Below are 54,418 nucleotides of genomic sequence, written 5' to 3' on the forward strand. Positions count from 1 at the left end.
AACTTGAATTTATCTCTCCTTTAGAGGGGAGATGAATTCTTTATATTATAAATGGGATGGCATTTTTCCCTCATCCCAACCTTTTCCCTGAGGGAGAAGGAACTTTCAAAATATTGAAATAAAAACTTCTCAAAGGTTCAGTATGAAGACTCGCCATTTTAGTCAACTTCCAAAACCATACATGGCTTATCCGAAAGTCATTCAAGGTTTGATTTTTAAAAAACCAAAAGGTGAAAAAGTCTTACCGCAGGTTGAGTATGTGGTAGATTCTTTTAATGTCGATGAAAAGCATTTGAAAGCCTATAACGAAGTATGTGGCTTTAAGAATAATGGTTATATTCCTGCGATTTATTTGGCTGTATTATCGCAAAGCTTACAAATGCACATGATGGGGCAAGAGCCGTTTCCATTTCCAGTGTTAGGTTTGGTGCATATTCGCAATCAAGTCAAACAAATGCGTAAAGTTGGCGTCAATGAAACCCTCACTTTATCATGTAAATATGGCGCGCTTGAGCCACATGATAAAGGTGTTCAGTTTGATTTTATTACCACGGTGAAAGTTGGTAATGAAGTCGTGGTTGAAGCTTTAACCACGTATTTAGCACGTCAAAAGACCGATGGTAAAACAGCACCAAAATTAGTCGAAGCAACGACTCCAGATTATCAGCCGAATGTAGTCTGGGAAGTCTCTGAAAATACAGGTCGTCGTTATGCAATGACTTCGGGCGACTTTAACCTGATCCACATTCATGCGGTGACAGCAAAAGCCTTTGGTTTTAAACAGGCCATTGCGCACGGCATGTGGAGTAAGGCACGAGCGTTGGCTTCGATCACATTGCCTGATGCTTATGAAGCAGATGTTTGGTTTAAACTGCCGATGTATTTGCCGTCAACAGTCGATTTTATGACTGTGACAAAAGGGGCAAATACTGCTTTCTTAATTCGAAATAGTAAGAATCAAAAACCGCATGTGACGGGACAGATCAAAGCACTATAATTTTAAAAAGCCCAGTTTAGATTACACTGGGCTTTTTTATGTCAGCTTTAAAATACATGGATGTGTAAATGAAAATTTTAAAACAATATTTACAAGCGAATCCGAACCATTACCAAGGCTACGTTGACCCACGTTTTCAAAGTGTTGCCCATCTCTTTAGCCGCTTACAAGATGCTCGTTCAGCATATGGCGGTGCGGCCTGTGTTCTATATTTTCAGGGTGAAAAAGTTGTCGATATCTATACAGGTTTGGCAGCGGTAGATTCTCCTTGGCAGGCCAATACGATGTCGGTGTGTTATTCGACAGGCAAAGGCGTGCTCGCAACCTTGGCGCATATTTTAGTCAGTCGAGGTGAGCTGAGCTACGATCAACCCATTGCGGATTATTGGCCTGAATTTGCCCAAAATGGTAAAGGAAAGATGACACTAAGACATGTACTGAGTCATCAAAGCGGATTATTTGATATTCGTAATAACATTGCCGATGCGACAGAAATGTTGAACTGGGCATATATGTTAGACGTATTTGAAAAGGCGCAACCACGCTTTGCAATTGGTGAAGATGCTGCCTATCAACCTTTATCCTTCGGTTGGCTAGTCGGTGGTGCTTTGGAAAAAGCAACGGGGAAAAGTTTAACTGAGCTTTTTCAAACCTATTTAGTTGAGCCGCTAGAGCTAGATGGAGCCTACTTTGGCGCACCCAGTGCTGAATTAAAACGTATCGCACGACCTATTACTCGTCCTGTACCTATCCAAGCAAATCAAACAAGTCCCACGAAGGTGCGTAAAGTTTCAGTGCTTGATAAAGCGATACAGTGGTCAGGGCAAGATCCACAAGACTTTCAGGATGGCATGATTCCCAAAGGCATGAAAAAGGTCAGCTTTTATCATGATGATGCGATTCAGGCGATCATTCCGGCGGCAAATGGTGTCTTTACCGCCAATAGTTTAGCCAAAGTGTATGCGATGCTATCTCAAAAAGGGATTTGGATAGGTCAGCAGTTGATTCGTCCCGATGTGTTTTCTGAATTGAGTCGAGTGCAATATAGCTATCGAGATCGCGTGATGCCGATACCGATGCATTGGCGCTTGGGATATCACCGTATATTAACCCTAGGCAAAACCGCAGAGCAGGGTTTTGGTCATATGGGCTTTAATGGTTCAGGAGCTTGGGGCGATAGTGAGCGAGGTTTAAGTTTTGCTTATACACATAACTTTGCTACAGCTTCTTTAACTGGGGATTATCGACTTTGGGCTTTGAGCCAAGAAAGTTTACGTTGTGCGGACGCAGTCTTAAAAGGTAAAAAAGGCTGGTTTTGACAGGTCTGAGATTTAGTCATCGTCTAAAATATGTTATGTTCGTCGCGGTTTAGGTTTTGAAGATTTGTGACATGAAGGCTCCTATTCTTATTCCTCTGATGGCTACAGGACTATTGTTGGGTTGTTCCGAGGCGAATCAAACGCAACATGATAAGTCTAAACTCCAAGTGGCAGAACAAAAGCAGATTATTCCTGCGTGGGTTGGGGGTTATCACGGGACAACGCCGTGTATGGGATGTTTGTCCCGTTGTGAAGACTGTCCGGGTATGGCAGTTGCACTTGAGCTGCATGAAAACATGACCTACACCCTAAAACGAGAAAGTTTGAGTGGCCATAACGAAGTCGAAACTTTGACTGGACTACTTCGTTTTAATGCTCAAGATCAGCACAAGATAGAGTTGGTGAACGTGACAACGCGAAACTTACTTTATGTCGATTTAGAGGATCGTGTTTTAGAAATACGTGAAGATGTGACCGGTAAAAAATACCAAATGCAGAGTGATTTTATTCTGGTGAAGTCGGCTTAATTTTCTAAATAGCTGTATTTTACGAATTCATTTTAATATTTACCTCTTTTTTACTTTTGCAAAGCTCTCATTTTATTTCAAATCCATAATCTAAATGTATAAATAGCTTGAGATAGAGAGTGGGATAAAAATGGAGCGAATGGTTTTTGGATTATTGATCTAAATCAGGTTTATAGCTTAGAAAAGTGAGAACGGGGTGAAGTAATTCATTCACTCTTTGGCAAAAAAACAGTATGCTTAGGCCTATAAAAAGGAGCATACATGTATCAAGTACTTGCACGGAAATATCGTCCTCGCAATTTTAATGAGCTAGTGGGTCAAAACCACGTTTCTCGGGCACTAACCAGTGCTTTAGAGCGCGGACGTTTGCACCATGCTTATTTATTTACAGGAACGCGTGGGGTCGGAAAAACCACCATTGCCCGTATTTTGGCAAAGTGCTTGAACTGTGAAACAGGTGTGACTTCAACACCATGCGAAGTTTGCCCAACCTGTACTGCCGTGAATGAAGGCCGTTTTATTGATTTGATTGAAATTGATGCGGCGTCACGGACTAAAGTTGAAGATACGCGTGAGCTTTTAGACAATGTTCCTTATGCACCGACGCAAGGTCGTTTTAAGGTGTATTTGATTGATGAAGTACATATGCTCTCTACGCATTCTTTTAATGCTTTACTCAAAACATTGGAAGAACCGCCTGAACATGTGAAATTCCTTTTTGCAACGACAGATCCACAAAAGCTCCCAATTACCGTGATTTCACGTTGTTTGCAATTTACTCTACGCCCGTTGGCTGTAGATGAAATTACCGAGCATCTGGGGAATATTTTAAATAAAGAGAGCATTCCCGCCGAGCAGGATGCGATTTGGCAAATTGCAGAGTCTGCCCAAGGCTCATTACGTGATGCACTTTCTTTGACAGATCAAGCGATTGCCTATGGTCAGGGCTCTATCCAGCACCAAGATGTCAAAGAGATGTTAGGTTTAATCGACCGTACCATTATTTATGATCTGATCCTTGCGATACATCAAAACCAGAAACAACGGGTGAGTGAGTTGCTGATACAATTCCGCCAGCAAGCACTGGATGTATCTTTAGTTTTGGATCAGTTGATTTCGACTTTACATGAATTGGCATTATTACAATATTTACCAGAACTAAGCCTCAAATATAGCGCTGAAATTAATAAAAAAATCATGCAATTGTCTCAGCAGATTGCTGCGCAAGACCTACAGCTTTATTACCAAATTGCATGTAAAGGACGTGCTGAATTACAGTTAGCAGTCACGCAAGAGCAAGGCTTTGAAATGACGGTGCTACGCATGTTGGCGTTCCGTCCATTACAACCGAATGAAGTACTGGTGACTCAGGCCAATAGCGCTATAGCTGAATCTGTACAACAAACGGTAATACCGACTTCTGCTCCAGCAACGGCTTTGCAACAAGATGCTCAAAGCTTAGATATTGACGCGACATTTGAAGATGCTGCGATAAATGAGGATGCAGAGACTGACTTTAATTCTGAACTTGATGATGTGAATCTTTCAGAAAGCGCCAAAGAGAATAAACCATCAGTTGAAGTATCTCAGCAATCCGATCAAATCGTTTTCGATCCTTCCAGTGATGAAGTTTTATTTGATTTGGATGAAGCTGATGAATTTAATGCACAAAGCAATGATGATGAACCAAATAGTGATGATTTCTTATTTGATGAAATTGTACCGTTAGAAGCAGAAACTCAAAATGAAGCACCCGTTGAACCTGCTGTAGCAATAGTTGAGGTTGTACAAGCGGAATCTTTTGATTTAGCAAGTGAAGTGCTTTCAGTCGCGAATGTTGAGGATACTCAAGTTGTAGAAAATGAAAGCCTACAAACTGTTACTGCCCTTGTAGAGCTTGCTCAACCTGAACAGGTCTCATCTCCAACCGATTTAATGCCACAAGATATTTTGCAACTACAAGCACAGCAGTTAGTCGGTGAATGGACAGTGGAGAAGTGGGAGTATTGGTTTAGAAACAGCGATTTATCACCCGCGGTACAAGAGTTGGCACAGCAAGGCTTAATGACGGGACAGATTGATGCAGAATCGGTGTTTATGATACCGCAACGCTATGAGCAACTCCTCACCCAATTACGTCATGTCTTGGAAGATGCGCTCAAAGCTGAATGGCCTCAGACGCGTTTTGATGTGAAATATGCAGAAGTTGAAACCATTACGCCATATACGATGCAAGCGCAACGTAAGGAAAAGGCATTCCAACGTGCACATGAATTACTACAAAACGAAGACACAGTGAAAAGTCTAGTGCAAACTTTTGATGGTGAATTACACAATATTCAGCTTAAGTAATGTCATGGCTTAAATAGTGGCGCAAAGCACTCCGCATTTCAGATGGAATCGGGGTGCTTTTTCGTGTTTCACGATCCACAAAAACATGAACAAAATGTCCTTGAGCCGAAGCCGTTTCTTGACCAAATTTAAAAATGGCGAGCTCGTAAGTAAGTGAGGAGTTTCCTATTTTGGAAATAGTCACACCTACGTCAATAATCTCAGGATAAGACAACTCATGTAAGAAACTACATGCTGAGTCGACCACTAAGCCAATAATAGGGGATTGGTGAATATCAAAATTTGCTTTTTCAATCAGTAAGGCATTTGCGGCAGTATCAAAATAGCTATAGTAAGTGACGTTGTTGACATGGCCATAGAGGTCATTGTCTGACCAACGTGTCTGAATCGGTAAAAAATAATGAAATTGGTCACGTGTCTTTGCGGCTTGTCTCATCGACGTCATCCTTAAAATCTGATTATAAATAGCCTAAGTTAATTATATGGGTTAGCTGTAAATGGCTTGATAAATCTCGCGTGCCTGTTGCCACTCTAGTTCTCTTGGGTTGTTTTGTAGTAGGCGTGTTTGCAACATGGCGTCTGTTGCAAGTTGATCTAGACTGTGTTCAGGAACATTCAACGCCTTGAGTTTTAAGGTTAAACCGCTACGGTCTAAATGGTTTTGTATATGATCGACAAAGAGATCAGAAAGACCATCAGTACAACCTGTACTTTTGGGGTCGAGCCAGCAGATCAACTCTGCATAATGGTGCTTGGCTTGCGGAAGATTAAACTTTAAAACTTCTGTCAACACTAAGGCATTGCTATGTCCATGTGAAATGTGAAAATGTCCACCCAGTGGATAAGCAAGTGCATGTACAGCACCTACTGGGGCATTGGCAAAAGCTTGTCCTGCCAACATTGAACCGACCAACATGTTTTGTCGGGCTTCTAAATTTCGACCATCTTCTAGCACCAAACTGAGGTTTTGATTCAGCAGCTTTAAAGCCTGTTTCGCTAACATGTCTGCATAAGGATTTTTCTTGATTTTAGAGGTATAAGCTTCAATGGCATGTACCATCGCATCAATGCCTGTCGCTGCACTAATATGACGCGGCAGGTTTTCAGTAAAAGTCGCATCCAAAATCGCTACATCAGCAAAAAGAACAGGTGCGACGATTCCAGTCTTTGTCGTTTCACCTGTGGTAACAATTGAAATCGGGGTAACTTCAGAAACTGTCCCTGCTGTGGTTGGGACTAAAATTAACGGCAGGCGAGGTGTTTGGGCATTATTTACCCCATAAAGATCAGCTAACTGTTGCTGCTGTGCAGGATGGCTGAGTATGGCAATAATTTTTGCAACATCCATAGAACTACCACCACCAAAGCCTAAAACGAGATCTACCTTTTGCTGTTTGGCAAAATTAACCGCATTTAAAACAATTTGTTCACCCGGATCTGCTTCAACCTCACTGTATATACTGTAAGTGAGAGAGAGATCCTCTAAAATTTCTAAGATGGGAAAATGCAGTTGATGTTGTAGCATGCCTGCATCTGTAAGCAATAACAGATGTTGATAAGGGCGTGCTGTTAAAAGTTCTCTAAGCTTTTGAATGCTGCCCAAGCCTGAAATAATATTCGGCACAGTTTGAAATTGAAATGAGTTCATACAGCATCCTTTTTTATATCTTATTCAACAATAATGTTTTGTACTTCTATAGGATTCATCCTCTAAATAACTTAACATAAGACACTTGAAAATAAAGCTGTTTCGAGGTGGTTATGTCATTCACAACGCCCTATAAGGTGTTATGTGTCTGTTTAGGAAATATTTGTCGTTCTCCCACGGCAGAAGTGGTTCTCAGACATTTTTGTGATGCGCATCAACTTAATATTGAAATCGACTCAGCAGGGACGAGTAACTATCATCCCAATAAGGCACCTGACTTACGCAGCCAAGAACATGCTTTGAAACGTGGTTATGATTTGTCTGGTTTACGTGCACGACAGTTACAGACCCGTGATTTTGTCCATTTTGATTTAATTTTAGCGATGGACAACAATAATTTTGATGAGATTCAGATGCTGTATCAAACAGCATCACGTGAATTTGGTACGGGGCAACTACGTGCTAAAGTCGCTCTCATGTCCGAGCATGATACGCAATATCCACAGCAAGCCTTACCTGATCCTTACTATGGTGGATCTGATGGTTTTGAGCGTGTATTGGATCAATGTGAATCAAGTAGCCAAGCATGGGTTCACATTTTTAAACAACAAATTGAAAGTTATTAAGGTTAGCGCATGCAAATCGAAACACAAAAACAGCTTAAACCTTTTAATACTTTAAGTTTACATGCAGTTGCATCGCATTATGTTCAAATTCATAGTGCAGATGAATTGGTTGAAGCCCTAGATTATGCGCAGCAACAAGCGCTGAATGTCATGATTTTATCAGGTGGAAGTAATATGCTTCTGCCTGCACAAATTGATGCTTTGGTTGTGCATATGAATATTCTAGGTATAGAGAATCTGTCTGAAGATGCGAATACCCAAACCATACGAGTTGGTGCAGGGCAAGTTTGGCATGACTTTGTACTTTGGACGACAGAACAGCGTTTATTTGGTTTACAGAATTTAGCCTTGATCCCAGGCTTAGTCGGTGCATCCCCAGTACAAAATATCGGTGCTTATGGTGTCGAAGCAGGTGAGTTCATTGAAAGTGTGCAGGTCTATGACAGACAACTGAAACAATTTAGTGATATTCCTGCTGAAGATTGTGCATTTAGTTATCGCCATAGTATTTTTAAGGATGATCCGAATCGCTATGTGATTACTCATGTCACATTTAAACTCTTGAAACACGAAGACTTAAAAATTAGTTATGGTGATTTAAAACAGGCTGTAGGGGATAACTTAACTGCATTAAATTTGCAGCAACAAGTGATTCAGATTCGCCAAAGTAAATTACCCGATCCTAAAGATTTTCCAAATGTAGGGAGTTTTTTCAAAAACCCAATTATGAGTCAGCAGGCGTATGACGATTTAGCCCAACAATTTGACAAATTGCCACATTATCCACAGTCAAATGGTGATGTTAAAATTGCCGCTGGTTGGTTAATCGACCAGTCGGGGTGGAAAGGCAAGCAACTTGGGGCGGTGGGCATGTTTCATAAGCAGGCGTTGGTCTTGGTGAACTATGCCAATGCAAATTTAGACGATGTACAGAGCACATACCGAGCAGTACAACGGGATGTGTATAATAAATTTAAAGTTTTACTAGAGCCTGAGCCAGTTTTGTTTAATTCGCTCGGTTTAATTCAATCTCATCAGGATCATTAAAAGTATGAGTAAAACCCATAAAATGGTACGTTTAGTGCAAATCGCTTCGGTGTTATTTGCACTTTTCGGCTGTTTAATGATTTTTATTTATACGCCTTTTTATTCTAAGCTCATTGTTGCTGCGCTTAATACTTTTGTTCCTGTCGATGTTAACGAAGTGGCCGCACAGAGCCAAAAGATGGCAGCATTGAGTGAGCAAGAAAGCTTAGAACCGGGTTCTGATTTGTGGATAGCACGCCAAGCTTATTTACAGCTCATGGAAGAACAGATTAAAGAGCATAATTCACAAAACTTAACCACCATTCAGGCGCGCTACAAAGCCTTACAAGAGTTGATTGTTGCTGAGCAAAAAGAGGAACAGGAAAAAGAACAGAAGCCTCAAATTCCTTTGGTGGTTGAGACTGCAAGTTCAGAAGTAGACCCAACAGAGAATGTAAAAGAACTATTAGAACTCAACAGTAAAGAAAATAAAGCGTTAATGGAGCATTATCTAGCGTTCTTAAAAACGCATAAGGTTGAACAACTCGAAGAACAGCCCGTTGATGAGCAAATTTATCAAGATATTGCACAAATCCATGCACAAAATGAAGAGAAAAAAGCAGCTTTAAATATGCCGAATGCCATCGTTGTTCTAGGAGGCGGGTTAACTTTAGATAAGAATGGTAAGGATATCGTCGTGAATGAATATACCCGTTTGCGACTTGAAACCACATTACAAGTTGAACAGCAGTTTAAGCTGCCTATTGTACTGAGTGGGGTAGAAGCACCGTATATGCAAAAATGGTTAAAGGCACGAGGAGTCGATGCAAAACTGTTGGAAGATCGTAGTATGAATACCTGCGAAAATTCACGTTTTAGTTCCTTGTTACTACAGAAAAAAGGTGGCGCACCTAGAGTGATTCTAATTACAGATCAATACCATATGCCACGTACCCGTCGTCTATTTGCCTTAAATGGTATAGAAACCCAGCCGATAGAAGCACCTATGCCGACCCAATTAACACGTTGGCGACCAAGTCAACAAAACTATGATCATAGTCGCCGTGCCAATTATGAAATGCTTGCAACTGTGCGTGATGTACTTGTCGGCTCAAGTGACTGTAGGGAGATTCCATAATGCCTGAACTTCCTTTTTTAAATCCTTCCGTACTCAAACAACTTGAGCTTCCTGTCCCAAGTCGTGAGACCACACCACAACTTTTAGAACCACTCAATTTAAACCAGTCTTATGAAGCGTCTGTTGAAATTATTTCATACCGTAGGCTCTATGGTTTAGACACTTTGGACTGTGAGCAGTGGCAAGGTTATGTACAAATGCCTTTGTTTAAATTGCATGTACAGGTCTTTGCGCCCAAAATCCAGAAGATCAAGGGAACCGTATGTTTATTGCACGGTTACTTAGAACACAGTGGTATTTACCAACCCATCATTAAAGAGCTGCTTGAGCAAGGGTTTAGCGTACTGACTTATGATTTGCCTGGGCATGGTCTGAGTGATGGATCGCCTGCAAATATCCAAAACTTTGACCATTATCAAGATGTGCTTCATGCTGTAGTGCGTTATGTAAAGTATGCTGATCAGTTACCACAGCCGTGGTTAGGCATCGGGCAGAGTACGGGTGGTGCAATTTTAATGCATCATTTACTCGAATTTGCCGAACGCCGTGAAAACCCTTATGTACAGCGTGTTCTGTTGCTTTCACCATTGATTCGTCCTGCGAAATCGGCTTGGTGGCATAATTCAGTTGGATTAGGCATTATTCGTCGGATAAAGCGTCAAGTACCGCGTCATTTTAGACGCAATAATCATAATCCTGAATTTTTGCGCTTTGTCCGTTTAAAAGATCCCTTGCAACCGCGTATGATGGGTATGGATTGGATTTTGGCGATGTCAAAGTGGATGCTGGAAATGGAACAACGTCCAGCCTGTCGTATTCCTGTGTGGTTGGCTCAAGGCGCTCTGGATCAGACGGTAGATTGGCGGTATAACATCGAGTTCATTCGAGAGAAGTTTCGTTTACAGACCTTGCTAATGCTAGAGGAAGGTTCGCACCAATTGATCAATGAACGTGCTGACATTCGTGCTGCATTAACAGGTTTAATCCCCGCTTTTTTACATGCGCAGGGTTCATCTAGTGGATATTACTAATAGTCTGTGATTTTGCTTATCGAGAATAAAAAGGAGGCTCTATCAGCCTCCTTTTTATTTAGAAGTGTTCTAATTGGGACATGTTCCACATACGGAAATAAAAATTTTCCTCGTCTTTATTTTCACAAGACAGCAGTTCGCCTTCTTTTAACCAAAAGTGGAGTTGCGCATAGTTTCGAATTTCTCGGTCATTAATGCGCTGTGCTAAATGGCGGGCTTTAATTTCTGCTGGATGTTTTAAACCTGCTGAGGCAATCATTTCTGAAAGGGCTTTCAATGTATTGTCATGAAAATGTAGAACCCTTTCGGCTTTGGTGGGAACGTGTAGTGCTTTTTGACGTTCTTTATCTTGAGTTGCAACACCTACAGGACACTGGTTGGTATGACAACTTTGTGCTTGAATACAGCCTACAGCAAACATGAAGCCTCGTGCAGAATTCACCCAGTCCGCACCGATTGCCATAATACTTGCAATATCAAAGGCGCTGACCAATTTACCACTGGCCCCAATTTTGATTTGATCACGTAAACCTGCACCAACCAGCGTATTGTGTACAAAAAGCAAGCCTTCACGTAGCGGTACACCCATATTGTCAATGAGCTCAATCGGTGCGGCACCAGTACCACCTTCGGAACCATCAACGACGATAAAATCGGGAATAATTTGGGTATGTAGCATGGCTTTGACAATACTCATAAATTGCCAAGGCTGACCAATACACAGTTTAAAACCGATAGGTTTTCCTTCAGATAATTCACGCAGTTGTTGAATAAAATGCATCATTTCAATCGGTGTTTTAAAAGCCGAGTGACTTGAAGGAGAAACACAGTCATGGTCACGACTGACACCTCGTATTTGAGCAATTTCTTCAGAAATTTTATCTTTAGGTAGAATACCTCCATGTCCAGGTTTAGCACCTTGAGATAGTTTGATCTCAATCATTTTAACCTGAGGGCGTTTAGCTTGAATGGCAAATTTTTCTGGGTCAAACTGGCCATCTAAAGTACGGCAACCAAAATAGCCACTACCGAGTTCCCAGACAATATCACCACCATATTCTAGATGGTAAGGGCTTAAGCTGCCTTCACCTGTATCATGGTAAAAACCACCCATTTGTGCGCCTTTGTTTAAAGCACGAATGGCATTGGCACTCAAGCTGCCAAAACTCATGGCAGAAATATTAAAAATAGATGCGCTATAAGGCTGAGAGCATTGCACATTGCCTACTAATATACGGAAGGTTTTTGGGTCGGCAGGTTTGCATGGACTTAATGAATGCGTCATGAAACGATAGTTGTCTGCATAGACATTGACAATAGAACCAAAAGGCTTATCTGCATTTTGGTTTTTTGAGCGTTGATAAACTAGACTGCGTTGCATTCTTGAAAATGGCAGTGCATCTTGATCCGCTTCAATGAAATACTGGCGGATTTCAGGACGAAAATCTTCAAATATAAAACGAAAGTGCCCCATGATCGGGTAGTTCTTCAAAATAGAATGTCTGTTTTGCAAAACATCATGTAAGCCGACAAAACTGAGTAAACCTGTAATGAGCCAAATACTGTTTAAGAAAGTGTTTGAGATAAAGTAATTGATGTAAATAGGGGTATGGCTATAATGAAAAAAGCTAATACTTAAAAAGATAAAAATACAAAGCAGCCAAATAGAATGTCTGGAAAAGAAAGTGTTGAGTAATTTATGACGTATGGATTGAGCAGGGCTAGACATATGGCTTGGCTTCCTTCCGTGTTGTTTTAGGACTAATGTGCCAAGTCTTTGTTTCATCTACAAGTAATAAATTGTTGTTCATTCTGTGAATAGATTTTGAATATGGCGAATGTTAAAAATGGAGGAATCAATTACACATAGATGAGTATCTTTCAGTTTTTAAAGTCGATAAAATGATTTTAATGAATGCGTATTCTTCAACAATAAAAATTGATAAATTACTTACTTCTAGGGATAGGTTGCTTCGAGTTAGCATCGGTATAGTGTTGTTAAAGAATGATAAAAAGGGGATGCTTCAGTGAAAAATACGGAAACAGTTTTGCCTGCACCTGTTTTAATTGTAGAAGATGAAGCGATGATTCGCTCTCGCCTAGACCTTATTCTCTCGGAATTAGGTTATAGCCATGACATGTTGATTTTTGCTAAGAATTTAGCGGAGGCAATGGCAATAATTGCATCGCAACCAATTTCTTTGGCATTGGTCGACTTGGGTTTACCAGATGGCAATGGTATTACGCTGATTGAAAAACTCAGAGACATTGACCAAAGTGCTTTAATTTTAGTGATTTCGGCTTGGAGTACACAACAAAGCCTATTTGCCTCGATTAAAGCAGGGGCGAATGGTTATGTACTGAAAGAGCGTGATGATGCTGAAGTACTTATGTCTATACGTAGCATTTTACGTGGTGGGGCTCCTATAGATCCATTCATTGCTCGTGAAATTCTGAATCAAATTTCAACATCAACTACACCCCAAACAGAACGTGTAGATCAGTTAGATGGTCAAGATTATGACGAATTGACGAATCGAGAAACTGAAATTCTAAACTTAGTTGCACAGGGCTTAAGTAATCGAGAAATTGCAGAGCAGTTATTTGTGTCTCGCTATACTGTTGAAAGTCATATTAAGCATATTTATCGAAAGCTTTCAGTTACCAAACGCACCAAGGCTGTGAGTACAGCACGTTCTTTAGGTCTTTTATGAAAAATGGCTGGCTGAGCCTTTTTTTCACACTATGTTTGTGTGCGTTTAGTCTTGCCAGTTATGCAGAAACCCGCTTCAGTGTTGGCTCCACTTGTAATGTGATTGTCGATAAAATTTCTGCAGTCAAAACAACATCTATTAATGAAGTGCCTAAAACGGGCTGGGTCGAAGTTAAAAATCCTGATGTATGGACCAAGCGTTGGCCATATTATGATGGTGGTGTTTGGTACCATTTTGCGTGGCATTGGAGCTGTAGCGATAGTCATGAGTTAAAAGAACCGATCGCTTTTTCAGTAGAAGGTATGAGTAGTGCGGGTGCTGTCTTTTTTAACCGTAATTTGATGTGGAAAGATAAACATTTAGTTGAACCTTTATCAAAAAGTTGGAATACTCCGCGTTTTTGGATTCTTCCTGTCGAAAGTTTAAAACAACAAAAGAATGATATTTGGGTGTATGTGGTTGGTAATAGCTATGAAAGCCCCGGTTTAGGAAATTTAGAATTTTCAGATATTACAAAAGCCTATGATAAGCAGCAAAGACGGCTTTGGAATAAAAGAGCACTATTTCAGGTTAATTTGGTGATTTCGACAACCTTAGGTTTAGTATGCTTTGTCATCTGGTTTTTTAGGCGCAATGAAACAACTTTTCTTTGGTTCTCTATTAGTTGTTTGTTTTGGGTGCTGTTTATTTGGAATGTGATCAATCGGGAAGTGTTTCCTTATCCAAATTCTTTATGGGTTATGAAAGCTAACCTAACTTATTTTGTTTTATACAGTGTTTGCTTTTCTATTTATTTGCTCCGTTTTGTTAAGGTGAAGTTTGCTGAGTTAGAAAAAACATTATTTTTGGTTGCAGCGGTTTGTATTGTTACGATTTTATTTATCCCGAGTCTGATGGTCAAAACCGTTTTTGCGATAATTTTTCTTCTGTGTATTGCCTTATTCTTAGCTTCTTTTTTATTTGTGGTTTATCGTGCGAATAAAACAAAGCGTCGTGATTACATTTTACTTGCTGTGTGTTTGAGTGTTGTTTGTATTGTAATGATGTATGACGTTTCACTATTATTTGATGAGCGTATCAATGATCATCAGCCATTATCCCCCTATACTTCACCGATTATCACTTTCTTTATTGTGATCATTCTTGCAACTCGTTTAGATAAAAATATCAAAAAAATACAAAGATTTAATAATGAGCTAGAACAACGTGTGAACTTTGTCACCAGTAATTTATCTTCAAGCCTATACGCGCGACATCAATTAGAGCTTGAAAACGTTCGGCTACAAGAGCGCATTCACTTGTCGCATGATCTACATGATGGTCTGGGTGCATCTTTGGTTCGTTCGATGATTTTGGTGGGGCAGAGTTCTAGTGCTATGTCGAATCAACAATTTCTTTCGATTCTTAAATTATTGCGTGATGATTTAAGGCAAATTATTGATAGTGGTTCATCTACGAATAATAAAATTCCAGACAATCCAGTGCTGTGGATTGCACCTGTTCGGCACCGTTTTAGTCAAATTATGGATGAATTGGATATTCAAGCGACTTGGACGATACCAGCTACATGGGAGATACAACCTACGGCTTTACAGTGTTTGACATTGATTCGTGTACTTGAAGAAAGCTTGACGAATATTGTGAAGCATAGCCAAGCAAGTCATATTGAAGTCAAAATGTATTATCCAAGCACAACTCGATTGGTCTTAATTGTTCAAGATGATGGTGTTGGATTCGACGTAGAGTGTGTGCTGAATCATGGAATGAGTATTGGTATGCGAAGCATGAAAATGCGTTTAGAAAAAATTGGTGCTGAGTTGGAAATTGAGTCTAAAAAAGGCTGTACCAAAATCAAGGCTTGTTTAAGTTTTGGAGAAGGTGAAAGTGCTGAGTAAGAGGCTCAGCACTTGATGTTGTTAAACTTCTTCAGGAGGTAGAAGCATCAAAACAGACTCATTCATAAGCATTGCGATATCTTCTAGAATATCGGCATCATATAAACTTTCATCAAGCAATAATGCCTCACCATCAGCTAAACTTTTAAGTAATGGTGCAAATTGGTCTGAAATACACAATCCTTCACCATTAGCCCAGAACAAGAACGCATTTTCGTCATGCGTATAAAGTAGGCGAGATGCAGGCTCTAAAATGAGTTGGTAGCCTTGGTCTAAAATACCTTCCAAATCTCCCGTGCCAATTTCTTCAGCTTCAGGAATATTTTCAGGATATTTCGGCTCTGACATCAAGGTCATAATAGCATCTTCAAGCAGAGTTGAATTTTGTAACTGAGCTAGAATTTCTGCTTTTAAATAATCCAATTCGTTTTGTGTCAATTGACCGATCGGGCTTTGTTGGTCACGGACAATATCGAGCAAAGGATTACGCAGCAGGGCATTATCTGATAGTTTGTCACCTACACGGTCAACCATGTCAGTGACGTTTGGCATACGGAAGCCGAAAGATAAGGTCAGGCAGTCATCTTCAGCGACGCCATAATGAGCTAAACCTGGTGGTACATAAAGTAGGTCACCTGGGGCTAATACTTCATCGAAATGGATGTCTATTTCAGGCAGTAATTTTAAAGGCTGGCCTGCAACAATCTCAGATTCAGCATCGCACATTTGACCCAACTGCCAACGACGATGACCATAGCCTTGCACCAAAAAGACATCATAAAAGTCAAAATGTTTTCCTACAGAACCACCCTTAGGTGCATAAGAGACCATGATGTCATCACGACGCCACTGTGGAATAAATGGAAATTTTTTCCATAGCGCTGCCAAATCAAAAGAGTAATGGTCGACGGCTTGAACCAACAAAGTCCAAAGCTTCGGCATCTTTTGAAAATCTGCTTTTAAGAGTGGAGAAGACTTTACCGACCATTGATTTGGATCGCGATCTTTTTGTTTGATGAGACGGGCTGTGACATTTTCATCCAAAGCCAACTCCATTACATCACTTGGTTCTAAGAGATTGGCAATTTCAGGAATAGCATTACGCACCAATAAAGGCTTTTTTTGCCAATATTCGGTAAGGAATTGTTCGGCTGTAATACCGCCAAGAACATCAAGAGTTTGGGACATGAAAATAGCCTAAGCAAATTTAAAACAATATTGTGTATTGTCTTATGATCGAAGGCCTATGCGCAAGTATCGTTAGATTTATTTGAAAGTGATTCGCTGATTTAAATAACTAACGCCTGCATCAGCCGTTAGGCTACTCACATTAAAATTTTTACAGAATAATATGTTTAAAACATAGCAAATAAACATAATGTTAAATAAAGACAATGCCCAGAAAATAGCGAATCAGATATGACAGAAGGAAATCGAAAAGAGTGAGTATAACTTATGAAAGAGATCTAATCATGTGATTAAGCTTAGTACTAAAAAGAGAACAGCAACACTTAGTGCTGTTCAATTTATTAGACATAAACTAAAAATCTTTCTATAGAATTAAGGCACAAGCACTTTTAATTCACGCAGAATATTACATAACTGGATCATCGGCATACCCATAAGAGTAGTTTGATCTTGTCCTATCATTTGTTCAAATAAACTGATCCCTAAGCTTTCACATTTAAAACTACCAGCGCACATGAATGGTTGCTCAAGTTCAATATAACGTTGAATTTCAGGCAGGCTAAGTTTACGGAACTTAACTTTATAGTGTTCAACTAGACTATGTTCAAATCCAGTAGAATGCTGTTGAACACTCAAAGCGGTACTGAAGTAGACAATCTTGTCTGAATTGGCTTGTAATTGTTTAATCGCCTTTTCAGCAGACAATGGTTTTCCAATAAAAATATCGGGCGCACCTTCACGCCATGCGACTTGGTCGGAACCAATCACAATCGCATCTGGATGTTGTCTAGCAATTACATGCGCCTTTTCAAATGCCAAGCGTTTAGCCAAATCATCCGCATGGCTTTCTCCACGAGGCGATTCGTCTATATCAGGGACAATGCAACGGTAGTCTAAGCGTAAGCGATTCATCAAATCTTTACGAGTTTGACTGCTGGATGCCAAGATAATTTCGGAAGTATTCATTCGACTGCATATTCCATGAGCACATTCAGCGGTACGTAAGACAGTACGGCCTGATGGCAAGCTTGAACTTTGACTGGAGGAGCAAAACCTGCTTGATACGCTTCTACCCAACGAGTCACACAGATACACCAAAAATCTCCCGGTTGTAGTCCCGGAAAGTTAACTTCAGGCACAGGGGTAATGAGGTCATTGCCCACTTGTTGCGAAAAATTTAAAAACTCAGAGGTCATTTCGACACAGATGGTGTGTTGTCCCAAATCTGAGGGTGCTGTATGACAAAAACCATTACGGAAATAACCAGTAATTGGGGAGTAACAGCAGCTCGCTAAAGGTTCACCCAAAACGTTTAAACGGTTCAGATTTGGATCAGGATGAATAGACATAAATGATAAATCGAGTGAGACTTTTCACTATGATAGCAAAACTTTGCCTTTCGTTTGCTTTTCTGCAAAAGAAGCTAACCTTTTTCTGCATAATCATTTAAAATCGACGCGATTTTTATATATAGAAAGAGAGCTCTACATGAATTTTCAGCGTATGACTGACCTCGATTTAACAGGTAAACGTGTTCTTATTCGCGAAGATTTAAACGTTCCTGTTAAAAATGGTGTGATTACAAGTGATGCGCGTTTACGTGCCGCTTTACCAACAATTAAAGCAGCGTTAGCACAAGGCGCAGCCGTAATGGTTTACTCTCACCTTGGTCGTCCTGTTGAAGGTGAGCCAAAACAAGAACAATCATTAGCACCTGTTGCTGCATATTTGACTGAAGCATTGGGTCAAGACGTTCAATTAGTGACGGACTATCTCGATGGCGTTGACGTTACAGCAGGTCAAGTGGTACTCCTTGAAAACTGCCGCTTTAACGCAGGTGAAAAGAAAAATAACCCAGAACTTGCAGCAAAATATGCGGCGCTTTGTGATGTATTTGTAATGGATGCATTTGGTACAGCACACCGTGCAGAAGCATCAACTGAAGGTGTAGCACGTTTAGCAAAAGTTGCAGCAGCAGGTCCACTCCTTGCAGCTGAACTTGATGCTTTAGGTCGCGCATTACAAACGCCTGAAAAGCCAATGGTTGCGATTGTTGCGGGTTCTAAAGTATCGACTAAGTTGGATGTGTTGACATCACTTTCTGATATTTGCGATCAGTTGATTGTGGGTGGCGGTATTGCTAATACGTTCTTGGCAGCAGCAGGCTTCAATGTCGGTAAATCATTGTGTGAAAATGATTTGATTGACACCGCAAAAGCGATTGCTGCAAAAGTTTCTGTACCGCTTCCAACGGATGTTGTCGTGGCGGATGCTTCTGAAATTGATTTTGCAGACTTCTTGGGTTCATTGGCTGCTGCTAAAGCAGTCGTGAAAAAAGTTGAAGATGTGACTGACAATGACATGATTTTGGATGTCGGCCCAGAAACAGCAAAAGCATTTGCAGACATTCTAAAAACGTCAAAAACGATCTTGTGGAATGGCCCAGTCGGTGTGTTTGAAGTCGATCAATTTGGCGAAGGCACTAAAACTTTATCTTTAGCGATTGCTGAATCGGCTGGCTTCTCGATTGCGGGTGGTGGTGACACTTTAGCTGCTATTGATAAATACGAAGTTGCAGACAAAATTGGTTATATCTCAACTGGTGGTGGTGCTTTCCTTGAGTTTGTCGAAGGCAAAACCCTTCCAGCAGTTGCCGCATTACTAGAACGTGCACAATAAGTATCTTGTTTAAAGTTGTTGTAAAAAAGGTTGACTTAGGTCAACCTTTTTTATGGGCTTAACAAATCTATTCATCATTTAGTCATGAAAATGAAATATTGCTGAAATAAACTACAGGGCATTAAATCATCTGTTCTAGGAAAACATTATGAATTTAAAAATGACTCTTGCTGCACTTTTGTTAGCACCACTAGCTTTGACTGCTTGTAAGAAAAATGAAGCACCAGAACAACCCGTTGCAGCATCTGAAACAGCAGCAGTTGAAGAAGCTGTAACAGCTGAACAACAAGCAGCAATTGATGCGATTGATCAGCCAGTATTAGATGAAAAGAATAAAGATATTCCTGCTGAAGTCGCAAATGCACCAGCCGATGCTGCAACAGCGGATACTGCGGTAGAAGCTTCAGCGGCTCAAGCACATTAATTAGATGTGAAATTTGTAAAAAGTCCCTGCAATTGCGGGGATTTTTTTTAAATAGTGTTATTTGTTGCTGAATTGAAACCTTTGACCATGTAGAATATGTCGCATCAACTGGGAGGACATTATGGCTCTTATTTCATTGCGCCAGCTCTTGGATCACGCCGGCGAACATGCTTACGGCGTACCAGCATTCAACGTAAACAACTTAGAACAAATGCGCGCAATCATGCTTGCAGCAGATGCGACAAATTCACCTGTTATCGTACAAGCATCAGCGGGTGCGCGTAAATATGCAGGTGCTCCATTCTTACGTCATCTTATTTTGGCAGCAATTGAAGAATGGCCACACATTCCAGTGGTAATGCACCAAGACCACGGTACAGATCCAGACGTTTGCCAACGTTCAATTCAATTGGGCTTCTCATCAGTGATGATGGATGGTTCATTGGGTGCAGACGGTAAAACACCAACAACTTATGAATATAATGTTGATGTAACACGTCGTACAGTACAAATGGCGCATGCATGCGGTGTTTCAGTTGAAGGTGAAATCGGTTGTTTAGGTAGCCTTGAAACGGGTATGGCGGGTGAAGAAGATGGTGTGGGTGCTGAAGGTGTACTCGATCATTCTCAACTTCTTACTTCTGTTGAAGAAGCACGTCAGTTCGTTGCAGATACCAATGTCGATGCACTTGCAATTGCAGTCGGTACTTCACATGGTGCGTATAAGTTTACACGTCCACCTACAGGCGATATTTTGGCGATTGACCGTATTAAAGAAATTCATGCGGCGCTTCCAAATACCCACCTTGTTATGCACGGTTCAAGCTCTGTTCCTCAAGAATGGTTAGCGATCATTAACCAGTATGGCGGTGACATCAAAGAAACCTATGGTGTTCCTGTTGAACAACTGGTTGAAGCAATCAAGCACGGTGTTCGTAAGATCAACATTGATACAGACTTGCGTTTAGCATCAACAGGTGCAATGCGTCGTATGATGGCTGAACAACCAAGTGAATTTGACCCACGTAAATTCTTCGCAAAAACTGTAGATGCAATGAAACAAATTTGTGTTGACCGTTATGAAGCATTTGGTACAGCGGGCAATGCTGACAAGATTCGTCCAATTTCTTTAGAGAAAATGGTTGAACATTATAAATAATTCATTTTGAATGATTTATATTGGAAAAGCCCACCTTGATGTGGGCTTTTCTATGTGTGTTTATATTCAAGGCGACAATAATAAGAGTGTGCTATGGAACTGATATTTGCTGCGGCCTGTTGTAGTGTGGTGGTCTCCATTCTTTTAAAATGGGGTAAAAACAAAGGCTTTGATCCAATTCAGATGATCAGCTGGAACTATGCTTCAGCCAGTTTGTTGTGCTATTTCTGGTTTAAACCTGACCTTAGCCACGTTTCTATTTCAAATACGCCTTGGTGGTTAATTGTTGCCCTCGGTGTCTTGTTGCCGAGTGTATTTTTATTTTTAGCCAAGTCTTTGCAATATGCAGGTATTGTCAAAACAGAAATCGCACAACGCTTATCGGTAATTTTGTCCTTATTGGCGGCTTATTTTATTTTTCAAGAACAGTTTAATCAGCTGAAAATTGTTGGGGTAGGGTTAGGTCTTGCTGCCGTGATGTGCATTTTATTTACCAATGCATCGGGTGGCGGAGAGGGGCAAAAGCAGGCTGTATGGTATTTAGCACTTGTTTGGTTTGGTTATGCGCTGATAGACATTTTACTCAAATATACTACAGGCTTAGGTGTCCAATTTTCTGTTGCATTAAACCTGATGTTTATTTGTGCATTTTTATTGTCAGTTAGCTATGTTGCCGTGACCACAAAAAATGTCGGCTTAACCAAAAACGTTGTGGCTGGTTTATGTCTTGGCGTGTTGAACTTTGCCAATATCGCACTGTATGTCAAAGCACATCTGCTACTCAAGGACAGCCCTGCGGTGGTTTTTGCGGGCATGAATATTATGGTGGTACTTTTAGGTGTGCTGAGCGGACTGGTTTTATTTAAAGAAAAGCTGAAGCCCGCAACAGCGATTGGACTTGTATTGGGTATTACCAGTGTAGTTTGTTTAGCTTATGCAATGTCTGTTTAAAAAAATTGCGGACAAAAGACTGAGGGTGTTTGAGTAGATCTTCAAGCACAGCAATACCGAGTAATAAACCTGGTTGCTCACAACTGGGACAGTTAGGGTAATGGGTGTGTATTTTATTTTCATACTGACGTAAATAGATTTTATTGCAACGAGCACACTCAAACTTCATTGGCATATACGGTGTAACTGACATCAGTAACCTCACTATTTTTGTTTTGTTTAGATTGAAATGATTTAGCTTAAAAATAAATAAGCAATTTTCAGACCTAAAATATAAAGAAGGGACTTAGAGTCCCTTCTTTATATATAGCTATCATTACAGCTGCGTGAAAATATCTACGTTGTTTAGTCGAGACTTGGGTAATTTGGCATTAAAGTCGGCATCGCTACGGTAGCCCAATGTGAGTAGTACAGAGGGAATTAGACCTTTCGCGACTAAATCGAGTTCTTCACTAATGATTGACTCATCAAAGCCACCGATCGGTGTTGCATCAATTTTTTCACTAGCGGCTGCTAATAGAATTTGGCCTAAAGCAATAAAGGTTTGGTTTTCCGCCCAACGCTGAATATCGCCTTTTTCATTACGATAATAGTCTACATAACCAGAGCGACTGTCTTTTTGTCCTTGTTTAGCGGCATCGTCTTTAAAACGTCCGTTGAGCTCATCCTGATGAAGTAAATTTTCTAAATGCTGTTCAGAAATGTCGGCTTTAGTACAAAATAAAATGGTATGTGATGAATCTAAAACTTTGGGTGCATTGTATGCATATTTACCCACCAATGCTTTGGCAATTCGCTCTTTGGCGTTTGTATTTTCTGCAATGAAGAAGTGCCAAGGCTGGATGTTAATAGATGATGGCGTTAAGCGGAGAATTTCTAATAATCGAACAAACTGTTCATGAGGGATCTTTCTATTCGGGTCATAAGCTTTAGTTGTATATCGTGTTTTTGCAGTAATCAGAGTGTCCATTAGTCATCAGTCAAATTGAACTTAAAATAATTGTAATAGATAAAATAAGTTTTAGGTCCAATTTCAGCATATTTTTCGCAATGGCTTAGAGTTGTTTTATATCTATAAGTTTTCTCTTGGTCACTGTAAAACGTTAATGGTTGGGATAGCCGTAATCTATCGGGCTTATGGCAATTGATTTAAATTGATTTGTATTTGACACCTAAAAGGATAAAAGTTGCTAGGTTTTGGGATAAGTGACTGGATTTAGATATTTTATACTTTACATATCAAGAGGTATAACAATAGGGTTATCTTATATGCGTCATTTATTTTTTAAGTTATTGATTTCTAGTTGTATGTTGGGTATTGGTGCAACATCTTGGGCCGATGAATTCATACTGAAAAGTACCGATATTTCACAAGATCAATTAATGAGTCAAGCTCAGGAGTTTCAAGGGTTTGGGTGTAATGGTCAAAATCTATCACCACAACTTTCTTGGCATGGCGCGCCAAAAGGAACGGAAGCATTTGCTGTTCTAGCGTATGACCCCGATGCTCCAACGGGGAGTGGGTGGTGGCACTGGCAAATTGTTAATATTCCGAAAGATGTGACTGTATTAACGACAGGGGCAGGTGATCTTAGTCGAAACTTGGCGCCGAAGGGAAGCCTAAGTATTAAAAACGATTATGGTGTAGCAGGCTTTGGCGGTGCATGCCCACCCCAAGGACATGGTGTACATCGTTATCAATTTACAGTTTTTGCTTTATCTAAGAAGTTGGATCTACCTGAAAATGCATCAGGTGCTTTAACAGGGTATATGGTTCGAGCAAATGCTCTGGCTTCCAGCACAATAACTGCTTTATATCAGCGTGATTAATCTATATAGCCAAATACATCTCACACTGTTTCAAGCATTTACTCTGCTTTAGACAGTGTTTTTGGGAAAATTTGAATTTAATATGACTTTATTCACATTAGGTTGTATTTTATCAAAAATTAATATGATTATTGATGTATGCAAGAAGTATTAGGGTTAGTAAAAAAACTCGTAAATGAAAAGAAAAAATTACCTTTTTCGTTGTATTCATCTAAACAAGAGCAACTTATATTGAGTGCTCCGATTATAAAACCGTTAATCATATTTGTACTTTCTGGTGAAAAGCAGCTCGGCTCTAGTGGTGAGATTGTATGCCCACAAGGCTCCTTTGTATTTTTATCGAATAGCCCAAAAATAGATATGAGAAATATTCCAAATGAACATGATGAATATGTTGCAGTGCTTATAGAGTTTGATTATCAGGATTTTGTTCAATTCAAACATGCAGGGGTGAGTCAGAAAAATTATTTTCAAGGGGAAATACACGATATTTTAAAAACAACGTTAATGCAATTGATTGAATGGTCACTCGTCTCCCCACCTGAGACGTGGCACTTTAGAAGGCAGGAAATACTACAGCTACTTTACTGTTTAGGGTATGCAGATGTGGGCGCGATTGCGAGAAATCCTTCTCTTGGGCATCGAATACATGACATTATCAGTCATGATGTGAGTATTGCATGGAATATGAAGCGGGTATCAACGCAACTTGCAATGAGTGAATCGACCTTAAGAAGAAAACTTATTGCCGAAGAAATTGATATTTTATCTTTGATTCGCCAAACCAAACTAGGGTATGGTTTACATTTGATACAAACAACAATGGAACCAATAGGACTAATTGCAGAGCAATGCGGCTATCATTCACAATCAAAATTTACCAGTAAATTTAAACAGTTATTTGGAATTACACCCACCGAACTTAGAAAAACACGGACACATAAGTAATGAATCATTGTAGTACTTTAAGTTAATGGCGACATAGTGTGCTTGGATTAGATGTTTAAAAGATGATTAATACCGCCACGTGTTTAAATACAATGCATGATCATTTTGTGTCGGGTCAATTTCTAAAATCTGAGCAGAATCTTCTTTCCAGTCACCAAGTACAATTCTTTTTTTACTTTCGACATCATGAATATTGGCACGGTGAGTATGTCCATGGATGAGTAAATCGACATTTTTTAGGGCTGTTTGAACCGCGTCTTGATTCACATCCATCACTTCATAGCTTTTCAACTGCTGTGCTTGATGACTTTTTTTACGGAAGCCGTTGGCTAGTTTTTGTCTAAAGCTGAGAGGTGTATTTTTTAATAATTTCAGCAATAGTGGGTTTCGAATAATCTTCCGGAAACGCTGATAAGATATATCGTCCGTGCAGAGTAGGTCACCATGTTCAATACGAATGATACTCCCTGCAATATGAAGTGTCGTGATCTCAGATAAAAGTTCCCCATTGAATTGATCAAGAAATGTTTGTCCAAGAGCAAAATCACGGTTACCTGTTAAGAAGTAGATATGATTGCCTGCATTTGAAAATTGTTGTAGCGCACTTACGATTTCATCTAGCCAAGGAGCTGTGTAGTCGTCGCCAATCCATGCGTTGAACCAATCACCTAAAATATACAGCTGGGTATTCTTGTTTTTATAAGCATCTAATAAATCTAAAAACCCCCGAATGAGTCGAGGGTGATCTGGTGACAAGTGTAAATCGGCGATAAACAGATAGGTCACGGAAGTTTCCATTTTAATTTAATCTCCCTAAATCCCTCTTTAAAAAGAGGGACTTCCTCCCTTTTTTAAAGGGAGGTTAGGAGGGATTTTTATTCAGAAATAATCTTAGCAGATTCAATTACAACGTTTTCTAGTGGAACGTCAGCATGGTAGCCACGGTTGCCAGTACGAACGCCTTTAATTTCGTTTACTACGTCTAGGCCTTCAGTTACTTTACCGAAAACTGCATAACCCCAACCTTGAGCCGTTTTGCCCGAGTGGTTAAGGAACGAGTTGTTACCCACGTTAATAAAGAACTGAGCAGATGCCGAGTGAGGTGCTTGTGTACGTGCCATTGCAATTGTACCAAGGTCATTGGTTAAGCCGTTATCAGCTTCGTTTTCAATTGCATCACGTGTTGCTTTTTCTTTGAAGTTTTCATCCATACCACCACCTTGGATCATGAAGCCGTCGATCACGCGGTGGAAAATTACGCCGTCATAGAAACCGTCACGTACGTATTCTAAGAAGTTAGCAACAGTAATCGGTGCTTTTTCGTTGTTAAGTTCAAGAATAATACGACCTTTATTGGTGTTTAATTCGACTTGAGGAAAACTCATTGTGTAATCTCCTGATCATGGACATCAAAGCCATGGGTTTTTTGGTTGTGAGAAGCATAAGCAAACTGTAAACTACAAGGCAAGTAAAAACGTTATTTTCTTTGTAAAATAGATCAAATATCGTTTAAGGGGCTGTAAAATATTCATAAATTAGCCGATAGATCGGTTAGAATTATGCTGATGTAGCACAGCCTGTTTTTCCTCAATTTTTTCATCAAAGTGATTTTTAAACTATGAAGCCGAATGATGTTGTTTCAACACTGCCAAATAACCCGACACCAAGTAACAATGCCTCTGTCGCAGCGCAGCAAGAACAACAGCCAGGCTTAGACTTTGTGCGCCAAGTGATTACCGAAGATTTGGCCGAAGGACGTACGCAAAAAGTTGTCACACGTTTTCCACCAGAGCCGAATGGTTATTTACATATTGGCCACGTGAAAGCGATTTGCCTAAACTTTGGTATTGCTAACGAATTTGATGGTTCTTGCAACCTCCGTTTTGATGACACCAACCCTGATGCAGAAGAACAAGAATATGTCGATGGGATCGCCAATGACGTTAAGTGGTTAGGTTTTGAATGGAATGGCGAACCACGCTATGCGTCAAGCTATTTCGATCAACTCCATGCATGGGCGATTCAACTGATTAAACAGGGTGATGCTTACGTTGATTTACAGTCACCTGAAGAAATCCGTTTGAACCGCGGTAACTTTATTGAGCCAGGTAAAAACTCGCCTTATCGCGATACTTCAGTTGAAGAAAACCTTGCGCGTTTTGAAAAAATGAACAATGGTGAGTTTGCAGAAGGTGAAGCTGTTCTGCGTGCCAAGATTGATATGGCATCTCCAAATGTGCATATGCGTGACCCTATTTTGTACCGTGTACTCCATTCAGAGCATCACCAAACAGGTGATAAATGGAAAATGTACCCAATGTACGACTATGCGCATCCATTATCAGATGCAATTGAAGGGATTACTCACTCATTGTGTACCCTAGAGTTCCAAGACCACCGTCCGTTTTATGACTGGGTGGTTGAAAAAGTTCACTCGGAAGCAGTACCACGTCAGTATGAGTCGAGTCGATTAAATGTAGACTACACCATTACCTCTAAGCGTAAATTACGTAAATTGGTTGAAGGTGGTTATGTTAATGGCTGGGATGACCCACGTATGCCAACGGTTGTCGGTATGCGACGTCGTGGTTTTACCCCAGAAGGTCTACGTGACTTCTGTAAGCGTGTAGGTGTATCGAAGTCAGATGGTATTGTTGATGTTGCAATGCTTGAATACTGCATCCGTCAGTCTTTGGAAAATACAGCTGCTCGTGGTATGGCAGTATTGAATCCACTCAAAGTCACACTCACAAATTTGCCTAACGATATAGATTTAACTCATTCACGTCATCCAAATGTAGACATGGGTGAGCGTGTGATCCCATTAACATCTGAAATTTATATCGACCGTAAAGACTTTGAAGAAGAACCACCAAAAGGCTTCAAGCGTTTAATTCCGGGTGGTGAAGTTCGTCTACGTCATGCTTATGTGATTAAGTGTGATGAAGTAATTAAAGATGAAAACGGTGAAGTGGTGGAGTTGAAATGTTCAATTGACCCTGAAACTTTAGGTAAAAATCCTGAAGGTCGTAAAGTTAAAGGTGTGATTCATTGGGTATCTGCGACTAAAGGTATTCCAGCTGAAGTCCGTATTTATGATCGTTTATTTAACGAAGCAGCACCTGATGCGGATGATGATTTCCTTGTACATCTCAACCCTGAGTCATTGAAAACTGTACAAGCAGTGATTGAGCCTGCACTTGCACAAGCACAGCCTGAAGAACGTTTCCAGTTTGAACGTGAAGGTTATTTTGTTGCAGATCAGTACGACCATAGCAGTGATAAACCAGTGTTTAACCGTATTTTGGACTTAAAAGATAGTTTTAAGCCGAAATAAGGCTTTTGCTTAAACACTAAATAAAGCTATGCTTTTATGGATGTGAAAATAGATATAAGGCTCAACTTCGGTTGAGCCTTTTCGTAGCGAAATCAAGAGGAATGAACTGTGATTGTTCGAGATAAAACCAATAGTTTTGCATTACTCTTTGCATGGCGTGGCACCATACTCCCCAAGGTTTTTCCTGCACTAATGGTTGGTGTTCTGATTTCAACGCTATTGGTATATTTATCTACACAGCATTTTGTTTCTGTTCCTGCGGTACCAACTATTGGTTTCACCGTGTTTGGTGTGATTCTTTCTATATTTTTAAGTTTTCGAAATACGGCATGTTATGACCGTTGGTGGGAGGGGCGCAAGCTGTGGGGTGCATTGATTGCCAATTCGAGACATATAATTCGTGATAGTTATGTATTAAATGATACAGCGCGTGAAGTTTTAATGTATCGCGTCATGTTATTTAGTCATTTACTCCGTGACCGTTTACGCAAACAAAGCTATGCATTTGAACATTATCGAGAAAAAACACAATTCAAAGATGAAGAGTGGCAAGTGTTAAAGAATCACTCAAATCAACCTCAATACGTATTAGAGCTTGCACAAAAAGATTTGACCGTCCTTTATAAGGAAGGAGAAATTAGCGACATTATTTACAGTGGTTTACGCCAGCATACAGTTGCAATGGGAGATATTCATGCAGGTTGCGATCGTATTTCATCGACGCCATTACCATTCTCTTATTCTGTTCTATTACATCGCGCCGTGTATTCTTTCTGCGTGATTTTGCCCTTTAGCCTAAGTTCCAGTTTAGGTTTCTGGTCACCTGTGATCGTGGCATTAATTGCTTATCTTGTTTTAGGTTTAGATGCGTTAAGTGCAGAGTTAGAAGAACCTTTTGGGCTTCAGGAAAACGATTTGGCTTTGGATGCAATTGTTCGTGGAATAGAACGTGAAATGCTCAGCTCTCTCAAACATCCTCTACCTCCCGAAATGAGTCCACATAAAGCGAATCTGCGTTAACTAAAACAAATACTCAAGAGAAGATCGGCATCATCTAAGCCATAACAATTCTTCGATATTCTTGGTTCATTAAGATGTGCTATCACTAAGCTTAAAAATGATTAGGATATAAAAATGACTACAGTAATTGAAACCCAAATGTTGATTCGGCGTTCTGTGAATATTGTGTTTAATGCTTTCGTTGACCCACTCATTACCACTAAATTTTGGTTCAGTCAGTCATCGGGTTATATTGAAAAAGGGGCTGTTGTGGATTGGACATGGGATAAATACCAAATTACGCACTCTATTCATGTATTACAAGTCGTTGAGCATGAACTTATTAGTATTGAATGGGGAGCACCTAGAACCAAAGTTGACTTCGTATTTGAGCAAATCGACAGTATGAATACCTATGTCATGATTCGAAACTATGACATTGAGCTTCAGGGCAATGAGTTGATGCATTACGTGATGGATGCTACGGGTGGTTTTACGACCGTGCTTGATGGTGCGAAAGCTTGGTTAGAGTATGATATTCAACTCAATTTGGTTGAAGATAAGTTTCCGCCATTTCAACTTCGTTCGCGTTAGTGATTTTTTTTAGAGCGTTGTTCTTTAAACTCAAGATAGTTACCAATCTGCCGTTTGGCTTTATCACGTAATTTTTTCTTGATATAGAGTACCAAAGCAAAACAGGTCGTGGTGAGCGTTAACATGAGGCTGTTCATAAAGCTCATTACAGAACTGACGTAACCAATAGTCGTCAGTCGGTTCATCATCTTAATGACTTGTGGGCTGCTTTCAACGCCCGTAATGGCCCAGGTACACAAGTGTTCACAGTTGTTAATAATAAGATGATAGTTGTTTTCATGCATACGTGACCGCATTCGTCGCACAACCTTACGGCCCTTATACTTTGGGTTTTGGTATTGATTAACAATAATTTTACGTCCATGACTGAAATTTTCAATCGAGGTCATTTCAATGGGGTGCTTTCTAAAAAGATGAGCAAAACCTGAATAATGAATCACACGCCCACGCCCAGCATAGATGCCGTGATGCGTATAGCCAAAATGCTTGACTATGAGATGAGCTCCCAAAGGATAGTGTGGTTTTTGTTGTTGCATACCTATATGTGCTAATTCATTACAGTTGTCTTTTATCTCTATTTTAAAGCTTCTGCTTAGAATAAGCGACTATTTAGTAGGATTAGCTTTGATCTGAGTTTACGATTCTGTTATTCAATAAAGCGAATTAGCATCAAATTTAAAGTCATGTTTTCATTAGATATGCAGTCTGGAAAGCAAAGCAGAAAGCTTATAATTTAAGATAATTTTTATAAAAAACAAAATCCTGATGTGTATGCTTTGATTTCAACCAAAGCTTAATATGCATATTTCATCGCCTACTTTTACATCTATCTACATTCACAACTACATCATCCATACGGTCTAACCATGAACACTGACATGGTGATTTAGGATACAGATACAATTTTTTGTCACTGCCTCGATAATGAATAAACTAAACCAATGGATGATAGTTTTGTTAATCAAGGTACAAAAAATCTTTCTATTAAGCATCTATATACGGGTTAGGTTGACTCCATAAAATAGCCTAAGCAAAAAAAATATAATAACAAATAGCCTAAGCAAAAATTTTAAAAATTTCAGATTTCAAAAAAAGATGTCTTTTATTCTCAGACAAATTCTTATGCCAATAAATACCAATATTCATTTTCGGCAGTTCAATAGGTACATCATAAATATTGAGAGATGGAGAGATATTGAGATGAGTCAGAATATTTTTAGGAATCGTTAAAATTGCATTGGGGTATTGCTCTAAAATTTGCAATGCAGTGGAATAGTGTTGACAGCGTAAAAAGACTTGCCGAGATAGTTGTTTCCGATTTAAATAAATGTCTTCAACCAAAATGCCAGTGCGCCGCGAAGACACACCAATATGTGGGGCAGCCAAGTAAGTATTCGCATCAATCTGTTTAAGTAGTGTACATGCGACAAATTGGTCCTTAACTAAGCTATTAAATTGAATTCTTTCACCAAAATTTTGCTCTAAGTCAATCACAAAATCAATTTGCTGAGAAACCAAATCAGCATCGACTGTTTTGCGGTCGAGTTTGCTACTTACGAATTGAATACTTAAGCCAAGTTTCTGAAAGTGAGCAACTAACTTTGGGAAAATAATAGGTTCGATTTCATCATGAATGGCAATTTTTAAGCTGTTTACCATGTTTGGATCAAAGCTTTGCTGCTGAATAGAGATACTTTGAATTGCAATTAGAGCACTTTTAATGATGGGATAACTTTGCTCGGCAAAAGGGGTTGGAAGCATTTGGCTGCCCGAACGAACGAACAAATCATCTTTTAAATGCCCCCGTAAGCGTTGCAAGGCATGGCTTGCCGCAGATTGTGTAATCGACAAGATCTGCGCTGCTTTTGAAATACTTTTTTGCTCATAAATGGCAATAAAAAGTGGGTATAAATTAATATCAATACGATGAAAAAGTCCCATGTCGATAGGGGACTTACTATGAATATTAGTCATGTTTGTCTATAAAATAAAATCATTTTGTTCATATTAGTTTTCAGGTTATGTTGATGTAAAGCGAAAATATCAAAATATATCGAAGGAAGTCGTCATGTTTGAACTATCGGCACGTGCTCAAGATTATGTACAACGTACTAAACAATTTATTCAAAATGAAATTGAACCTATTGAAACCGAGTTCTGGCATGAAGTACATGAGCTCAATCAAGGTGGGGACTGGACTAAATGGCAGTGGCCTGTACAACTTGAAGTGCTAAAAGCAAAAGCAAAAGCTGCTGGGTTATGGAATATGTTTTTGCCGTGTCCAGAGTTGGGCCAAGGTCTATCCGTACAAGAGTATGCTCACATTGCAGAACTCACAGGTCGGAGTCTTCTTGCGCCGACCGTATTTAACTGTAATGCACCTGACAGTGGCAATATGGAGGTATTATGGCGTTATGGTTCAGAAGAGCAAAAGCAACAATGGTTGACTCAACTCCTAGATGGAAAAATTCGCTCTGTTTTCTGTATGACAGAACCTGCTGTTGCTTCATCTGATGCGACCAATATGCAAGCAACAGCTGTGATCGAAGGCGATGAAATTGTTTTAAATGGACGTAAATGGTGGTCTTCAGGCTTAGGTGACCCAAATGCCAAAATTATTATTTTTATGGCGCATACACCCGATGAAACCAAAGATCGCCACCATCAACATTCGATGGTTCTAGTGCCTGTTGAAACTGCTGGAGTCAAAATAGAACGGATGTTACCAGTCTTTGGTGACTATGATGCTCCACATGGTCACGGCGAAATTAGCTTTAATAATGTTCGTGTACCTGTTTCTAACTTTATTGGTGGCGCAGGTCAAGGTTTTGAGATTGCGCAAGGTCGTTTAGGGCCTGGACGTATTCATCACTGCATGCGTTGTATTGGGGCTGCGGAAAAATCTTTAGAGTTAATGATTGACCGTGGGATGAGTCGTACTGCATTTGGCAAAGAAATTTTAAAACTAGGTGGGAACCTAGAGCGTGTGGCAGATGCGCGTGTTGCGATTGATCAAGCACGTTTATTAACCTTGTATGCTGCGTATAAAATGGATACTTTAGGGAATATGGCGGCATTAACAGAAATCTCTGCCATCAAAGTGGTTGCACCAAGTGTGCTTGAAAAAGTGGTCGATATGGCCATTCAAATTCACGGCGGTGCAGGAGTATCACGAGATACACCTTTGACTGGCTTCTTTGCTCAAGCTCGTTCACTGCGTTTGGCAGATGGACCAGATGAAGTGCATAAAGGCATGATTGCCAAATTAGAGTTAGCAAAACGTGGACATAGTACACGTCGTAAAAAATAAGAGTGGGATAGATCATCTATTTGGTTCGCAGTTTAAAAAGAATAGATGATCTTCTAAACCGTGAAGAAAAGATTGATAGTTTGGGAAAAAGAAAATGTCAGCGATTGATGTAGGTGGAACAGTTCGAGCAGGTGAAGAACTAGACGCTGTAGCTGTGGAAAATTGGCTTAAAGCACAAGGTGTCGATCTACAAGGGCCGGTCGAGGTGACACAATACTCTGGTGGTGCATCGAACTGGACGTATCGGTTGAAATACGACAATCTTGACCTGATTTTACGTCGCCCGCCTAAAGGGACCAAAGCCAAATCTGCACATGACATGGCACGTGAATATCATGTACAAAAGAACTTAAGTCCTTTTTATCCTGTTTTACCTGAAATGGTCGCTTTATGTCAGGACGAATCTGTTATTGGTTGCGACTTCTATGTAATGAAACGTGTCGAAGGTATTATTCCACGTGCTAATTTACCTAGAGAGTTGAATTTCAGTGAAACCCAAGTTCGTGAGTTATGTGTCAATGTGATTGATAAACTCATCGAGTTGCATCAAGTACCTTATCAAGGCACAGAACTGGAAAACCTAGGCAAGGGTGAGGGTTACTGCCGCCGTCAAGTTGAAGGTTGGGATGCACGCTTTCAGAAAGCCAAAACCATTAATGTGCCTTCATTTAAATATGTGCGGAATTGGCTCAAAGACAACATTCCTGCGGATTCAAAAACCTGTGTGATTCATAATGATTGGCGTTTTGATAATGTCATTTTAGATCCGAATCATCCGACGCAAATTATTGGCGTTTTAGATTGGGAAATGGCAACGCTTGGCGATCCACTCATGGACTTAGGTTCGGCTTTGGCTTATTGGGTTGAAGAATCTGACAATGCTTTGTTTAAAGCGACACGTCGCCAGCCGACTAACTTAAAGGGAATGTTCACACGTAAACAAGTGGTGGATTATTATTTAGAAAAAACAGGCTTAGAAACGGACAATTGGACTTTCTATGAAGTCTTTGGCATTTTCCGTTTAGCTGTAATTGCACAACAGATTTATTATCGTTATCACCATAAACAGACCAATAACCCTGCCTTTAAAGATTTTTGGATAGTCATTCATGCTTTACACATTCGCGCGCTCAAACTGATTGGTTTACAGAAAATTGAGGCCAATGATGTCGCACAAAAATATATTGTCAAAATGAAGGAAATTTTAGGTAAATGACCACTATTTATTTCATTCGCCACGGACAAGCATCTTTTGGTGCTGAAAGTTATGACCAACTTTCACCAAATGGGGAGTTGCAAGCCAAAATTTTGGGTCAATATTTTGATCAAATTTTAAAAGAAGCACCTGTAGCGGTGTCTGGCTCTATGCAACGACATCAGCAAACCGCGTGTATTTCTTTGGCGGAATGTTTTCCTGAAGTGGATGTTTTGACCAATTCTGCATGGAATGAGTTTAATCATCAGCAAGTCTTTGCTCACTATGAACCGCGTTTTAATGAGCCGCACTTACTCAAAGCTGATGTGGCCAAAGAATCCAATCCACGTGCTTATTTGGCCAAGATATTTGAAGGGGCAATTGAACGCTGGACAGGTGGTGACTATCATCATGAATATGATGAATCGTGGCCTGCTTTTAAAAGTCGTATTGAAGGTGCTTTACAAGATTTGTGTGATGAACTTGCAAAAACTAAGCCTCGTTATGCAGTGGTATTTACGTCAGGCGGTGTAATTTCTGTGGTGGCTGGTAAGCTGTTAGGACTGAGTCCAAATAAAACCTTCGCTTTAAATTGGGCCATTGCCAACAGTAGTATGACCACTTTGCGCTTGGTGGGGAATGAACCACAACTGTTAAGCCTCAATGAACATCATTTTATTAAAGCCGAAAACTCAAACTTATTGACATGGATCTAAGGGAAGGATTAAGACATGGCTAAAACAATTTTAATTACAGGGGCAAGTTCTGGTATTGGTGCAGGTATGGCACGCGAATTTGCACAGAAAGGCTACAATTTGGCTATTTGTGCACGGCGCTTGGAACGTCTTGAAAGCTTAAAGCAAGAACTTGAAAGCCAGTACGGGGTAAAAGTCATAACTAAAGTTTTAGATGTGACCAATTATGAACAAGTCTTCGAAGTGTTTCGCGCATTTAAACAAGACTTTGGTCATTTAGATCGAGTCATTGTCAATGCTGGAATTGGTGATGGGCGTCGTATTGGTAAAGGAAGTTTTGCAATTAATAAAGCTACGGTAGAAACCAACTTTATTTCAGCTTTGGCACAGTGTGAAGCTGCGGTTGAAATTTTCCGTGAGCAAAATGCAGGACATTTGGTTGTTATCTCGTCTATGAGTGCAGTCCGTGGTATGCCGAAACATTTGACAGCATACGGTGCAAGTAAAGCAGGTGTTGCACATTTGGCTGAAGGGATCCGTGCAGAACTGCTGAATACCCCAATCAAAGTCACCACGATTTTCCCTGGCTATATTCGTACCGAAATCAACGAGGGTGCTAAACCACTGCCTTTTGAAGTGGATGAAAAAACAGGTTCACGACTCTTGGCAGCAGAAATTGAAAAAGCTCCCGTAAAAGCCTATGTTCCTAAATGGCCTTGGTTACCGCTCGGTTTAGCAATGAAAGTTCTACCACTGAAATTGGTTAATAAACTGGGCTAATCCTTGAGATAAAAAGGCTGTAAATCAGCCTTTTTATCTTGAACAATGTCAGGGTATTTCTAAACAAATACTGTTATGTCAGATGAGCATTTGAATGGATTCATGAGTTAGTCATAAAATCAGTGTAGCATTGAAGAAAAGAGGTGATGAAGATGTCAAATCAGTTCGACTTTGTTTCGGTAAGAAAAAAACCCAATGTTCACTTTGGTGGGCGCTCAATCAGTCATGTCATTCAATGTGAAGATGGTTCACAAAAGACCCTAGGGGTTATTTTGCCTACAGATCAACCTTTAACTTTTGAAACACATGTTGCGGAACATATTGAAATTGTTTCAGGTCAATGCCAAGTCAAAATTGGGTTACAGACTGAGATGATGCTTTATCATGCGGGTGAAAGTTTTGATGTGCCTGCCAATAGTCGCTTTAGTATGATGGCAAGCGAAGTGGTTGATTATATTTGTCATTTAGAAAAATAAAAAATAAGCTGAAAAGAGATGGATTTTTGACTTGATCTACTGAGAGTATAAATCGCTCGACTGGCACGTTTATGGTCGTTCATATATTAAAAATAGTGAATTTGAATGTAGGAAATGCCACATGTTTACTTTGTGTGTTATGGCAGTTTTCTAAATATGTTTTTTAACTTTACAGTTTTTCATTCTTTGCATGGATTCAATTCAACGTATACTGTTTTTATATTTAGGCTACCGAAGATCTAGTTAGCTAACATGCGCTTAAAAATTTATACACTTGTTTTAGTTCCTGTCATTCTTTTACAGGGTTACCAAGTAAAAAAAAATACACCACGACTGCCCGAGCCAATTGGTGAGCGTGTTGGAAAAAAAGGTGTAGGCAAAACACTGTCATTACTCATTTTAGGTGACTCAGCGGCAGCAGGTGTTGGTGTAAATGTGCAGGATGATGCATTATTGGGTTCAATTTTAGCTGAGCTGTCATCTGAATTTAGTATTCAATTTTATTTACATGCAACGACTGGCTTCACCACAGATCAAGTCATTCATGCCATTCAAACACTTGAGACACGGCATTTTGATGTGATTATTACTTCTGTCGGTGTCAATGACATTACAAAATTTACCTCACCACGGGCTTGGATCGTAAAACAGAAACAAATTTATCAAATACTCAAACATAAATTTAGCCCACAACTGACGATTGCATCGGGAGTACCTCCGATGGATCAGTTTCCTGCACTGCCAAACCCACTTGCATGGTTATTTGGTCAATACGCTAAAGCGATGAATTTAAAACTCAGTCAATTTGTTGCGCAAGAACAGCAGATGGATTGGATTGAATACGATTTAGAGAAATTTAAAAATCTGAATTTGGATATGGCAGAGGACGGCTTTCACCCGAGCAAAGAAATTTATCAGCTATGGGGCAAACAAGTAGCTGAAAAAATACGTCAGCATTTTGAACGGGTTTAAAATAATTTATGACGACCTCAGTTGAAATTGAAACACATCCACTCAAACCGTTTTTACCACAGAATGCCAAATTATTAATGCTAGGTAGTTTTCCTCCACCGAAAACACGCTGGAAAATGGATTTTTATTATCCAAATTTTCAAAATGATATGTGGAAAATATTCGGTCTGTGTTTTTTTCAAGATAAAAACTATTTTCTCAATATCGAGCAGAAGACATTTAAAGAACAACAAATCCGTACTTTTTTAAATGAACGAGGTATTGCGATATTTGATACAGCCTATAAAGTGATCCGCCAAAAAGGCAATGCTTCGGATAAGTTTCTACAAATCGTTACCCCGACCAATATACAACATTTACTTAAACAAATGCCCGAGTGTCGTAATGTCATGACCACCGGTGATAAAGCCACTGATACGCTCATGCTGTCTATGCCTAATGGGACCTTAAAACCACAAATTGGAATGAAGTCTGAGACACATTTTGCAGGACGAGACTTGAGTCTGTATCGCATGCCATCCTCTTCGCGCGCTTATCCTTTGGCTTTAGAGAAAAAAGCTGATGCTTATCAATGCTTATTTAAAGAAATAGGCTTACTTTAAGTCATTTTAGTTGATCTGATGGATAAATGATTTGTATTAATCATCATATTCAACATAGTCCCATAGATTCAATCGTGCTTTAATTTGCTGGCGTAGTTGTGGTAGTAAGGGAAATAAAGTTCCATCTAGCCAGAGACTGAGTGCACTTGAGGAAAGAGGACTCCGACTTTCATCTATTAACTGGGCACCTTTGATGAGGACAAAGGTTTCTTCGGTTACTGGCGTTTCTATTCCTTTAAACTGGATCAATAGTTCATGTCCAGTATCTTGGATGAGCCATTCGAGTTCGATTTGAATATTTTCGTTGGACTTTAAAACCACTTGTCCTTCTATATTGTCTTGATCACTTAAACAATCATGCTCTACACGAACTTTACTTAGAACCCACTCTTGCTTAGCCAAATCATCAAGTGTTTTATATGGGGTTAAAATATTGCTTAAATTAAACTGTTGGCTTAAATCAAAAAATTGCATTACTGAGCTTTAAAAGGAGGGATATAACGAAAGTTGGATATGTTAAATCAAAGTCTGGAGTGAGTAAAATCTTTCAAAGCTATGAGCGAATTTAAGTATTAAATAAGATGAGTTTGGGCTTATTTTTTCATAACGTTCACTACATTTGGCTTTTAGCTCAACTTATTTTTTAAACCAAATGATCAATATGAAGACTTTGTGCAGTGTATAGTGAGTCAGAGTAAGTGAGTTAAAATGTTTAATCATCATCTCTTTGTCATTACATCATCCATTCAATAGGTAAATATGAGACAGTTTTCATCATAAATCTTTGGAATTTGGTTGTTTCGGGTTCTTTGTGGTGTTCAATAATAGTGCCATCTCTTTGACGGTCGAGCCAAATGAGTTGCCCTTGTTTATCGAGTTTTAATTCATAGGCAATATGAGGCAAATACTGATCTAACTTTTCAGAAATTGCATTTTGTAATTGATCCGACTCCACGACTAAGCCCACTTCTGTATTTAAATGAGCTGAACGCGGGTCGAAGTTAAATGAACCAATGAATACTTTTCCATCAATGTCAAAAAATTTGGCATGTAATCGAGATGAGCTTCTGCCTTTTGCTGGAATCACATTACCTGTAGCAACTTCATACCATGTTCGATTTTCTCTTTCAATATAAGGTTTAAACTCATACAGCTTTACGCCATTTTTAAGTAAATCGTGGCGATATTTTTTATAAAATGCATGAACGATTGCCACATCATTGGCAAATAAAGAGTTGGTCAGAACGCGAACGCGAGTACCATTTTTCGCAAGGCTTGAAAGATACTCCGTACCAGCCGTTGTTGGAACAAAATAAGCTGAAACTAACTCCATATGCTGTTCGGGCTTGCCCATCAAATTAAACATTTGATTGACAATCATTTCATGAGGCTTTGCATTCGCACGAATTTTATTGGGAGAGTCTGCAATAAAATGTGCTTTAGCCCAATTTACAGGGTGTTGATTCAGCTCTGTATTGACTTCTGATCGTGCCCGATCAATTTTTCGCTCAATGACGTTTTTATCTAAAGCATCAGCTTCGTAATGTTGTCTTAAATCAGTCAGCGCTTGTTGAGTTCCTTGACCGATTAATTGTGGTACAGCGTAGCTTAAGTCATCATTCCAAAAGTCTAGAAATACACGATTGGCTTGCTCTACAGCTTGCCCATAAAACAAAATGTCTAAATCGGTAAATTGGAAGTTTTCACTGGCGTCAAAGTATTCACTACTGATGTTACGACCACCAGTTACGGCAATGGCGCCATCGGCAATGATAAGTTTATTATGCATACGATGGTTGATGTGCTTGAAGCGGAAAGCATAATCAATCACACGTAAATGTCTGTATTTGTAAGGATTGAACAATTTAATTTCAAAATTGGGATGAGCGACTAATGTTTTGAACGTTTCATCTAATGCAGTGCCGTTTTGGTCATCAATTAATAAACGTACTTTTACACCACGATCCGCAGCATTTAGCAGTTCATGTAACATCATATGACCAATAAAGTCATCCCCCCAAATATAGTATTGAACATCCAGACTGTGTTTAGCTTCGCGAATCAAATGTAGACGTGAAGCAATACTCATGAAAGCCTCATCAAGCGCCAAATAGGCTGTAAGCCCTTGCTTTTGCTGTGTAGATACGTCTTGCTCATTGAGCCAATGCTGTGCAAAAACTTCGACTGGGGCTGAGGGCTTAGCCTGATTGGGGGCGAGTTGGCATCCCGCGAGTGTAAAAGCTGTACTCAGTACAATTAGTGGTCTACAAAAAGTTGATATCTGCATATTGGTTTTAAAGACCTAATTTTTATAAGTTATATATTTCACATGTTATAGGTTGAAACCGTGAATAAAAAGCGGTTACTGTAGCTCATCTGTTAAATAGCTGTTAAGGATAGCGAAAATGAAATCACGTGCGGCCGTTGCCTTTGGACCAGGACAAGCTCTGGAAATTGTAGAAATTGATGTTGCTCCACCGCAAAAAGGTGAAGTTTTAGTCAAGATTACGCATACAGGTGTTTGCCATACCGATGCATTTACTTTATCTGGTGATGATCCTGAAGGTGTTTTTCCTGCGGTTTTAGGCCATGAAGGTGCGGGTATCGTGGTTCAGGTGGGTGAAGGTGTCACTAGCGTTCAGCCGGGCGATCATGTTATTCCACTATATACAGCTGAGTGTGGCGAGTGTTTATTCTGCCAGTCAGGTAAAACCAATTTATGTGTAGCTGTTCGTGCAACTCAAGGTAAAGGTTTGATGCCAGATGGTACCACTCGGTTCTCATACAATGGTCAACCGATTTACCACTATATGGGCTGTTCAACTTTTTCTGAATATACTGTAGTGGCTGAAGTATCTTTGGCGAAGATTAACCCAGATGCGAACCCAGAGCACGTGTGTCTATTGGGCTGCGGCGTAACCACTGGTTTAGGTGCAGTTAAAAATACAGCCAAAGTACAAGAGGGCGATACCGTTGCTGTCTTTGGTTTAGGTGGTATTGGTCTAGCAGTTGTACAAGGTGCAAAAAAGGCTAAAGCCAGTCGTATTATTGCGGTTGATACGAACCCTGACAAATATAAATTAGCAGCAGAATTTGGAGCAACGGATTTTGTAAACCCGAAAGAGCACGACCGTCCTGTGCAGGAAGTCATTGTTGAAATGACGGGTTGGGGAGTTGATCACTCTTTTGAATGTATTGGTAACACCAATGTCATGCGCTCAGCATTGGAATGTGCTCACCGTGGTTGGGGACAGTCGGTGATTATTGGTGTAGCAGGTGCAGGCCAAGAGATTTCAACACGTCCGTTCCAACTGGTTACTGGTCGTACTTGGAAAGGGACTGCTTTTGGCGGTGTAAAAGGTCGTTCACAACTGCCGGGTATGGTTGAAGAAGCAATGAGTGGAGACATTCGTTTAGCTCCATTTGTCACTCATACTATGGGGCTCGACAAAATCAATGAAGCGTTTGATTTGATGCATGATGGCAAATCTATCCGTACAGTGATTCATTTTGAAGACTAATTCAGTGTAATACATTTAGAAAACCAAGCTTAGGCTTGGTTTTTTTGTTTTTAATGAAACGAAAAGTGGGGTGGCAAAACTGTTCATATTGTTAGACAAAAATGATAGAAAATGTCAATTTGTTAGATTTTGTCCTTTTATGACATAGCTGAAAACAACTTCTAACCGTATCTTGATGATTCAATAATGCACACTTGTATAAAAATAAATTTAGATCAGAGGGTGACTATGGGAAAGCATATTGAGTACCACCCAGAATGGGTTCGAGAAGATTTTGTGGATTTTCTAGCTGAAAAAGTAAATCCGCTGTGGGCTTGGAAAAAGGCCAAAGCACAGATTGTTGCAAAGCATCATTTGTCAGATGACTTCGTGTGCATGCAGTTACAGCCAAATCGTCATTTTAAAGTCGCTGGTTATCAAGCTGGGCAAAGCATCTTAGTGACGGTGCTTATAGGTGGTGTACGTTGGCAACGTAGCTATTCGATTGTCGAGATTTTAGACAATGGTAATCTTGTGATTGCTGTAAGAAAACAGGGAAAAGTCTCAAATACGCTTACTCAGCAGTTCGAAAAAAGTGTAGTTGAAATTTCCCAATCGCAGGGTGAATTTGTTTTAAAAACGCAGCCTCATTCTGCACTAATGATTGCCTCTGGAAGTGGCATTACTGCAATTTACGCATTGATTAATGCTGCATTAAAACAAACACAAATAGTTTCCCATATTGATCTAATTTACTTTACGCGGGATGATGCCTTTCACGTAGAACTGCAACGTTTAGCGGAACATTATCCGCAGTTTAAATATCATCATATAAATACCTTGCTGGATAAACAACATCTGAGTCAAGACTTGCTTAGCCAAAAGGTTGAAGGTTTTGAACAACGCGAATGTTATGCCTGCGGTGCTGCCAATATGATGCAAAGTCTGACACAAATCTATCAGGGTTTAGACTTAATTGACCATCTGCATACCGAATACTTTCAAATTACTGTCGATCACACTCAGAACGCTCAAATGGTCACATTTCAACGTTCGCAGCAACAGTTTCAAGCTCAAAGCAATTTATTAGAAAGTGCCGAACAGGCGGGTTTACGTCCCGCACATGGCTGTCGTATGGGGATTTGTAATACTTGTTCATGTACCAAAGTTCAGGGTGTGGTGCGTAATCTACTCACAGGTGAACTGGATCAAAACAATAACACTCAAATTAAGTTATGCATTTCACAGGCGGTTAGTCCTGTTGTAATTAACCTTTAAGAAGGTATAGATATGAATCTTCCCGTATATTTTAGTGAAAGCAGTAAATCCAAATATTTAAGTCCTGCACAAATCGAAGAGTTTGGCTTAAAGGTTGAAGCGATCCGCCGTGAAGTGATGGAAAGCCTCAATGAAAAAGATGCCGAATATATTTACACAATCCGAAATTTTGTCCGTTATAGCGAAATAAGCGCACGTACAATGCTCATGTTTGCAGGGTGGTTACCTCCAGTATGGCTTTTGGGCACAGGTTTATTGGGGGTATCTAAGATCGTAGAAAATATGGAACTTGGGCATAATGTCATGCATGGTCAGTTTGACTGGCTAAATGATCCGAGTCTCAATGGTAGCAATTATGATTGGGATACTATGGCCACAGGCCCCGACTGGAAGCATACACATAATTACATCCATCATACCTATACCAACATTGTCGGGATGGATCATGATGTCGGTTATGGCTTAGTCCGTGTGAGTGATGCACAGAAATGGGAACCTCGCTTTTTGCTGAATTTGCCTTTAGCTGCTCAGTTGATGGTATTTTTTGAGTGGTACGTTGGCATACAAAATCTGCATATCGAAGATGTGGTCGCTTATAAAACCAAAACATGGCGTGAAGTTTGGGTAGAGTCATATAATTTTAGACAGAAGATGAAACGCCAAGTGATTAAAGACTATGTCTTTTTCCCCATCATCGCTGGGCCAAATGCATTGCCAGTCTTTGCAGGAAATGCTGTAGCAAATGTTATTCGTAGCTTATGGGCATCCGCGGTGATTTTTAATGGTCACTTTACCGAAGACGCTGAAAATTTTGAAATGGACAATATCGACCATGAAACACGGGCCGAGTGGTATCTGCGTCAAATTCGAGGTTCGAGTAACTTTACTGGAACACAGTGGTTCCATATCTTAAGTGGCAACTTAAGCCATCAAATTGAACATCATCTTTTTCCAGATATGCCTGCAAATCGCTACGCCCAAGTAGCCCCAAAAGTTAAAGAATTATGTGCGGATTATGGGATTCATTACAATGAAGCCAGTTTTATCAAACAGTTTTCATCTGTTTGGGCAAAATTGGCGAAATATTCATTACCAAACCAGTGCTATGCGAAGAATGAAAATTCATTTTCATTTATTAAACACAATCTAAATTTATTGAAGAAAGCGCTACTGAATTAATGTATTTAAAATGCATTAATTCAGTAAAAGTCTAATTGGAATGGATCTACCAATTAGGCTTCTTTTTTTGCTCAAAATTAGCGCATAAAATACTGATAAATAATGTTTCATTCTAACTAAAAATAATCAGTGATCTGTCTGCATGTTTGAACTTTTATTTTATCTAGTTGTTATTATTTAAATTTTATTACTTTTTTTATATGCTCTTTTCCCCAGCAAGGATAGGCTGAGTTTAATTTCAAATAACGCTTCTGTTTATTTGTCGGATTTGTGTAAATGTTGCAATTTTTCATTGGTATAGGCTCATATAAGTTGTATATGATGCATGGTGTGATGGCAATCACGCAACGTCACTTCACATTTGTTTTTCTTTGTTTTTTTAATTTATATTTATGACTTTGCTTGATTTCTTTTTTAAACAATATGTCTGATTACGGATTAAATCAGCTAGTTTAAGTTGCAGATAATTATTATGTCGCGAATCCAATCACAGCCGAAAATTAAATCTAAAAATTTTGCTTATGAACATGAGGCAGGGAAAACTGCCATTTCTAAAAATGACAGTTTATTGATTGATTCTATTCCTCAGCTTTTTTGGATGCATAGTCATGTATGTAAGTACCTAAACTTACCGCTACGCCAATACTTGGGTGTGATGAATATATCAGAACAAGAATTTAATTTACTTCATTATATTCATCCTGAAGATGTTCAAGTACTCGATGACTTTTTGCATCAAGCAATTGTAGTCGAGCATAAATTTGAAAAATCCTGCCGAATTCGCAACCAACAAGGCGAGTATCACTGGTTTTTAATTCAAGCTGAGTTGGAAAATAGTCCAATCGGTGGTTTTAAAATCAGTTGTACCAATATTCATCAGGGCATGAAAATCCATATTGAATCATTGGCTCTTTTAAGAGCTCATGCCGATATGTTGGATGCCAGTGTGGATTGTATTATTGTGGTTGACCCTGATGGCACAATCACACACATGAATAAGTCAGCATGTGAAAATTTTTTTGGGCGTGCAGATTTAAAAGAGTTTGGCATGTCTTGGATCGAAATTTTGCCACAAGCGATTCGTAAAAAAGCTAAAAAGGCGATGCTCGATGCTAACAATGGAAAAAACTCACGTTTTAATGGCATGAGCTTTTCTAAAGACAGTGTCTATTACTGGGATAATGTGCTTACACCTGTACTAGATGTCAATGGTAAAACCCAAAGTATTTTATGTGTTTCACGTGATGTAACTTTACAATACTTGGCAGAACAAAAGCTTAAACAAGGAAATGAACGGGATGAACTTACAGGCTTAAATAACCGTAGAGCGTTTAAAGAAAAAATAAGAAAACTATATACAAATGCACGGGATAAAAAGCAAAAGCTTGCTGTGATGTTGTTGGATTTAGATCACTTTAAAACAATTAATGATACGCTGGGTTATGCTGCAGGCGATCATCTTTTGCGCATATTATCTAAACGCTTAAAACAGACTCTTGAAGGACGAGCATTCTTGGCGCGTCTTGGCGGTGATGAGTTTGGAGTCATTATTCCACATGTACGAGATATTGGTGAACTCAATGAAATTGCTCAACTGATTTTAAAGCAATTAGAGATCCCGATTACATTCGCAGGTAATTATATTAATGGAGGCATGAGTATCGGCTGTGGCTTATATCCAGATGATGCTAGTGATATTGTCGAGTTAATGAAGTGTGCAGATACCGCACTTACCGATGTTAAAGCCCAAGGGCGTGGCGGTATGCGAATGTTTGATCAAGACATGTTTAATGCTGTTCGAGAGCATTCAGCACAACTGAATTGCGCACATCAAATTATTCGTAACTTGACTATTGAGGCTTATTTTCAGCCTAAAGTCTGTTTAAAGTCTGAAAAAATTATTGGTTATGAAGCGCTATTACGTTGGCGAGATGAACATAATAATATTCAAAGCCCTGCAAGAATTGCTGCTGCGTTTAATGATTATGAGCTATCTAGTCGTATAAGTGAAATTATGCAGAATCAGGTTTTTAAACAGATTACTGAATGGCTAGCAAAAGGGTTAAAGGTTGTTCCTATTTCAATCAACGCTGCACCTGTTGAATTTATGCGAGATAACTTCGCAGAAATATTTTTAAAACGGCTTAAAACACATGCTATTCCAGCAAAATTTGTTGAAATAGAAGTCACAGAGTACCATTTAGCAGAACGGGGTTATGAGTACGTTATTCGAGCTTTAAAAAAACTTAAAGCCAATGGTGTGAGAATTGCATTAGATGATTTTGGCACGGGGCATTCTTCACTAACTCATTTACGAGACTATCCTGTTGATATCATTAAAGTTGATTGCTCATTTGTACAGCGATTAAGTGAAGATAAATCAATTTATGCGATTGTTGAGGGATTAGCTAAACTGGGCCCCTTATTATCTATGGATATTATTGCTGAAGGTATTGAAACAGCTACTCAATTACAACTTTTAAGGGAAATGGGTTGTCATATTGGGCAGGGCTATTTGTTTAGCCCTCCAGTTTCGGCTCAACAGGCTGAAATTCAATTATTAAAACGACACTAAACATTGATCTTTAGACAAAGACAGCTTGCATGATTTCCGATTTTCCTGGAGGGTTGTGTTTATGGAGATAGAACAACACTTTTCTATAAAAAAGTGTTGTAAAAGCAAAAAAATCAGCGTATTTTAAATTTCAGATAACATATTTTTGAAGATATAAAAATGTTAAAGCAACCTGTAGTTTCTAACGCGACATATTATTTTTGGCAATTTAGATAGTTGCCTGAACGCGTTCGGGCATCAAAAGGTTGCCCACCCAGTTAATACCTGATCGGCAACCCTGATCAGGTTTTTTTATATCTGCTGTTTTAATAAATTTTGGAGAACTTCATGAAAACGATTAACTATTCATACTTTAGCAACTTTTATTGGTTTTACTTTAGTCAATTTATGACTTCAGCCGAACAATCCATTAGACCCATAACGCTCAAATAAAAGCTCGGACTGAGACCACAGTCCAAAGGATACAAACCAATGAATGCTCTAAATACTGCACTACAACAAGCTCAACAAACAGCTCAAGAAACGTCTTTAAGTTCACCACAGCAACTCAAAACACAGCTACCACTTTCAGCAGCATTAAACTTACAAATTGCTGAACAGCGTCAAACGATTCAAAAGATTTTGAGTGGGCAGGATCATCGTCTTATGGTGATTACAGGACCATGTTCTATTCACGACCCGATTGCAGTATTAGAATATGCTGAAAAATTAAAACAATTACAGAGCAAAGTTGCAGACCAAATTTTCTTCGTTATGCGTGCTTATATTGAGAAACCACGGACAACCGTTGGCTGGAAAGGCTTTTTATACGACCCAATGTTAGATGGTTCCTCAAATATGCAGTTAGGCCTAGAGCAGTCTCGTGCATTGTATTTAAGCATTATTGAAAAAGGACTGCCTATTGCCTCAGAAATTTTAAGTCCAATGGCAACTGCATATTTTGATGATCTGTTGGCATGGGGGGCGATTGGTGCACGTACGAGTGAGTCGCAAATTCACCGTGAAATCTCAAGTCACATGCCATTCAGCATAGGCTTCAAAAACGGGACAGATGGTTCTATTCAAATTGCATTGGACGCGATTCAGTCAGCGACAAATCCGCATCAGTTCATGGGGGTGGGTCAGCAAGGCATGGCATGTATGTTGCACTCTACTGGAAATCCGAAGCCTCATTTAATTTTACGCGGTGCAAATTCTGGACCTAATTATGACTTAACACATATTCGCCAAATGCAGGATAAAGTGAAAGGCGAATTACCGGCTCTAGTGATTGACTGTAGTCATGGTAATAGTGCCAAAAATCCGCTCAATCAACCTGAGGTATTGCGTAGTATTGTTGAAGAGCGTGCTCAAAGTAATGTATGTGGTTTCATGCTTGAAAGTTACTTGGTAGATGGTCATCAAAAGATCTCATCAGATATGGTCTATGGCCAATCGGTAACGGATGGATGTTTAGGATGGGAAAAAACACAACAGGTACTATTAGATATTGCTGATACTTTAAGAATGCATGCTATACAGCGCAGCGCATGATTGAAGTACCTATAAAAAGACCTTCAGATTTGAAGGTCTTTTTTTGTGATGTAGTTCAGAAAATACTGATAATAATTTGAAAAATAAGTTAAAAATTATTTATGAAAGAATAAATGAGGTTGAGCTAGCGGTTAAAGTTATGCACAATCAGTAACCTTAGAAACATGATAACAAATTGTATTTTTAACAAAAATGCTTTTTAGGGTCAGCTATTTGCACTAATTTTTAGAGAATACTATGTATACTGCAGAACTCTTAGAAGAAGCTCGTCGAATGATGTTCCACATGCTCACCAAGGTGGTTGAGTATGGCGGTTCAGATTTATTTATATCTGCGGACTTTCCTCCGAGTATCAAGCATCAAGGCTTGATGAAGCCTTTAGGGCAACAGAACTTAGCAGCAGATCAAACTAAGCTGTTTGCCTATAGTTTAATGAACGAAAAGCAACGTCAAGAATTTGAAACTGAGCTTGAGTGTAATTTTGCAATTAGTGTTCCCAATGTTTCTCGTTTTCGTGTCAATGTCTTCCAGCAACAACTACAAGTAGGGATGGTTATTCGTACGATTGCTGCGGAAATACCGAATTTTACCAAGTTGCAGCTTCCAGAGTCCTTAAAAGATGTGATTATGGAAAAGCGCGGTCTGGTATTGGTTGTTGGTGGTACAGGATCTGGTAAATCAACCTCTTTAGCAGCCATGATTGACCATCGAAATGAAAACTCAGCAGGGCATATTATTACCGTTGAGGATCCTGTCGAGTATGTACATAAGCACAAAAAATCAATGATTACTCACCGAGAAGTAGGTGTGGACAGCCATTCTTGGCACAATGCCTTAAAAAATACACTTCGCCAAGCACCTGATGTTATTTTAATTGGTGAGATTCGAGATACTGAAACGATGGAGCATGCAATTGCCTTTGCAGAAACAGGACATTTGTGTCTTGGAACTTTGCATGCCAATAATGCCAATCAAACCCTAGACCGTATTATTAACTTCTTTCCAGAAGAACGAAGAAATCAGCTTTTGATGGACTTATCTTCAAATATGAAGGCGATTATTTCGCAGCGTTTAGTTCGTACTGAAGATGGTCGTGGTCGCCGGGCAGCAGTGGAAATCATGCTCAATACGCCTTTGATGTCAGACTTGATATTAAAGGGGAATTTTCATGAGCTTAAGGAAGTGATGGCAAAGTCAAGAGAGCTTGGAATGCAAACATTCGATCAGGCTTTATTTGATTTGTATAATCAAGGTGCAATTGCCTATGAAGAAGCATTACGCAATGCAGACTCGGTAAATGAATTGCGCTTACAAATTAAACTCAAAAGCAGTAGAGCAAATCCACATTTGAATACAAGTAGTGTTTTATCTTTTGATCAAACAACTCCTGAGAAGTCAAAAGACTTAGAAGAAACACAAGCTGAAAGCTAAGCTTTGAGTCCGTATGTTTAATGATCAGAACCTGCGGACACTTCTATTTAGATATATTTTTACGATTTACGACATAAGTATAGAAGAATAAACTTAATGCTGTCGTTGTTGCACACAGTAAATAGGTGAAACTATAGCCCTGTTTTGAAATCAGTAGTCCCAGCAAAATTGAACCTAAAGCAATACCTAAGTCATACATGGTAAAAAATGTGGAAGTTGCATGTCCAATCCGATGCTTTTCAGCACGTTGAATGGCTAGGGTTTGTAGGCAGGGTTGAGCTGAACCAAAGCCCATACCTACACATACCGCTGCAATGAGCAAGCCCGCTAATGATTGAATTTGACTTAGGATTACAAGACCTAAACTAAACAAGAGAATAGCAGGATAAATTACATAATTTGCACCATGTTGATCATAAATCTTGCCTGTAATAGGGCGTAGGCTCATCATAGCAATAGCAAAGACAATAAAAAACAAGCTTGCATAATTAAGAAGATGCTTAGACTCTGCATAGGTAGAGATAAACGACATGATGCTGGCATAGGAAAAAGAGATAATCATGGCCATAATCGAAATGTTTAAGGCTTTTATTTCTATAAAATCATCTCTAGAGAGCTTATGTTTTTTACTAGATTTAGAATGTTTGGGCTTCGAAGGAATTGGGATAAAAAAGCAAAAGAGAAAACCAAGCCAGACACTAAATGCCAAAAATCCTGCAACCATTTGATAAGACATAGACTGAATGAGCGTCAAAGCGATGAATGGTCCTAGAACAATACCTAGGTTAATTGACATGACAAAATAGCCCATACCTTCGCCCTTACGTTTCTCTGGGATAAACTCATTCACAATAGGAACAGCCACAGTTGTAACAATGCTGAACCAGATGCCGTGCAGAAAACGAATTAATAAAAGCACCTGTAAGTTATCAGCTAAGAGATAAGCTAAGGAAAATAGGCAAAATAAGGCCTCAGAAATGAAAAGTGTTTTCTTTTGACCAAATTTTTCAATAATCAGTCCACTAAAAGGTCGAATAGCAATGGATGAAACCATAAACAAGGTCATGGCTAAACCTGCTTGCGTAAGATTTCCGCCCAAATCTTTTAAAATATAAATTGGTAGAATGGTGGTTTGTGCAAAATAAAAAATGAATAAGAACAAATTATTGAATAAGCAAAGAATAAAAGACTTATTCCATAGCGTTGGGGTATTGGACGTGGGCATGCTGAACCTTTGGTTTGAGGCTGAGTCACAAGGCGCTTTTATATTTTTTATGCAGGGATCTTGAGACGCTATCGTACAGTTTAGAATTGTTTAATTATAGTACAAAAAACGTGAAAAGTGTAGTTATTGTGATAAATGGAAATAAATAGACGGTCACTGTGCTATAGAAAATGATTTATTTCTCAAAATAGGAGGATAATAAAAAATCAGTCCGAAGACTGACTTTGCTTATTTCAAACGCTTCAGTTTTATTTATAGTCCAGCTTCATAGGCTGTATTTGATAGAAGCTGTTCAACATCGGCCATATTGTCAGGCTTAATTTTATAAATCCAACCTTTACCATAGGGGTCATCATTGACAAAGTCTGGGTCATCTTCCAAATTTGCATTGATTTCAACAACGGTGCCTGATACGGGTGCATGAATGTCAGAAGCTGTTTTGACTGATTCAACGACGCCTGCTTGTTGACCAGCTGTGATCTGTTGACCAACTTCTGGGGTTTCAACATAGACTAAATCGCCTAAAGCATCCTGTGCGTGGTCTGAAATACCAGTTACAACCAGATCACCTTCAATACGCACCCATTCATGTGTACTTGCATACTTCAATTCTGAAGGATGATTCATGAATAACTCCTTAAAATACAAAAAACATTTTTGCATGATTTATACATGCTTTTTTATAAAAACAAAAGGCTTATAAATAGGGATCTTTACGCCAATTACTTGGGCTGCGACCACTCCAGCGTTTGAATGCACGGCTAAAATTGGCTACATCGCTGTATCCTAGTTCATCTGCAATTTGTTCCAGACTATAGTCAGTACGAGAAAGTAGTGAGGTGGCATGGCGGTATCGAACTTCGTCAACAATGGTGGAAAATGAAGTACCTTCAGCAGCCAATTGGCGTTTCAGTGTTCGATCAGACATGTGTAATAGGTCAGCCACGTGCTCGATGCTTAAGTAGTGTTGTTCCGATCGGGTTAGAATGTCACGAACTCGCATAGATAATCTTCGGCGTTCACCCATAGCGGAGAGTTCGGCTTCACACTGATTAATCGCAATTTGGCTTGCAAGTGGGTCGGCATTGACCATTTTAAAGCTTAAGTAATGTTTATCAAAGCTTAAAAGTAGATGAGGTTGATCAAAACGAACACTATGGTTAGGCAACTTTGTGCGGTAGCGGTCAAAGCCTTCTGGCTCTGGAAAATCGAAATCAATTTCACCAGCCAGAGCCTCAATACCAGTGAGTGCCTTACTCATTGACACAATCCCAAAAATAATACTGATCGCAATATCCGTACGCAAAGGTTCAATATCAACATCGCAACGTAATTGTAAAGTTGCTTTTTCGCCAAAGGTAGAAAAGAAAAGCTGCAAAAAAGGCATACGTAGTTGAATAAAACGATTTGCCAGAACCAAAGCTTCACCAATATCATGTGTGGTCATGATGGCATAGCCAATGAAACCATGAATTGAAATACGCATCTGCGTACCAAGATGGTAGCCTAGAGTGGGCTCACCAGTCAGACGACTGGCTAATTTAACCAATTCATTCGCAGTATGCACTGGGATACGAAAATCAGGCTCAGCAAGTTGTTCGCTGGTGAGTTGAAAAGGGGAAAAGAGTGCCTCTGCGTTATAGCCCCAGCGAGACACAACATCTAATAACAATAAGCCATAAACACCAGGAATTCCTTGATCTTGGCGAAGTGAAACTGTTTTCATGCGCGATCCATTGCATTTTTCTTTCTTTTCGGTCTGAAGTTATATTGGCATGAATAATGAAAATCCATGAAGTATATTGTTTGACAATATACTTTGAGCAAATATAGGTTCAGTTTATCGGGGTTTGAATTCCTTTTAAGTAAATAATAAATAGCATAATTTTTCGTTGCACACATAAGTATTTTACTGTGCTTATAACGATTGTTATAAATAGGCTAATCGTGACTATAGATAAATTAAAAAGCCTAAATCACCTCTAAGGAGATCTAGGCTTAAACGATCATTCAGTCAATAATATTGTTTAGTATATTAAGCTTCCTTTTGCGCTTTGATCGGATGTTGTTCTGTTAAAAAACCACCTGTCTGACGCTGCCATAAATGTGCATAAATGCCATTTTTTTCAATCAGTTCCTCATGCGTCCCTTGCTCAGCAATATGACCTTCATCGAGCACAATTAAACGATCCATTTGTGCAATGGTTGAGAGTCGGTGTGCAATTGCAATTACCGTTTTACCTTCCATGAGGTCATCTAAACTAGATTGAATCGCAGCTTCAACCTCAGAATCCAAGGCACTGGTGGCTTCATCTAAAATCAGAATAGGCGCATCTTTTAAGAATACTCGAGCAATTGCGATACGCTGACGTTGTCCACCTGAAAGTTTTACCCCACGCTCACCGACATAGGCTTCATAACCCGATTTGCCACGTAAGTCTGTTAGTTGTGGGATAAACTCTTCAGCTTTGGCTTTGCGTACGGCAGCAAACATTTCCTCATCTGTTGCATTTGGACGACCATATTTAATGTTTTCAGCGACACTACGATGAAGTAAGGAGGTATCTTGAGTGACTAAAGCAATATTGCGACGTAAGCTATCTTGAGTAATGTCTTCAATATTTTGTCCATCAATTAAAATTTCACCTTGTTTTAACTGATAAAAATGTAATAAAAGTTGAATGAGGGTGGATTTACCTGCACCAGAGCGACCCACAATCCCAATTTTTTCACCTGCACGAATATGTAAGTTTAAATTGTCGATGACATTTTTACTGTTATACGCAAAAGTTACGTCATTAAACTCAATCACACCTTGTTTAACTTCAAGGTCTTTAGCATTAGGCTTATCTTGGATATTAATCGGGCGACCAAGCGTTTTCATCCCATCTTGAATGGTACCGACATTCTCAAATAAGGCTGAGGTTTGCCACATGATAAACTCAGCAATACTACTCAGCTTTAAAATCATGGCTGTTGCTGCTGCAATGACACCAAGTTCAGCCTGTCCATTCATCCATAACCAGACAGCTGTGCCGAGGACACCAACGTAGAGCACGACATTTAAAAATAGGATGCTAATTTCATACTTTGCGCCCAACCGCATTTGCTTATATACCGTAACCATAAACTCTTGCATCGAGGCTTTGGCATATTGGCTTTCACGCCCAGCATGGGCAAAGAGTTTAACGGTTTGAATATTGGTATAAGCATCGGTTACACGGCCTGTCATCACCGCACGAGCATCAGCTTGTTCGTTAGAGACTTTGCTTAAACGTGGAATAAAGTAATACGCAGCACAAATAAATAAAGCCAACCAAACCAGCAAAGGCACAATTAACAAGGGTGAAATAGCACCAAGGACTAGATTGACAGTGATAAAGTAAATCAATACATAGGCCAACATGTCGCCTAAAATGACCCAGAACTCGCGTACGGCGAGAGCTGTTTGCATGACCTTGGCAGACAATCGTCCTGCAAAATCATTATGAAAAAAGTCGAGACTTTGTTTCAGCAAAAGATTGTGAAAGCGCCAACGCAAACGCATTGGGAAAGAACTAAACAAAATTTGGTGCTTAATAATGGACTGGAGGCTGGCAAAGAAAATGTTGGCTAACAAAATACAAAACAGCAGACTAAGGTTTGAACTGTGTTCTGCTAAAAAGGTTTCAGGCTGACTTTTGCTGAGCCAATTTACCAGTTCACCAATTTTTGCATAAAGGAGTGCTTCAAAACTGGCCGCACCAGCAGTGAATAAAACTAAAATCACTAAATATTGACGGACACCTTTAGCTGCCTGCCAAACAAATGGAAAGAAAGTGGTTGGTAAAGGCTGGTTTAGTCCTTCTTCTGGATAGGGATCAACACGCTTTTCAAACCATTTGAACATAAATAAAACCTTGTAAAAATAAGCTGTTTAGGGAATAACAGTCTGTTTTATAGATAATCAGAGTTCGAGAATTTTAGCATGAAAAGGTCGTTCAGTTGTTTGTAAATTACAAGACCATGTGTCTGTTTAGGAAATGGTAGTTTTGTCCAGAGAGAATTGCTTTTAATACAAATTTTGTGCTTAGACATGGTGTTTTATACAAGGGAATCCAATTTAAGTTGGACTCCCTGAAACACTTAATGTGTTAGTTTGCTTGAGCTTCCGAAGTCGCCGTAACATCAGCTGCAGTAGCTTCCGAAGCAGAAGTCGTGTTTTCAGTTGTAACTACCGCTTGAGTTGTTTCTACAGATTGCGCTTCTGCTGCAAAGGAAGAAGTCGCTGCAACAGCTAAAAGAG

50 protein-coding genes are annotated in these 54,418 nt (G+C 39.5%); 32 read left to right on the forward strand and 18 right to left on the reverse strand.

Annotation, left to right across the window (positions count from 1 at the left end):
• The first annotated feature begins 142 nt into the window (after positions 1-142).
• The 4 genes from GBI16_RS01790 (at position 143) to dnaX (ending at position 5,195) form a co-directional block, all read left to right on the forward strand.
• The gene (locus GBI16_RS01790) at positions 143-997 is read left to right on the forward strand and encodes a MaoC/PaaZ C-terminal domain-containing protein (protein ID WP_151706399.1); all 855 of its coding nucleotides are present in this window, start codon (positions 143-145) and stop codon (positions 995-997) included.
• A 74-nt stretch (positions 998-1,071) separates the two neighbouring features.
• Positions 1,072-2,316, forward strand: a complete 1,245-nt coding sequence (locus tag GBI16_RS01795; RefSeq protein ID WP_228267793.1) for a serine hydrolase — start codon at positions 1,072-1,074, stop codon at positions 2,314-2,316.
• Positions 2,317-2,387: 71 nt separating this feature from the next.
• Positions 2,388-2,843: a copper resistance protein NlpE N-terminal domain-containing protein gene (locus GBI16_RS01800; protein ID WP_151706401.1), complete on the forward strand. Its 456-nt coding sequence runs from the start codon at positions 2,388-2,390 to the stop codon at positions 2,841-2,843.
• Between the two features lie 261 nt (positions 2,844-3,104).
• Complete coding sequence (gene dnaX, locus GBI16_RS01805; RefSeq protein ID WP_151706402.1) at positions 3,105-5,195, forward strand: DNA polymerase III subunit gamma/tau; 2,091 nt, start codon at positions 3,105-3,107, stop codon at positions 5,193-5,195.
• Here the strand turns inward: dnaX and GBI16_RS01810 are convergent.
• Together GBI16_RS01810 and GBI16_RS01815 are read right to left on the reverse strand one after the other, a co-directional pair.
• The gene (locus GBI16_RS01810; RefSeq protein ID WP_110973968.1) at positions 5,188-5,631 is read right to left on the reverse strand and encodes a thioesterase family protein; all 444 of its coding nucleotides are present in this window, start codon (positions 5,629-5,631) and stop codon (positions 5,188-5,190) included. The two genes, dnaX and GBI16_RS01810, sit on opposite strands and share 8 nt — an antisense overlap.
• A 51-nt stretch (positions 5,632-5,682) precedes the next feature.
• Positions 5,683-6,843 (reverse strand): iron-containing alcohol dehydrogenase, encoded by a 1,161-nt coding sequence (locus GBI16_RS01815; RefSeq protein WP_151706403.1) that lies wholly within the window; start codon positions 6,841-6,843, stop codon positions 5,683-5,685.
• Positions 6,844-6,956: 113 nt separating this feature from the next.
• Between GBI16_RS01815 and GBI16_RS01820 the strand changes: the two genes are divergently transcribed.
• Genes GBI16_RS01820 through GBI16_RS01835 form a run of 4 tightly spaced genes read left to right on the forward strand, consistent with a single transcriptional unit; the run spans position 6,957 to position 10,664 of the window.
• Positions 6,957-7,469 carry a low molecular weight protein-tyrosine-phosphatase gene (locus GBI16_RS01820; RefSeq protein WP_151706404.1) on the forward strand — a complete coding sequence of 171 codons (513 nt, stop codon included), beginning with the start codon at positions 6,957-6,959 and terminating at the stop codon, positions 7,467-7,469.
• 9 nt (positions 7,470-7,478) lie between these two features.
• Positions 7,479-8,516 carry a UDP-N-acetylmuramate dehydrogenase gene (murB, locus tag GBI16_RS01825; RefSeq protein ID WP_151706405.1) on the forward strand — a complete coding sequence of 346 codons (1,038 nt, stop codon included), beginning with the start codon at positions 7,479-7,481 and terminating at the stop codon, positions 8,514-8,516.
• 4 nt (positions 8,517-8,520) lie between these two features.
• Positions 8,521-9,633, forward strand: a complete 1,113-nt coding sequence (locus tag GBI16_RS01830; protein ID WP_151706406.1) for a YdcF family protein — start codon at positions 8,521-8,523, stop codon at positions 9,631-9,633.
• Complete coding sequence (locus GBI16_RS01835; RefSeq protein WP_151706407.1) at positions 9,633-10,664, forward strand: alpha/beta hydrolase; 1,032 nt, start codon at positions 9,633-9,635, stop codon at positions 10,662-10,664. Before GBI16_RS01830 ends, GBI16_RS01835 begins: the two co-directional genes overlap by 1 nt.
• A 58-nt stretch (positions 10,665-10,722) precedes the next feature.
• On the opposite strand, the gene GBI16_RS01840 is transcribed toward GBI16_RS01835, so the two are convergent.
• The gene (locus GBI16_RS01840) at positions 10,723-12,393 is read right to left on the reverse strand and encodes an FMN-binding glutamate synthase family protein (protein WP_119063452.1); all 1,671 of its coding nucleotides are present in this window, start codon (positions 12,391-12,393) and stop codon (positions 10,723-10,725) included.
• Positions 12,394-12,691: 298 nt separating this feature from the next.
• Between GBI16_RS01840 and GBI16_RS01845 the strand changes: the two genes are divergently transcribed.
• Both GBI16_RS01845 and GBI16_RS01850 read left to right on the forward strand, forming a co-directional pair.
• Positions 12,692-13,378 (forward strand): response regulator transcription factor, encoded by a 687-nt coding sequence (locus tag GBI16_RS01845; protein ID WP_086210086.1) that lies wholly within the window; start codon positions 12,692-12,694, stop codon positions 13,376-13,378.
• A complete protein-coding gene (locus GBI16_RS01850; protein WP_151706408.1) occupies positions 13,375-15,273 on the forward strand; it encodes a 7TM diverse intracellular signaling domain-containing protein in 1,899 nt (632 codons plus the stop codon). Before GBI16_RS01845 ends, GBI16_RS01850 begins: the two co-directional genes overlap by 4 nt.
• A 21-nt stretch (positions 15,274-15,294) precedes the next feature.
• Here the strand turns inward: GBI16_RS01850 and GBI16_RS01855 are convergent, their stop codons facing one another.
• From GBI16_RS01855 to GBI16_RS01865, 3 genes are all read right to left on the reverse strand, one after another.
• On the reverse strand, positions 15,295-16,461 hold the full coding sequence (locus GBI16_RS01855; RefSeq protein ID WP_151706409.1) for a cupin domain-containing protein: 1,167 nt from the start codon (positions 16,459-16,461) through the stop codon (positions 15,295-15,297).
• Between the two features lie 372 nt (positions 16,462-16,833).
• A complete protein-coding gene (locus tag GBI16_RS01860) occupies positions 16,834-17,427 on the reverse strand; it encodes a nucleoside triphosphate pyrophosphatase (RefSeq protein ID WP_086210083.1) in 594 nt (197 codons plus the stop codon).
• On the reverse strand, positions 17,424-17,810 hold the full coding sequence (locus GBI16_RS01865) for a DUF2237 family protein (protein WP_086210082.1): 387 nt from the start codon (positions 17,808-17,810) through the stop codon (positions 17,424-17,426). Before GBI16_RS01865 ends, GBI16_RS01860 begins: the two co-directional genes overlap by 4 nt.
• A gap of 139 nt (positions 17,811-17,949) precedes the next feature.
• On the opposite strand from GBI16_RS01865, the gene GBI16_RS01870 reads away from it, so the two are divergent.
• The 4 genes from GBI16_RS01870 to GBI16_RS01885 all read left to right on the forward strand — a co-directional run bounded on the left by GBI16_RS01870 (position 17,950) and on the right by GBI16_RS01885 (position 21,674).
• Positions 17,950-19,140, forward strand: coding sequence for a phosphoglycerate kinase (locus tag GBI16_RS01870; RefSeq protein ID WP_086210081.1), 1,191 nt, complete (start codon positions 17,950-17,952; stop codon positions 19,138-19,140).
• Positions 19,141-19,288: 148 nt separating this feature from the next.
• A complete protein-coding gene (locus GBI16_RS01875) occupies positions 19,289-19,564 on the forward strand; it encodes a hypothetical protein (protein ID WP_086210080.1) in 276 nt (91 codons plus the stop codon).
• 121 nt (positions 19,565-19,685) lie between these two features.
• Positions 19,686-20,723 (forward strand): class II fructose-bisphosphate aldolase, encoded by a 1,038-nt coding sequence (gene fba / locus GBI16_RS01880; RefSeq protein WP_086210079.1) that lies wholly within the window; start codon positions 19,686-19,688, stop codon positions 20,721-20,723.
• A 93-nt stretch (positions 20,724-20,816) separates the two neighbouring features.
• Entirely contained in the window at positions 20,817-21,674 is an 858-nt protein-coding gene (locus tag GBI16_RS01885; RefSeq protein WP_086210078.1) for a DMT family transporter, read from the forward strand.
• Here the strand turns inward: GBI16_RS01885 and GBI16_RS18870 are convergent.
• Both GBI16_RS18870 and nfsB read right to left on the reverse strand, forming a co-directional pair.
• Positions 21,634-21,867, reverse strand: coding sequence for a hypothetical protein (locus GBI16_RS18870; protein ID WP_086210077.1), 234 nt, complete (start codon positions 21,865-21,867; stop codon positions 21,634-21,636). The genes GBI16_RS01885 and GBI16_RS18870 overlap by 41 nt on opposite strands.
• 123 nt (positions 21,868-21,990) lie before the next feature.
• Positions 21,991-22,644, reverse strand: coding sequence for an oxygen-insensitive NAD(P)H nitroreductase (gene nfsB, locus GBI16_RS01895; protein WP_086210076.1), 654 nt, complete (start codon positions 22,642-22,644; stop codon positions 21,991-21,993).
• Positions 22,645-22,982: 338 nt separating this feature from the next.
• Here nfsB and GBI16_RS01900 point away from each other — a divergent pair, with 338 nt between their 5' ends.
• Together GBI16_RS01900 and GBI16_RS01905 are read left to right on the forward strand one after the other, a co-directional pair.
• On the forward strand, positions 22,983-23,504 hold the full coding sequence (locus tag GBI16_RS01900; protein ID WP_228147013.1) for a YbhB/YbcL family Raf kinase inhibitor-like protein: 522 nt from the start codon (positions 22,983-22,985) through the stop codon (positions 23,502-23,504).
• Between the two features lie 138 nt (positions 23,505-23,642).
• Positions 23,643-24,452, forward strand: coding sequence for an AraC family transcriptional regulator (locus tag GBI16_RS01905; RefSeq protein WP_086210074.1), 810 nt, complete (start codon positions 23,643-23,645; stop codon positions 24,450-24,452).
• A 66-nt stretch (positions 24,453-24,518) separates the two neighbouring features.
• Here GBI16_RS01905 and GBI16_RS01910 read toward each other — a convergent pair whose 3' ends face one another.
• Entirely contained in the window at positions 24,519-25,238 is a 720-nt protein-coding gene (locus tag GBI16_RS01910; protein ID WP_086210239.1) for a UDP-2,3-diacylglucosamine diphosphatase, read from the reverse strand.
• A gap of 89 nt (positions 25,239-25,327) precedes the next feature.
• A complete protein-coding gene (locus tag GBI16_RS01915; RefSeq protein WP_086210073.1) occupies positions 25,328-25,837 on the reverse strand; it encodes a peptidylprolyl isomerase in 510 nt (169 codons plus the stop codon).
• Between the two features lie 233 nt (positions 25,838-26,070).
• Between GBI16_RS01915 and GBI16_RS01920 the strand changes: the two genes are divergently transcribed.
• From GBI16_RS01920 to GBI16_RS01930, 3 genes are all read left to right on the forward strand, one after another.
• Positions 26,071-27,789, forward strand: coding sequence for a glutamine--tRNA ligase/YqeY domain fusion protein (locus GBI16_RS01920; protein ID WP_086210072.1), 1,719 nt, complete (start codon positions 26,071-26,073; stop codon positions 27,787-27,789).
• A 108-nt stretch (positions 27,790-27,897) separates the two neighbouring features.
• On the forward strand, positions 27,898-28,809 hold the full coding sequence (locus GBI16_RS01925; protein ID WP_086210071.1) for a bestrophin family protein: 912 nt from the start codon (positions 27,898-27,900) through the stop codon (positions 28,807-28,809).
• 114 nt (positions 28,810-28,923) lie between these two features.
• Positions 28,924-29,382 carry an SRPBCC domain-containing protein gene (locus GBI16_RS01930; protein ID WP_086210070.1) on the forward strand — a complete coding sequence of 153 codons (459 nt, stop codon included), beginning with the start codon at positions 28,924-28,926 and terminating at the stop codon, positions 29,380-29,382.
• On the opposite strand, the gene GBI16_RS01935 is transcribed toward GBI16_RS01930, so the two are convergent.
• Positions 29,379-29,918, reverse strand: a complete 540-nt coding sequence (locus tag GBI16_RS01935) for a lecithin retinol acyltransferase family protein (RefSeq protein ID WP_151706410.1) — start codon at positions 29,916-29,918, stop codon at positions 29,379-29,381. The two genes, GBI16_RS01930 and GBI16_RS01935, sit on opposite strands and share 4 nt — an antisense overlap.
• Before the next feature lie 520 nt (positions 29,919-30,438).
• Positions 30,439-31,356, reverse strand: coding sequence for a LysR family transcriptional regulator (locus GBI16_RS01940; protein ID WP_151706411.1), 918 nt, complete (start codon positions 31,354-31,356; stop codon positions 30,439-30,441).
• 94 nt (positions 31,357-31,450) lie between these two features.
• On the opposite strand from GBI16_RS01940, the gene GBI16_RS01945 reads away from it, so the two are divergent.
• The 7 genes from GBI16_RS01945 (at position 31,451) to GBI16_RS01975 (ending at position 37,412) form a co-directional block, all read left to right on the forward strand.
• Positions 31,451-32,692, forward strand: coding sequence for an acyl-CoA dehydrogenase family protein (locus tag GBI16_RS01945; protein WP_086210067.1), 1,242 nt, complete (start codon positions 31,451-31,453; stop codon positions 32,690-32,692).
• A gap of 94 nt (positions 32,693-32,786) precedes the next feature.
• Entirely contained in the window at positions 32,787-33,908 is a 1,122-nt protein-coding gene (locus GBI16_RS01950; protein ID WP_151706412.1) for a phosphotransferase family protein, read from the forward strand.
• Entirely contained in the window at positions 33,905-34,603 is a 699-nt protein-coding gene (locus GBI16_RS01955; protein WP_151706413.1) for a histidine phosphatase family protein, read from the forward strand. The genes GBI16_RS01950 and GBI16_RS01955 overlap by 4 nt, the downstream gene beginning before the upstream one ends.
• A 15-nt stretch (positions 34,604-34,618) precedes the next feature.
• Positions 34,619-35,362, forward strand: coding sequence for an SDR family oxidoreductase (locus GBI16_RS01960; RefSeq protein ID WP_086210064.1), 744 nt, complete (start codon positions 34,619-34,621; stop codon positions 35,360-35,362).
• Between the two features lie 152 nt (positions 35,363-35,514).
• Positions 35,515-35,838, forward strand: coding sequence for a pyrimidine/purine nucleoside phosphorylase (locus GBI16_RS01965; RefSeq protein WP_086210062.1), 324 nt, complete (start codon positions 35,515-35,517; stop codon positions 35,836-35,838).
• Between the two features lie 252 nt (positions 35,839-36,090).
• Entirely contained in the window at positions 36,091-36,810 is a 720-nt protein-coding gene (locus tag GBI16_RS01970) for an SGNH/GDSL hydrolase family protein (protein ID WP_151706414.1), read from the forward strand.
• An 8-nt stretch (positions 36,811-36,818) separates the two neighbouring features.
• The gene (locus GBI16_RS01975; protein ID WP_151706415.1) at positions 36,819-37,412 is read left to right on the forward strand and encodes a uracil-DNA glycosylase family protein; all 594 of its coding nucleotides are present in this window, start codon (positions 36,819-36,821) and stop codon (positions 37,410-37,412) included.
• Positions 37,413-37,448: 36 nt separating this feature from the next.
• On the opposite strand, the gene GBI16_RS01980 is transcribed toward GBI16_RS01975, so the two are convergent.
• Together GBI16_RS01980 and GBI16_RS01985 are read right to left on the reverse strand one after the other, a co-directional pair.
• On the reverse strand, positions 37,449-37,886 hold the full coding sequence (locus GBI16_RS01980) for a hypothetical protein (protein ID WP_086210059.1): 438 nt from the start codon (positions 37,884-37,886) through the stop codon (positions 37,449-37,451).
• A gap of 259 nt (positions 37,887-38,145) precedes the next feature.
• The gene (locus tag GBI16_RS01985) at positions 38,146-39,699 is read right to left on the reverse strand and encodes a phospholipase D family protein (RefSeq protein ID WP_119063460.1); all 1,554 of its coding nucleotides are present in this window, start codon (positions 39,697-39,699) and stop codon (positions 38,146-38,148) included.
• A gap of 118 nt (positions 39,700-39,817) precedes the next feature.
• Here GBI16_RS01985 and GBI16_RS01990 point away from each other — a divergent pair, with 118 nt between their 5' ends.
• The 6 genes from GBI16_RS01990 to GBI16_RS02015 all read left to right on the forward strand — a co-directional run bounded on the left by GBI16_RS01990 (position 39,818) and on the right by GBI16_RS02015 (position 48,908).
• A complete protein-coding gene (locus GBI16_RS01990; RefSeq protein ID WP_151706416.1) occupies positions 39,818-40,933 on the forward strand; it encodes an S-(hydroxymethyl)glutathione dehydrogenase/class III alcohol dehydrogenase in 1,116 nt (371 codons plus the stop codon).
• Positions 40,934-41,161: 228 nt separating this feature from the next.
• Complete coding sequence (locus tag GBI16_RS01995) at positions 41,162-42,190, forward strand: flavin reductase family protein (RefSeq protein WP_086210056.1); 1,029 nt, start codon at positions 41,162-41,164, stop codon at positions 42,188-42,190.
• Positions 42,191-42,202: 12 nt separating this feature from the next.
• Positions 42,203-43,369 (forward strand): acyl-CoA desaturase, encoded by a 1,167-nt coding sequence (locus GBI16_RS02000; RefSeq protein ID WP_151706417.1) that lies wholly within the window; start codon positions 42,203-42,205, stop codon positions 43,367-43,369.
• A 472-nt stretch (positions 43,370-43,841) separates the two neighbouring features.
• Complete coding sequence (locus GBI16_RS02005) at positions 43,842-45,944, forward strand: EAL domain-containing protein (RefSeq protein WP_151706418.1); 2,103 nt, start codon at positions 43,842-43,844, stop codon at positions 45,942-45,944.
• Between the two features lie 471 nt (positions 45,945-46,415).
• Positions 46,416-47,477, forward strand: a complete 1,062-nt coding sequence (locus tag GBI16_RS02010; RefSeq protein WP_151706419.1) for a 3-deoxy-7-phosphoheptulonate synthase — start codon at positions 46,416-46,418, stop codon at positions 47,475-47,477.
• Positions 47,478-47,714: 237 nt separating this feature from the next.
• Positions 47,715-48,908, forward strand: coding sequence for a PilT/PilU family type 4a pilus ATPase (locus GBI16_RS02015; RefSeq protein ID WP_086210052.1), 1,194 nt, complete (start codon positions 47,715-47,717; stop codon positions 48,906-48,908).
• A gap of 43 nt (positions 48,909-48,951) precedes the next feature.
• Here the strand turns inward: GBI16_RS02015 and GBI16_RS02020 are convergent, their stop codons facing one another.
• The 4 genes from GBI16_RS02020 to GBI16_RS02035 all read right to left on the reverse strand — a co-directional run bounded on the left by GBI16_RS02020 (position 48,952) and on the right by GBI16_RS02035 (position 54,022).
• A complete protein-coding gene (locus GBI16_RS02020; protein ID WP_228267795.1) occupies positions 48,952-50,175 on the reverse strand; it encodes an MFS transporter in 1,224 nt (407 codons plus the stop codon).
• A 210-nt stretch (positions 50,176-50,385) separates the two neighbouring features.
• A complete protein-coding gene (gcvH, locus tag GBI16_RS02025; protein ID WP_086210050.1) occupies positions 50,386-50,760 on the reverse strand; it encodes a glycine cleavage system protein GcvH in 375 nt (124 codons plus the stop codon).
• 70 nt (positions 50,761-50,830) lie between these two features.
• Positions 50,831-51,859 (reverse strand): AraC family transcriptional regulator, encoded by a 1,029-nt coding sequence (locus tag GBI16_RS02030; RefSeq protein WP_151706421.1) that lies wholly within the window; start codon positions 51,857-51,859, stop codon positions 50,831-50,833.
• Between the two features lie 309 nt (positions 51,860-52,168).
• The gene (locus GBI16_RS02035; protein ID WP_086210048.1) at positions 52,169-54,022 is read right to left on the reverse strand and encodes an ABC transporter ATP-binding protein; all 1,854 of its coding nucleotides are present in this window, start codon (positions 54,020-54,022) and stop codon (positions 52,169-52,171) included.
• Between the last annotated feature and the right edge of the window lie 396 nt (positions 54,023-54,418).

Source organism: Acinetobacter sp. TUM15064 (assembly GCF_008980265.1).
In the GTDB taxonomy this organism is placed as follows: domain Bacteria; phylum Pseudomonadota; class Gammaproteobacteria; order Pseudomonadales; family Moraxellaceae; genus Acinetobacter.

Excerpts from the sequence above, each read along its gene's own strand:
- GBI16_RS01990 (WP_151706416.1), top strand. The coding sequence starts at position 39,818 with ATGAAATCACGTGCGGCCGTTGCCTTTGGACCAGGACAAGCTCTGGAA.
- GBI16_RS02035 (WP_086210048.1), bottom strand. The coding sequence starts at position 54,022 with ATGTTCAAATGGTTTGAAAAGCGTGTTGATCCCTATCCAGAAGAAGGA.
- GBI16_RS02030 (WP_151706421.1), bottom strand. The coding sequence starts at position 51,859 with ATGAAAACAGTTTCACTTCGCCAAGATCAAGGAATTCCTGGTGTTTAT.
- GBI16_RS01800 (WP_151706401.1), top strand. The coding sequence starts at position 2,388 with ATGAAGGCTCCTATTCTTATTCCTCTGATGGCTACAGGACTATTGTTG.
- GBI16_RS01870 (WP_086210081.1), top strand. The coding sequence starts at position 17,950 with ATGAATTTTCAGCGTATGACTGACCTCGATTTAACAGGTAAACGTGTT.
- GBI16_RS01955 (WP_151706413.1), top strand. The coding sequence starts at position 33,905 with ATGACCACTATTTATTTCATTCGCCACGGACAAGCATCTTTTGGTGCT.
- GBI16_RS01945 (WP_086210067.1), top strand. The coding sequence starts at position 31,451 with ATGTTTGAACTATCGGCACGTGCTCAAGATTATGTACAACGTACTAAA.
- GBI16_RS01885 (WP_086210078.1), top strand. The coding sequence starts at position 20,817 with ATGGAACTGATATTTGCTGCGGCCTGTTGTAGTGTGGTGGTCTCCATT.
- GBI16_RS01850 (WP_151706408.1), top strand. The coding sequence starts at position 13,375 with ATGAAAAATGGCTGGCTGAGCCTTTTTTTCACACTATGTTTGTGTGCG.
- GBI16_RS01935 (WP_151706410.1), bottom strand. The coding sequence starts at position 29,918 with ATGCAACAACAAAAACCACACTATCCTTTGGGAGCTCATCTCATAGTC.
- GBI16_RS01970 (WP_151706414.1), top strand. The coding sequence starts at position 36,091 with ATGCGCTTAAAAATTTATACACTTGTTTTAGTTCCTGTCATTCTTTTA.
- GBI16_RS01865 (WP_086210082.1), bottom strand. The coding sequence starts at position 17,810 with ATGTCTATTCATCCTGATCCAAATCTGAACCGTTTAAACGTTTTGGGT.
- GBI16_RS01830 (WP_151706406.1), top strand. The coding sequence starts at position 8,521 with ATGAGTAAAACCCATAAAATGGTACGTTTAGTGCAAATCGCTTCGGTG.
- GBI16_RS18870 (WP_086210077.1), bottom strand. The coding sequence starts at position 21,867 with ATGTCAGTTACACCGTATATGCCAATGAAGTTTGAGTGTGCTCGTTGC.
- GBI16_RS02005 (WP_151706418.1), top strand. The coding sequence starts at position 43,842 with ATGTCGCGAATCCAATCACAGCCGAAAATTAAATCTAAAAATTTTGCT.
- GBI16_RS01995 (WP_086210056.1), top strand. The coding sequence starts at position 41,162 with ATGGGAAAGCATATTGAGTACCACCCAGAATGGGTTCGAGAAGATTTT.
- GBI16_RS01985 (WP_119063460.1), bottom strand. The coding sequence starts at position 39,699 with ATGCAGATATCAACTTTTTGTAGACCACTAATTGTACTGAGTACAGCT.
- gcvH (WP_086210050.1), bottom strand. The coding sequence starts at position 50,760 with ATGAATCATCCTTCAGAATTGAAGTATGCAAGTACACATGAATGGGTG.
- GBI16_RS01810 (WP_110973968.1), bottom strand. The coding sequence starts at position 5,631 with ATGAGACAAGCCGCAAAGACACGTGACCAATTTCATTATTTTTTACCG.
- GBI16_RS01965 (WP_086210062.1), top strand. The coding sequence starts at position 35,515 with ATGTCAAATCAGTTCGACTTTGTTTCGGTAAGAAAAAAACCCAATGTT.
- GBI16_RS01855 (WP_151706409.1), bottom strand. The coding sequence starts at position 16,461 with ATGTCCCAAACTCTTGATGTTCTTGGCGGTATTACAGCCGAACAATTC.
- GBI16_RS02015 (WP_086210052.1), top strand. The coding sequence starts at position 47,715 with ATGTATACTGCAGAACTCTTAGAAGAAGCTCGTCGAATGATGTTCCAC.
- GBI16_RS02010 (WP_151706419.1), top strand. The coding sequence starts at position 46,416 with ATGAATGCTCTAAATACTGCACTACAACAAGCTCAACAAACAGCTCAA.
- GBI16_RS01930 (WP_086210070.1), top strand. The coding sequence starts at position 28,924 with ATGACTACAGTAATTGAAACCCAAATGTTGATTCGGCGTTCTGTGAAT.
- fba (WP_086210079.1), top strand. The coding sequence starts at position 19,686 with ATGGCTCTTATTTCATTGCGCCAGCTCTTGGATCACGCCGGCGAACAT.
- GBI16_RS01960 (WP_086210064.1), top strand. The coding sequence starts at position 34,619 with ATGGCTAAAACAATTTTAATTACAGGGGCAAGTTCTGGTATTGGTGCA.
- GBI16_RS01900 (WP_228147013.1), top strand. The coding sequence starts at position 22,983 with ATGTTGGGTATTGGTGCAACATCTTGGGCCGATGAATTCATACTGAAA.
- GBI16_RS01920 (WP_086210072.1), top strand. The coding sequence starts at position 26,071 with ATGAAGCCGAATGATGTTGTTTCAACACTGCCAAATAACCCGACACCA.
- GBI16_RS02000 (WP_151706417.1), top strand. The coding sequence starts at position 42,203 with ATGAATCTTCCCGTATATTTTAGTGAAAGCAGTAAATCCAAATATTTA.
- GBI16_RS01940 (WP_151706411.1), bottom strand. The coding sequence starts at position 31,356 with ATGACTAATATTCATAGTAAGTCCCCTATCGACATGGGACTTTTTCAT.
- GBI16_RS01790 (WP_151706399.1), top strand. The coding sequence starts at position 143 with ATGAAGACTCGCCATTTTAGTCAACTTCCAAAACCATACATGGCTTAT.
- murB (WP_151706405.1), top strand. The coding sequence starts at position 7,479 with ATGCAAATCGAAACACAAAAACAGCTTAAACCTTTTAATACTTTAAGT.
- GBI16_RS01905 (WP_086210074.1), top strand. The coding sequence starts at position 23,643 with ATGCAAGAAGTATTAGGGTTAGTAAAAAAACTCGTAAATGAAAAGAAA.
- GBI16_RS01820 (WP_151706404.1), top strand. The coding sequence starts at position 6,957 with ATGTCATTCACAACGCCCTATAAGGTGTTATGTGTCTGTTTAGGAAAT.
- GBI16_RS01835 (WP_151706407.1), top strand. The coding sequence starts at position 9,633 with ATGCCTGAACTTCCTTTTTTAAATCCTTCCGTACTCAAACAACTTGAG.
- dnaX (WP_151706402.1), top strand. The coding sequence starts at position 3,105 with ATGTATCAAGTACTTGCACGGAAATATCGTCCTCGCAATTTTAATGAG.
- nfsB (WP_086210076.1), bottom strand. The coding sequence starts at position 22,644 with ATGGACACTCTGATTACTGCAAAAACACGATATACAACTAAAGCTTAT.
- GBI16_RS01950 (WP_151706412.1), top strand. The coding sequence starts at position 32,787 with ATGTCAGCGATTGATGTAGGTGGAACAGTTCGAGCAGGTGAAGAACTA.
- GBI16_RS01915 (WP_086210073.1), bottom strand. The coding sequence starts at position 25,837 with ATGAGTTTTCCTCAAGTCGAATTAAACACCAATAAAGGTCGTATTATT.
- GBI16_RS01815 (WP_151706403.1), bottom strand. The coding sequence starts at position 6,843 with ATGAACTCATTTCAATTTCAAACTGTGCCGAATATTATTTCAGGCTTG.
- GBI16_RS01975 (WP_151706415.1), top strand. The coding sequence starts at position 36,819 with ATGACGACCTCAGTTGAAATTGAAACACATCCACTCAAACCGTTTTTA.
- GBI16_RS01840 (WP_119063452.1), bottom strand. The coding sequence starts at position 12,393 with ATGTCTAGCCCTGCTCAATCCATACGTCATAAATTACTCAACACTTTC.
- GBI16_RS01980 (WP_086210059.1), bottom strand. The coding sequence starts at position 37,886 with ATGCAATTTTTTGATTTAAGCCAACAGTTTAATTTAAGCAATATTTTA.
- GBI16_RS01875 (WP_086210080.1), top strand. The coding sequence starts at position 19,289 with ATGAATTTAAAAATGACTCTTGCTGCACTTTTGTTAGCACCACTAGCT.
- GBI16_RS01860 (WP_086210083.1), bottom strand. The coding sequence starts at position 17,427 with ATGAATACTTCCGAAATTATCTTGGCATCCAGCAGTCAAACTCGTAAA.